The sequence below is a fragment of the Dyella dinghuensis genome, assembly GCF_003977615.1.
In the GTDB taxonomy this organism is placed as follows: Bacteria; Pseudomonadota; Gammaproteobacteria; order Xanthomonadales; family Rhodanobacteraceae; genus Dyella_B; species Dyella_B dinghuensis.
Genome location: NZ_RYZR01000003.1, coordinates 230,687 through 288,357, shown reverse-complemented (window position 1 = coordinate 288,357; position 57,671 = coordinate 230,687). Strand labels below are relative to the sequence as shown.

Below are 57,671 nucleotides of genomic sequence, written 5' to 3'. Positions count from 1 at the left end.
GTGTCGCCGTCGGGTACCGATACACGCGTGGTATTGCGCAAAGCGCGTGGCGTGGTGTTTCTGCTGTTGGGTCTTCTGGTAGTGGATGAGCACCATGCGGCAAGCGTCATTCTCGCCATGCTGTTTGGCGTCGCGTTTCTGGCGGATGGCATTTTCCGCATGGCCGCCGCGGTCGTGGTGCGATTTCTTGGCTGGCGGTTATCGTTTCTGACCGGACTGCTGGAAGTCGGGTTTGCCGTCTTCATGTTCGAGCCTTATCCAACGTTCTACGCAGGCACGGTGCCGTACTGCATTGGCATGGGTATCTTTCTCTCGGGGTGCGGCTTGTTGCGCCAGGCGTTTCGCCTCAAGAGACTTCCGGCGCATGCGGCCGCGTCACTGTGGCTGTCACGCGATCTCGCCACAGATGATGCGTTGCTTCCCGAGGTGGAAGAGGGCGTCGCAGAACAGGAAGGCGAGCTGATTGTCCACGTGTGGACGCCGGCAGGTTCCGTCGGAGATGTCGTGCCGCAACCGGTGATTGATCGCTATATCGCTGCGATAGATAGCAAAGGCGTGATTTCCACCGGACATGCTGCCCTGGAAGCGCTGCCCGATATCTACATCAGCCATTACCCCAAGGTTGAAATCGATCGATCGCAGACGGATTTTTCGCGTGCACTGCGCGCCACCGCAGACAACGATGTGCCCGGCCGCTTCCAACCCAGTTATGCCGTCGAGGCGGCAGGTTGGTGTGATGCCACTGTGGAAGTGCGTTTCGGCCGTTACAACCGCGCTCGCCTGGCGGCATTCTGGGAACGCTACCGGAGCAACGATACGTACAACCTGACCAACCGCAATTGCTCCAGTACCGTCGCCCATGCGCTGGAGGCGGCCCTGGAGGGATCACTAGCCAAGTCCGGCCCAGGCCTGGGTGTGTTGTTGCGTGCCATGTTCAACCCAGAGTTGTGGGTGGCCGCGCAATTGGAGCGCCGCGCCCAGGCGATGGCCTGGACGCCAGGGCTTGTGCTCGATTACGCGCGAACGTTGCGCGCGGCCATTCAGCCTACGCCCTTGGGCTGGTCCACGTTATTCAGCCAAAGCGGCCGATTCTGGCGCTATGCGCAAATGGTTCGCCGCCGCGAACCCATGCGCAACATCGAGACGATTCGTCACGAAATTAACGAACGCAAGCGTAAGGGTGGCACGCAACAGTGATCGTTCACTATGGGGACTTCGTTCGTGACGTTGCCAAAGGTAGATGAAAATCATCTTTCACCGACAGATTTTTGTTGCATGAGTAACGCAATATCGCCCGCTTTGCGCGGGCTTGGTTCTTGATACAAGAAACCACTTCCTTACCGGCTCGCCGTCGTGGTATTACGCGGACAGCCTTCGGAAGGTAGCACTGTATGCCGTCATTCCAGGGGCAGCAGGCGTCGCAAGAAAGAAATACGTAGCGCGTGATCCGCTAACCATTTCATTGATTGGAGACGACCATGTTCAAACGACTCAGTGCCGAATTTTTCGGAACGTTCTGGTTAGTACTTGGAGGCTGCGGCAGCGCAGTGATCTCGGCCGCTTTTCCGGGGCTGGGTATTGGCTTCCTGGGTGTCGCACTGGCCTTCGGCCTGACCGTGGTGACCATGGCTTATGCCTGTGCGGGTATTTCGGGGGCGCATTTCAATCCGGCTGTAACGGTCGGTCTGTTCGCAGGCGGTCGCTTTAGCGGCAAGGATGTCATTCCTTATATCGTCGCGCAGGTGATCGGCGGTATCGCCGCCGCAGCCGTGCTGTACGTCATCGCTAGCGGCAAGGCGGGCTTCGACGCGACTGCCAGCGGCTTTGCTTCCAACGGGTACGGCGAGCACTCGCCAGGCGGCTTCTCGCTGCAAGCCTGTATGGTTAGCGAATTCGTGCTTACGGCCATGTTCGTCATCGTCATTCACGGCTCGACCGACCGCCGTGCACCGGTCGGCTTTGGCCCGCTGGCCATCGGCCTCACGCTGACCATCATCCATCTGATCAGCATCCCGGTGACCAATACGTCGGTGAACCCGGCGCGCAGCACGGGCGTGGCGCTGTTCCAGGGGACGTGGGCGGTCCATCAGTTGTGGATGTTCTGGCTGGTGCCGCTGATCGGCGGTGCGGTAGGCGGTCTGATTTATCGCTCGCTGCTGGCTGAAGACGCGAAAGCCTGACGGCATTCAACGGCTTTGCTATCCCGCCATTCCGGCTTCGGCCGGAATGGCTTTTTTGCACCGCGACATGCGTCGTGCACCTTGCATTCAGCGTCATTTACCCCAACGATGCAGGCATCCGATTTGCGGACATCCTCATCGAGGGTCACTACGGTGACGCATACGATTATCGCGTTGATCGCCGAATACGGCTTGCTGCTGGTCTTCGTCAATGTATTGGTGGAGCAGGCAGGCGTGCCTGTGCCCGCGGTGCCGACGCTGGTGGTCGCCGGTGCGTTGGCGTCTACAGGCAAGCTGCCGCTGGTCGCGGTCATTGTGGTTGCGCTGATCGCGTGCCTCATCAGTGATCTAGCCTGGTATTGGGCCGGCCGGCATTTTGGTGCGACGGTCATGCGCACGCTGTGCCGCATTTCGCTGTCGCCCGATTCGTGTGTAAAGCAGTCCGAGTTGCGTTTTCAGCGCTGGCGTGGGCAGATTCTGCTGATCGCCAAATTCGTACCCGGCCTTTCCACCATCGCGCCGCCGCTGGTCGGTGCGATGAAACTGCGGCCGCACGTTTTCGTGTGGTTCGACAGTCTTGGTTCTCTGCTCTGGATCGGTGTGGTCGTTGGGCTCGGCTACGCCTTTGCGCATGAGATCGACCACGTACTGATGGCGCTGGCGAGCGCGGGTACGGTCGCTCTCGAATTCCTGGCTGCCTTGTTCATCGCGTATGTGATGCTCAAGTGGTGGCAGCGTCGGCGGTTGCTGCTGGCCTTGCGTCTTGCCCGCATCAACGTGGATGAACTCCATCGGCTGATCGAGGAAGGGAAGGCACCTGTCGTGATCGATGTGCGCTCTCAGGCCTCGCGACTGGTGGATACCCGCATTATTCCCGGTGCGTTGATGGCGGATTTGCGCGGTATCGATCAGGACCTCAACCACGTTTCGATCGACCAGGAAGTGGTGATCTATTGCAGCTGCCCGAATGAAGTGTCTGCAGCAAAAGCGGCGAAAGGTTTGCTGATGCAAGGCTATCGCCGCGTGCGTCCGCTGTTGGGTGGTCTCGACGCATGGGCTGACGCGGGTTACGACATCGATCAGCTGCCGCTTGCGGAGCAGATCGATCTCAGCGAAGCAACCATAGTGCCAGGCCACGTGCACTGATACACGGCGCGTTTTGCTGCCTTAGATAAGGCCAAATAGCCCCTCTGCCGTTGGTCACGTTGTTATGCCGTAACAACGATCTCATACAAGCTTCCCGATAGCTGGGTGCCGGCGCAAAGCAAGCTGGATATGTCGACGCCCATGAATTTTGTATCGGACAACGAAAAAGCCGCCTCAAATATGAGGCGGCTTTTTTAATCAATGTTGCCGGGCTAGCACTTGTATGTCCGGACACCCCGCAATCGGTTTATGGTGAAGGTCGGCCGCAGTTGGCTCAGTCGCGCTGACCAACCAGGTAAGGAGAGGGCGAAACGCCAAAGCCCGCTTTCACGTTTTGCGAGATTGCATCGGCCAGCACTTCTTCATCGCCGTTTTGCAGCCCTTCGATAACGCGTTGCGCGATGTCATCGGCACTTGTCTTTGGGCCTTCTAGATTTTTGGCCATGTCCGTGTCGATCAGTCCGGCATGCACGCCCACCACTAGCGTTCCCTGATTACGCAAGTCATTGCGCAAACCGTTCGTCAACGCCCACGCTGCCGCTTTCGATATGGAATAGGTCGCAGTTCGGGGAAGGCTCAGCCAGCTCAATACCGAGAGCATGTTGACGATGGCGCCGCCGCCGTTGGCGCGCAGTACCGGCGCAAACGCGCGGCTCACGTTCAAGATGCCCCATACGTTTGTGTCCAACTGGGCGCGCAGATTCTTTGCGCCTTCGTCTTCAAGCAGGTTCGTACCCGTAAGAGCGATACCGGCATTGTTGATGACGATGTCGACGTCGGACAGCTGTGCAGCGGCCTTTGCCACGTCGTCCAGCGAAGTGACGTCCAGCTTTACGGGTACCACGCCGGGCTGGGTGACCGTGGACGGATCGCGCGCGCCGGCATAGACCTTGGCGGCGCCTGCGGCGAGCAGGGCTTTCGCATAAGCCAGGCCAAGACCGCGGTTGGCGCCGGTGACTAGGGCAGTTTTACCTTGGATTTTCATAGGGGAGTTCTCCGTGGGGGATGGGAAGAGCCGGGCCAAAGACGTGGCAGGCGGGGTCTTTACATTATGTACGTAATATCATATGATGACTATAATTCAATTGCAACGTTTGCAGTTCAACCCTTGAGGCCAGACCCATGCGCTACGAGAAGGGACATAAAGAAACGACACGTCGCCGCATCATCGACACGGCGGCTGAGCGCTTCCGCAAGGAAGGCATCGCCAATGTCGGCGTCGCCAACTTAATGAGCGAAATCGGTCTGACGCAGGGCGGTTTCTACAATCACTTCGAATCGAAAGACGATCTGACGCGCGAAGCGCTTGCGGTGGGGCAGGGACGCATGCGCGAGCGCTGGCTCAAAGTAAGCAGCGAGACAGGCCGTCCGAATCTGGAAGAGCTGATCAACGGTTATCTCAGCGCGTCGCATCGCGACAACGTAGGTAGCGGTTGCATGCTCGCCACGCTCGCTATCGAAGCAGGGCGCACGGATGGGCCGGTACGCGCGCAATTGAGCGGCAGCATCAAGGAAATGGTGAAACTTGTCGGTTCAGTCCTTCCCGAATCGCTAAAGCCCGAGCAGCGCGAAGCAAACGCCGCTGCAGTGGTGTCGTGCCTGATCGGCACGATGGTTCTGGCGCGCGCCACGGATGATCGGGAGATGTCCGATCGCTTTCTGGAGTCCGGTCGTCGCGCTGCCCTCGCTGCTGCGGAGGCCACTGCTTCATAACAGGCAGACGGTATACGACGTGGCTACTTCAAGAACCAGCAAGAAAGCTTCCGATGCGCCGGCCATTGGTGCGCTTGCCATCGCGAACGATCAAGGCGCTGGCGACGCGCAGAAAACCAGAGCGCGCCGATTTGCAGCGCGCCGCCAGCATGACAATGTCGCCCACGCGCTGGTACGCACGTCGTCTGCGTTCAAACGTCTGACAACGCAGCGCATGAAAGAAGAATTCAACATCACCGGTATTCAAGCCGAAATTCTGATGTTGCTTGCCACTGAGCCGGCCATGCTGGGCAACGATCTCGCTGCCGTAGTCGGCGTGAATGCCAGCACGGTAAGCCATGCGCTGGACATGCTGGAAAAATACGGCCTATTGACGCGCCGCCGTTGCACGGACGATCGCCGCGTTGTGCGTATTGCACTCACTGATCGAGCAAAACGCATTGCGCGCCGGACGATCGAGATCACGCAACACATTCTGGATGCCCTGACTACCGGCATCAGCAAGACAGATCTGCAGGCGCTGCAACGCGGCCTGAAGCGCATGGCCGACAACTGCCAAAGCCGTGCACGCTCCCCCATGCAAAGTCACGACTTTCGCAACACGCGGAAGTCGTGACGCCCTCGCACACGGTATTGCCTTCCCCCTTGAGGTATATCCTTTATGAACCCATCCACAGTCATCGCTTCAAGGCCGCCGCGCGGCGTGATGCGCGTACTGGGTGTTTCCCTGCTGACCGCCGCACTCAGTGCGTGTGTGAACTATCGCGGCATTCGCAGCGATAGCCACCCGGCACCGGTTTCCGATTACACGAGCGCCATCAGTATTCCGGCTCAGGGTGGTACGTGGCCTGCTATGGACTGGTCCGCGCGATTCGGGGATCCGCAGTTGACGGCGCTGATCAACGAAGCCGTCGCCAATAGTCCGACGCTAGCCGAGGCGAAAGCACGCGTTGGAAAGGCATCTGCGTACGCCGAGCAGGCGCATGCTGCGACCGGGCCAAGCGCGGACGTCAAAGACACCTTTGCGCGCGAACACTTCAGCGGCAACACTTTTTTGCCACCGCCGGTGGGTAATAGCTGGCAGAACGAAAATTCGCTGATTTTCGGCGCCTCCTATGACCTCGATATCTGGGGCAAGAATCATGAGGCGCTGCGTTCGGCCATTTCCGAACGGAGGGCCGCAGAAGCCGAAGAGGAACAGGCGCGGCTGGTACTGTCCACGTCCGTCGCGCATGCCTACGTGCATCTGGCGTTGTTATACGCGCTGCGCGATGTTGCCCAGAACGAAGTCGCCAGCCGCAAGTCAATCGGTTCGCTTACGCAAGCACGCGTGCAAACGGGTTTGGATAACGAAGTCGAAAGCCGCACTATCGACGTCACCATCGACGCCACGCAAACCGATGTATCTGAACTGGACGGCCAGATCGCAACGACGCGTTATCAACTTGCCGCACTTCTCGGTAAAGGGCCCGATCGCGGTCTGCAGATAACCCAGCCTGTTTTGCTCGCGGCGCCGGACAGTGCGCTGCCCGATAGCCTGCCTGCCGATCTGTTGGCGCGCCGTCCCGATGTCGTTGCCGCGCATTGGCGCATCGATGCCGCGGGCCACGACGTGAAAGTCGCGAAAGCGGATTTCTTCCCAGACATCAACCTGGCGGCAGCAGTCGGTTACGACGCCTTCGGCTGGGGTCGCCTGTTCAACTCAAGCAGCCGCTCGGTTCAGGCCGGTCCGGCTATCCACCTGCCGTTGTTCGACGGCGGTGCGTTGCGTGCGCAGCTGAAAGACCGCTATGCCGGTTACGACGCAGCCGTTGCGGACTACAACCAGACGCTGATTGGCGCCTTGAACGATGTGGCCACGCAGGTCGCGACCATTCACGCCGTCGCGCAACAACAAGTCACCGCGCAAAGCGCTTATGACGCAAGCCGTCGCGCTTACGACCTGGAGATCATCCGCTACAAGGCCGGACTCGATCCACAGTTGCAGGTGCTTTCGGCAGATGTCGCGCGACTGGAGCAGAGCCAGCGCGTAGCGACGTTGCGCATGCAGCGGCTGGATGCACAGGTTGCCCTTATTCAAGCGATGGGTGGTGGATACGCGGCGTCATCTGAAGACGTTGCTGCCGTCAATCGCACTCAAGCTTCCCCGTAATTCAACGCTTCTCCATCTCTCCTTACATCCCCGGACATTGCCATGAACGCTCAAGCCTCATCGATCTCCACTGACAGTGGCGAACAACCGAGTCGAGGTCGCCGTCGCCGTATCCTCGCTCTCATTACCCTTGGCGTCGCCCTTGCTGCGGCTGCTGCCGTGTCGTATTACTTGCTGGTCTCGCGTTACTACGAATCGACGGACGATGCCTACGTCAACGGCAACGTCGTGCAAGTCACGCCACAGGTGGTTGGTACGGTGATCGCCGTGAATGCGGACAACACGCAGACCATCAAGCAAGGGCAGCCGTTGGTCAAGCTCGACCCTGCCGATGCGCGGATTGCATTGCAGCAGTCTGAAGCTGCGCTCGGTCAAACCGTACGCCAGGTGCGCACGCTCTATGTGGATAACCTGCAATTTCGCGCCGTGTTGGCGCAGCGCAAGTCGGATCTCGCGCGTGCGCAGGATGACTATCACCGCCGCATGGATATCGCGCAGTCGGGTGCCATCTCGACCGAAGAGATTACGCACGCACGCGACGCCTTGAGCAATGCAGAAGCGGCCTATGAGGCAGCGAATCAGCAACTGGCTGCCAATCAGGCGCTGACCTGGAATGTCTCGATTGCCAATCATCCGGATGTTCTGGCCGCTTCGGCGAAAGTGCGCGATGCGTACCTCGCCTATGCGCGCAACACGTTGCCGGCGCCAGTTACCGGTTATGTAGCTCAACGCGTCGTGCAGGTGGGGCAGCGCGTGGCACCGGGCACACCGCTCATGGCAGTTGTTCCGTTGAATGAAATCTGGGTCGACGCCAACTTCAAGGAAGTGCAGCTTCAGCACATGCGCATCGGTCAGCCGGTGACGCTGCACGCTGACGTGTACGGTTCGTCGGTGACCTATCACGGTCGTGTCGTCGGTTTTTCGGCCGGCACGGGTTCTGCGTTCTCGCTGCTGCCACCGCAGAATGCGACCGGCAACTGGATCAAGATCGTGCAGCGTTTGCCGGTGCGCGTTGCGCTGGATCCGAAGGAACTGGAGGCGCATCCGTTGCGTATTGGCTTGTCCGTACTCGCCGAAGTCGATTTGCACAACGACAATGGTCCCGCGCTGGAGCAAGCGCCGAATACGGTATATCAGACGCCCGTTTTCGAAGATTACGGTTCCGAAGCCAGCGGCGAAATCGCCAAGATCATCGCGCTGAACGCGGGCAGCGATGCGGAAGCCGCGATCGCCGCCGCACCCGTTTTACGTAACGCACCCCGCGTCGCGGCTGCTCGCTGAGCACGTGTGCCATGAGCGATAACAAGCACATCGATCATCCGCCGCTGCAAGGCGCGAAGCTCGCCATCGGAGCGATTGCGGTATCGCTGGCGACCTTCATGAACGTGCTCGACACGTCGATCGCCAACGTTTCCATTCCAACGATCTCCGGCAATTTGGGTGTGTCGTCGGACCAGGGGACGTGGGTGATTACGTCGTTCGCAGTGTCCAACGCCATTGCTCTGCCTCTCACCGGCTGGCTGTCGCAGCGCATAGGGCAGGTAAAGCTTTTCATCGCTGCGACGACACTCTTTGTTATCGCCTCCTGGATGTGCGGTTTCGCGCCGAACTTGCCGTTCCTGCTGCTGGCGCGCGTGCTGCAAGGTGCGGTGGCCGGTCCGATGATTCCGCTTTCGCAGGCGTTGCTGCTGGCTGCGTTTCCTCGCAGCAAGTCATCGCTGGCCTTGGCGCTTTGGTCCATGACAACGCTCACGGCGCCTGTCGCGGGGCCCATCCTTGGTGGATGGATTTCCGACAACTACACCTGGCCATGGATCTTCTACGTCAACATTCCTGTTGGCATACTCGCCATCGCCGGCACATGGTTGATCTTCCGCGATCGCGAATCGGCCACGCATAAATTGCCGATCGATATTCTTGGCCTCGTACTGTTGGTGATCTGGGTCGGCGCTTTGCAGATCATGCTCGACAAGGGCAAGGATCTGGATTGGTTCAACTCGCCCGTCATCATTGCGCTGGCGGTCACCTCGGCCATTGCATTCGTGTACTTCGTTGCCTGGGAGTTGACCGATCGCCATCCTATTGTCGATTTGAGTCTGTTCAAACTGCGCAACTTCACCGCGGGAACGATCGCTTTGTCGGTGTCTTACGGACTGTACTTCGCCAACATCGTGCTGTTGCCGCTGTGGCTTCAGACTGATCTCGGATACAGGGCTACCGATGCAGGACTGGTTCTGGCCCCGGCAGGCTTGGTGGCCGTCGCGTTGACGCCTTTTACCGGCAAACTGATGGGGCGCGTCGATCCGCGTGTCCTTGCCACGGTATCGCTGCTGGCGTTCGCGGCGTGTTTCTTCTGGCGCGCCAACTACACCAGTGATGTGGACTCGTGGTCGCTCGTTATGCCGACACTGATTCAGGGTATCGGCCTCGCCACGCTGTTCGTGCCCTTGCTGGCTGTCTTGTTGTCGGGATTGCCGCCTCAGCGCATTCCGGCTGCGTCGGGCTTATCGAACTTCCTGCGTATTTTGTGCGGCGGAATCGGTACGTCGATCTTCCAGACGGCCTGGGATCACCGTTCGATCCTGCATCACGCGCAGCTCAACGAAGTGACGACGAACTACAACCCGGTCTTTCAACATTTCACAAATCAGGTTCAACAGGCGGGAAATAGTCAGGCGCAGTCGTACGGCATTTTCAATCATCTGCTGGATCAGCAGGCTGCGCAGCTTGGTGTTGACGATCTTTTCTATATCTCGGGAATTCTGTTCGTCGTGCTGATTGCGCTGCTGTGGATTTCCAAGCCCGGACACTCTGGTGGTGGCGACGCATCCGCTGCGGCATCCGGCGCACATTGAACTTGCGGGCTGTCGTCAATGCGATAGCCGCAGAAACTTTTTTCGAAGAAAGGTCTTCACATTGGTGAAGACCTTGCATTGTGCTTGCCGCGGGTAAATGTCCGATGCCGCACGCAAAAAAAATATCGGGAAGGCCTTCCTGCGAGGCGCGAGGCTGCCGATTGGCTATCGCAATTCGTTGCGAGATTCAAGCCAAATCCGGTACTATCCTCCTAAGTTCGTCAATTCTTATGTGACTCGATTCACATATCTGGCTGTTTGAGTGGAAATGGGCCTACAGAACACTTGGTAGAGCCCGGAAAGCGGAAGGAAGGCACCGGCGAAGAAATCAGGCCGTGCCGCTGATCGTTTGACGAAAAAAACAGGGGGACAGGGGGCAATGACATTCAGCAAGAGTGTCTACCGGCGCAGCTCTAGCGGGCGCTGGCGGATCGGTGCGGTTTGTCGGTTCTCAGACGTTTGTGGCTACCGCCCGTCTTGATACAGCTGTGCAGGCTCTGTCTGTCGCCAAGTGCGGCAGCAGCACGCGTGCGCCTGTTCTGGCCACGGATTTCCGTCCCCGTTTTTCGTTCGCAACACACCTTTTCCCGATTGAGACCTGCATGCCGATAAGGCGTGCGGGTTTCCATGTTTTTCACGCACAGGTATTCGATCTATGAACCGCATCTACCGTCTGTGTTGGAATCGCGCCAGCGAACAGTGGGTCCCCGCGTCGGAGCTTGCGGATAGCGCAGCGCCGGCTCCGCTGTCGCGCAAGCGAATCGTTGGACATCGCGCCGTGATGTTGTCCGTGCTTGCCGCATCGTTACTTGCGGCAGGCGCGGCTTACGCAGGCGGCGGCCCTATCGGCGGTCAGATCACGTCAGGTTCGGGACAGATCCAGCAGGTTGGCAACACCACCATCATTCAGCAGAACAGCCAGACGCTGACGCTGAATTGGCAGAGCTTCAACATCGGTGCAAACCAGACGGTCGATTTTCAACAGCCAGGTAGCAGCTCGATAGCGGTCAACCGCATCTTCAGCAGTACGCCCAGCGAGATCTATGGTCACCTCAATGCCAACGGCCAAGTGTGGCTGATCAATCCGAATGGCATCCTGTTTGGGCAGGGCGCGCAGGTGAATGTAGGCGGGCTGGTTGCATCGACGCTGGGTATCGACAACGACTCGCTCAACTCCAATACGCGCACCTTCAGTGGTTCGGGCACTGGCAGCGTCGTCAACAAGGGCACGATCACGGCGGCCAACGGCGGCTATATCGCGTTGCTTGGCAACAACGTGTCCAACCAAGGCGTTATCAGTGCGCAGCTCGGCACGGTTGCGCTCGGTGGCGGCAGTGCGGTGACGCTGACGTTCAACGGCGATCAACTGCTGCACGTGCAGGTCGATCAGAGCACGTTGAACAACCTTGTCGAAAACCGCGAGTTGATCATGGCCAATGGCGGCCAGGTGATCATGACGGCGGGTGCGAAGAACGCGATCCTGGCCAGTGCCGTGAATAACACGGGCGTTGTGCAGGCACAGACGGTTGCCAACCATAACGGCACGATTACCTTGCTCGGCGGCATGGACGCGGGCACGGTGAATGTCGGCGGTACGCTTGATGCCAGCGCGCCGAAAGGTGGCAATGGCGGGACTATCGAAACGTCCGCCGCGCATTTCGCGACGATCGGTGCCGCGCATATCACCGCAGCGGCACCACATGGCCGTGCAGGCCAGTGGGTCGTGGATCCGGTCGATCTGGACATCAACACACTAGTCGCGAACGACATCGAAACGTCACTCAATGGCGGTACGTCCGTTACGGAGACGACAGGTGCGAATGGAAACACCGGCGTGGGTTCGGGCGATTCGGGTGCGAGTGGTGGTCCTAACGGCGACATCAACGTCAATGCGCCCATCACATGGACTAATGCCAACGCATCGCTGACGTTGAATGCATACAACGGCATCAACATCAATGCTGCGATCACCGGTGCGGGCAACCTCACGCTGCTCGCGAACGGTTCGACCAACAACGCTGGCATCAACGTCAATGCGGCAGTAAGCACCAGCGGTGCCGTGTCGATGCATTCCGTGCTTGGCAATCTGGCCATTGGAACGGGCGGATCGATTGCTGGTACGACAGGTGTCACGCTTGCGACCGGCGCCGACTTCGTCAATAACGTCGGAAGTACGGCAGTCACGTCTTCCGGTGGCCGTTGGCTGATTTATTCGGCGAATCCTGCCGCCGATACTGACGGCGGCCTCACGCCGAACTTCATCCAATACAACGCGCCTTACCAGACGACGCCCGCAGCCGGTGGCAATGGCTTCCTCTATAGCCTTGCGCCCACGGTGACGATCACGGGCCTCACCGGCACGGTCGATAAGACGTACGATGGCACGACCGCAGCAACGCTGACCAGCGCGAACTACACGACATCAGGGCTGGTCGACGGCGATCAAATCGCAAGTGCCAGCGGCACAGGCACGTATGCCAGCGCCAATGCGGGCAATGCTATCGGCGTAACGGCATCGTCGACGGGCGCTACCTTTACGTTTACCGATAGCACCGGCGCAATCCCGGTTTACGGTTATAAGCTCGCCGGATCGGCCACGGCCAACATTGGCGAGATCGATCCCAAGCAGTTGACGGCGACCATCATCGGCAACCCGACCAAGATCTACGATGGCACCACCACAGCAACACTGACGTCGTCCAACTACCAGATCACCGGTTTCGTCGGTACGCAGAGCGCAACGGTCGGCCAGCCGCAGTCGGTGGGTTACGTTTCGGCAACGGCCGGTTCCGAGCAGATCGACGCCGTGTTCAATGCGCAGAACTTCACGGCGGGTTCGGGCACCAACTTTGCCAATTACATCTTGCCGACGTCAGCAACCGGTCTGGGCACGATCACGCCCGCACCGCTTTGGATACAAGGTTTGCTCGTCAGCAGCAAAACGTACGATGGCACCACGACGGCAACGCTTGGCGGAACGCTTTCGCTCTATGGCGTGATCAACAACGACTCCGTGCAACTGGATTCCTCCAGTGCAATCGGTAACTTTGCCACCGCCAACGCAGGCAACAATATTGCGGTGACGGCGAGTGGATTCTCGTTGACCGGCGCGCAAGCCATCGACTATTCGCTGGTCGCGCCGAACGGTCTGAAAGCGAATATCTCTCAGAAGGCCGTCACCATCAGCGGCATTTCGGCGGTTAGCCGCGCGTACGATGGCGGCACCGATGCCTCGCTTACCGGCAACGGGCAATTGAACGGTATCCTTGCTGTTGACGACACCAGCGTGACATTGTCGTCGGCAAGTGCGACGGGCACCTTCAGCCAGTCCAATGTCGGCAACAATTTGAGTGTGGCCGCGTCGGGCTTCACGCTCACCGGTTCGGCTGCCGGCAATTACTCGTTGTCGCAGCCCACGGGTCTCAGTGCTGACATTACTCCCGCGTTGCTGACGATTTCCTTGAACAGCGCGCCCAACAAAATTTATGACGGCACGACTGCGGCCAATCTGACCAGCTCGGATTTCAACGTCACAGGATTCGTGGCTGGTCAGAGCGCAACCGTGACGCAGAATTCGGCGACGTACAATTCGCCGAACGTTGCGAGCGCGAACACCGTCACGGTGAATCTGCAGCCTTCTGATTTCACACCCGCAAGTGGCACGTTGCTTTCCAATTACACGTTCGCGCCGAGCTTCACCAGCCCGGGCACGATCTCGCCGGTCGTGCTGGCCGCATCGATTGTCGGCAATCCAACCAAGACATACGACGGAACGACTGCTGCGACGCTGACCAGCGCCAACTATTCGTTGACGGGGTTTGTCGGTAGCGACGACATCACGGTTACGCAAACAAGCGGTACATATGCCAGCCCGAATGCCGGCGCGGAGCCTGTCAGCGCAACTATCGGTGCGGGCAACTACGTCGCAGACGGCAGCACCATTCTTTCGAATTACGTCGTGCCGTCGACGATCTCAGGTTGGGGAACCATCACGCCTGAACAGGTGACCGGTACGATCGTCGGCACGATCAACGGTTCGTTGAACAAGTACTACGACGGTACGGTGACGGCGAACATCCCGACGGCGGATATCACATTCAGCGGCTTGCAGAATGGCGACACCGTTTCACTGAACGTCGCAAACCTCGTCGGCGCGTATGCAAACAAGAATGTCGGCACGCAACCGATATCGGTATCGATCCCGCAGGGCGACTTTGTCTTCAACAACCCGAGTGACGAAGGTAATTACACGTTCCCGGTTCTGGCGCTGGGGCAGGGCCAGATCATGGCCGTGCAGCTGACGGTAACGCTCAGTGCGCTCACCAAGGTGTACGACGGCACGACCGCGGCGTCGGTGAATTCCGGCGATTTCGCTGTGAGCGGTTTCGTCAATGGCGAAGGCGCAACGATCAATCCCACCACGGCATTCAACTATGCCGGGTCGAATGTGGGCAGCTACGCCGTGTCGGGCACGTTGACGCCCAACAACTACACCGCCAATGCGGGTACGTTGTTGTCGAACTACATTCTGGTCACCAACGTTTCTGGCACCGGCACCATTACGCAGGCGCCGTTGTACATCACTGGGGTGTATGCCTCGAACAAGGTGTACGACACGACCAACAGCGACACGCTCAACGTAAGCAGCGCCGGCCTGGCCGGCCTGGTTTCCACGGACGTGGGGCAGGTCTCGCTGACGTCCGCGACCACCGGCACCTTCTCGCAGTCGAATGTGGGCAATGGCCTGAGCGTGACACCGGGCACCTTCAGCATTGGCGGTGCGCAGGCCGGCAACTACATGCTGATACAGCCCAGCGGTCTGACGGCCAATATCACACCAGCGCCTGTGACAGTGTCGGGTATCACTGCCGTAAGCAGAACCTACGACCAATCGACCGACGCCACACTAAACACGAGTGCCTACTCGCTCAGCGGTATCTACGGTGTTGACAGTGCCAATGTCTCGCTTTCGACCGGCGGTGCCGGCGGTACGTTCAGTACGCCCAATGTAGGGACCAATATTCCGGTCAGCGTGTTTGGATTGACGCTGACGGGCTCGGAAGCGCAGAACTATTCGCTGCAACAGCCGGCCGGCCTGACAGCGAATATTTCGCCGGCCGTGTTGTCGGCGGCGATTACCGGCGATCCGACCAAGAATTACGATGGCAGCACGTCGGCGACGCTGCTCGCGTCCGATTACACGCTGACCATCAATGGCGGTCAGGTGATTACGGATATCACCATTCCGCAGTCGGCTACGGCCAGCTACGCGGGTGCGAATGCCGGACAGGAAACCGTCAATTCAACGCTGGTGTCGTCGGACTTCCTCGCAAGCAACGGTGACAATCTATCCAATTACATCTTACCTAACGCTGCCACGGGTATCGGCACGATTCTTCCCAAGATCATCAATCTCAGCGCGTCGCGGGTATACAACGGGCTGACGAGTGCCTTGGGCTCTCAGTTTGCGACGATTTCCACCGGCATAAACGGCGACAAGCTGGTCGTCGATGGCAGCGGTACGCTCAGTGCGAAAGATCCGGCCACGTATACCAACTCTTCGGCGACGTCGATCTTTAGCATTTCCGGCCTGACGCTCGCTGCTGCGAACGGCAACAGCGCAAACCCGAGCAACTACACGCTGGTGGGCGGCACGGACAGCTTCACCGTGACGCCATTCATCCTCAATCTCACCGGTACACGTGTGTACGACGACGGCACCGATGCCGCCGGCGGTCTCTTCGGTACGCTCACCGGCCTGAATGGAGATCAATTGACGGTCAGCGGAACGGGTACAACGAGCAGCAAAAATGTTGGCACGTACAAGCAGTCCGGAACCAATCGATTGAGCGTGACGGGCCTTACCTTGGTCGATGCAAACACGACGACCAATCCCGCCGACTACACGCTTGTCGGCGGCACCGATACCTTCACCATTACGCCACTGGCTATCACGCTGGATGCTTCGGCGCTCAACAAGGTCTACAACGGTAGCAATGCCGCAACGACAAGTTTCAGCGTTGACCCGTCGGGCAGCCAAGTTTACGCCGGCGATACCATCAACTTTGCCGTAGGCTCCGGCGGCTCCTCGACTTTCGCTACCGCGAACGCCGGCAATGGCATCCTGGTTACGGCGACTGGCATTGTCGCCACGGGTGCGGATGCTGGCAATTACAGCTTCAATACCACTGCGCAGACCACGGCGAATATCACGCCCTTGCCGTTGAGCCTTACCGGTACGCGCATCTACGACGGCAATACCGATGCGAATGCAAACCTGTTCGGCACCAACGGTGTGCTGACGGGCCTGAATGGCGACACGCTGACACTGAGTGGCGTAGGCACCGTGTCGGGCAAGGACGTAGGAACGTACCAGGCTATCGGATCCACAACCAACCCATCGCAGCCGTTCAACCTCAACACACTCTCGTTGACCGGTAACGGTTCGGCATTGGCCAGCAACTACACGTTGGTGGGCGGCACCGATACGCTGACGATCACGCCGGTTATTCTCAATCTCAGCGGCACGCGTGTGTACGACGACAATACCGATGCCAACGGTTCGCTCTTCGGCACCTTGACAGGGGTTGGATCAGAGACGTTGACAGTATCCGGGTCTGGCACCACCAGCAGCAAGAACGTGGGGACCTATACCAATGGTGGCGCGAATAATCTCGACACGACGGGTCTCACATTGGTCGGAAACGGGGCGGCGGACGCTGCTGATTACACGCTGATCGGCGGTGTCGACAACTTCACGATCACGCCACTGGCCATCACGCTGGATGCATCGGCCAGCAACAAGATCTATGACAGCACCACGGCGGCTAACGCAAGCTTGGCCGTTTCGTCGTCGGGCAATCAGATCTTCGCGGGCGACAACATCAGCTTCAACTATGGTTCTGCCAATTTCTCGACACCCAACGCCGGCAACAATATTCCGGTCACAGTGTCGGGCATTACGGCCAGCGGCACCGATGCCGGCAACTACAGTTTCAATCTGACCGCACAGACGACCGCGAATATTTCACCGCTGGCGTTGAATCTCTCCGGCACGCGTACTTACGACGCCAACACGGACGCGAATGGCAACCTGTTCGGCTCGCTCACCGGGCTCAACGGCGACACGCTGACGGTGTCGGGCAGCGGCGTGCTGAGTAACAAGGATGTCGGTACGTACACAAACGGTAATCCGACGCAAGATTTCGGCCTCGGTACACTCCAACTGGTTGGCTCCAGCAGCGCGATCGCCAGCAACTACACACTGGTAGGTGGCATCGATACGCTGACCGTCACGCCGTTGGCGATCACCGTCGACGCGACCGCAAACAACAAGGTGTACGACAGTACGACATCGGCAACGCTGAGCAATCTGTACAGCAATGGCGTCCTTGCCGGCGACAACGTCACGTTTACCGACAGCAACTCTGCGTTCGTCAGCCCGAATGCAGGTAATGGCATACAGGTAAACGTCTCGGGTATTGCAGCCGGGGGCGCGGACGCGGGCAACTACACCATCAATACCACCACGACTACCAGCGCGAACATCACACCGGCCGTTATCAATTTGAGCGGCACGCGCGTGTATGACGGACAAACCGACGCGGACGCCAGCTTGTTCAGTAACGGCGGTCTCGTGACAGGCGTCAACGGCCAGACATTGAACTTGGGCGGCGCGGGTTCGGTGGCGAGCAAGAACGTTGGCACCTATACGGGAACGGGCCAGTTCAATCTTGGCGGTTTGACGCTTTCCGATGGTACGGGCCTTGCGAGCAACTACACGCTAATCGGCGGCACCGACACACTTGCCATTACGCCGCTCGCCATCACGGTGGCCGCAACGGGCAACAGCAAAGTCTATGACGGCACGACTACGGCGACGGTGGGATTGGGTAGCAGCGGCATTCTCGCTGGCGATCAAGTCAGCTTTAATGACGGCTCTGCAAACTTCAGCACCTCTAATGCGGGCAACGGCATTTCTATCGGCGTGTCCGGCATTACCGGCAGCGGTGCAGATGCCGGCAACTACATCTTCAATACGACGGCAACGACGACGGCGAACATCACGCCAGCTGTTATCAATCTGAGCGGCACGCGTGTATATGATGGGCAGACCGATGCGAACGCCAATCTGTTTGGCAACAATGGTGTTCTTACGGGTATCAACGGCCAGACGCTGAACTTGAGCGGCTCGGGTTCGGTGGCGAGCAAGAATGTCGGTACGTATACGGGAGCGGGGCAGTTCGGCGTCGGCGGCCTCACGCTTTCAGACGGCAGCGGTTTGGCTAGCAACTACACGCTGATCGGCGGCACTGATACGCTTTCCATCACGCCGTTGTCGATCACGATCAGCGCCACCGGTACGAGCCGCCCCTACAACGGCAAAATCAGCGACGTCGTTTCACTGAGCAGCAGCGGAGTGCTGAGCGGCGATCAGGTGGGTTTCATCGACGTATCGTCGAACTTCAACAACCCCTACGTAGGCAACAACAAACCGGTGACCGTCACGGGCATCAGCTTGACCGGTGCCGATGCGGGCAACTACATCGTGGCGGATCCGATCACGACGACCGACGCCAACATCACCGGTGTGGGTTATGCGGGCACTGGCATCGATGGTGGTTGGATCGCGCAGTTGCAGTCCACGCTGTACCCGGCGGCACTCGCCACACCTTACGGTTCGGCGGAATCGGATACGGTCGGCGTTTACATCGGTAACCACAAGCTGCAGCACAAGCCGGTCGAGCGCAATCGTATCCGTTCGGACTTCCATTCGGGATTCCCGCTGCAGGTCGATGGTGACGGTGTGCGCCTGCCGCTGGATGCTTCGCCCTGACAATCAAAACGATCGGGCGCGTTGCGGCGCGCCCGGCAGCCCCATTCTTGCCGGACCGTTTACTCATGACCTCGATGCAGCGCATTCCCCGACTTTCCTCGCTTGCCATTGCACTGTCACTAGCCTTGGGCAGTCATGCGCTTTACGCGCAAACGCGTGAAGTGACACCGCCCACCAACAGCGGCCAGATTTTGCAGCAGGTGCAGCCGCAGACGCAGGTACCTTCATCGAATCTCAATCTGCAGATGCAGACGCCTAATAAACCTCGTTCGACGAGCACGGCAAGTTTCTACGTACGCCACATCGATATCACTGGTAATACGTTGCTCTCGACCGAACGCCTGCATGCGCTGGTCGCATCCGGCGAAGGCCGCAATCTGACGTTGAATGATCTGGACGATCTCGCCGACCGCATTACGCAGGCCTATCGTGCGCACGGCTATCCGCTCGATTCCGCGTATGTACCGCAGCAGACCGTGCAGGATGGCGTGGTACGCATCGCCGTGATTGAGGCGCGCTACGGGAAGGTGACATTGCAGAACAACAGCGCGGTGTCCAACTACCCGCTCAATGCGACGATTTCGCCGTTGCAGTCGGGCCAATCGGTGACCGACTACACGCTGGAACGCAGTTTGTTGCTGCTTACCGATATTCCGGGCGCCCTGGTCAGTTCAGTGGTAAGTCCGGGCGAAGCAGTAGGTACGTCCGACCTCACGGTGAACGTTACGTCCGCGCCTCGTTATACCGGCACGCTCGGGTTGGATGACTACGGAAACAGTTACACCGACCGCGTACGTTTGACCGGCACCTTCGACGTGAATGGCCTTTTCCATCAAGGTGACTTGCTGGATTTCAGCGGCGTCACGTCGGGCGGCGGCATGGACTACGGGCGTCTGAGCTATCGCTATTTGTTGGACGGGCAGGGCACGACGCTGGGCTTGGCCGTTTCGGGTCTCAGCTACAAGCTTGGCAACGGCCTGGAGGATCTCCACGCGCACGGTACGGCGACCACGCAAAGCGTGAATCTCGCGCAGCCGTTTATTCGCAACACGGCAGGCAACCTTTACGCGCAGGTGGAATACGATCACAAGCGCCTGCACGACAACATCGATATTGTCGGTATTCAAACCGATCGTCATTCCGATAGCTGGACGCTAACCGTGGCCGGCGACCAGCGCGATTCGACCGGTGTGACGAACTTCAATATCAGCGGCACTTACGGTCATCTTTACCTGGACAATTTCCAGACCTTGTTCTTCGACTACTTCGGTGCACGCACCGCGGGTACGTACACCAAGTGGGACTATTCGGTTTCGCGTCTGCAGCAGCTCGATACCACCAACGCGCTGTACTTCGGTTTCTCCGGCCAGCTCGCCAACAAGAATCTGGATACGTCCGAGCAGTTCTATCTCGGTGGTCCGAATACCGTGCGTGGTTACGATGTGGGTGTGGTATCGGGTGCGGAAGGCAACCTCGCTACGATCGAATACCGTCACGATTTCACGTTTTCGATGATGCCTGGTCCGTGGCAGGCGTCGATATTCGCTGATAGCGGACATGTCGAGGCCTACAAGAACCCCTTTCTGCCAGGGACGAATACGGCACGTTTGAATAGTGTTGGCATCGGTCTGCACTGGACAGCGCCGAACGAATGGCTACTTAGCACGAGTCTTGCCAAGCCGATCGGCAACACGCCGCAATTGGTTGGGCCGAACGTGAGTACGTCGACGCGTTTCTGGTTCCAGGTGCAGAAGGGCTTTTACTGAGCGCGCAACGCGCTCTGAGTGCGGTGCTTGGGTGTGAGTCGTTCGATATCGGCGGCTCACATCACGCTGCTGAAAGAATCCGGCATTACATTCGTTCGATTTGGCGCTTTCCTCACGCGCATTCACCTTTGTGAAGGCCGCGTTTGGACGTCTATATTTCTTGTTATTTTCAAATTCTTGGGTCTAGAATCCAAGCGAGGGTGTTAGATTAACGCCGTAAATAGCGTCGCCGATTCAGTTTTGTGAAAGCCGTGTAGGGGGCATGGCTGAACGGCCCTGCATGACCTGCGACTTCGGCATGCCGTGGCTACCTCTTCACTGAGGGAACCCCAATGGCAGCGGGTGGGTTAGCTCCCCACGTGGTTCACACGCAAGGATGCGCGCTGGCAGGAGCAATCCGCCGGCACGGTGAACGTTATGCCTTTCGATGTGACTTTTCACATCCACACTATTTTCGTCCAGCGCTTGCGCCGTCTCTAAAGCGGCGCGTTCTGATCGCTCACGCCTGGACCATCACCTGCAACTTTATTCCTACCGGACCGTGGCAACGCGAGCCGTCTGCCTGCGCGCGTGCTTCGGAGGCATCCATGCATCGGTGCATCGAGTCATGAATCACATCTATCGTCTGTGTTGGAACCGTGCCAGCGCGCAGTGGGTCGTCGCGTCTGAGCTGGCGAAGAATGATGCAACCGTGTCGATGCCACGCAAGCGAACGAACGGCCAGCGTGGATGGATGCTGTCAGTGCTGGCAGCGTCACTGCTTGCCGCGAGTGCGGTTTACGCAGGCGGCGGTCCATTGGGTGGTCAGATAACGTCCGGTTCCGGCCAAATCCAGCAACTGGGCAATACAACGATCATCCAACAGAGCAGCCCGACGCTGACGTTGAACTGGCAGAGTTTCAACATAGCGCCGAATCAGACCGTCGATTTCGTGCAACCGGGCAGCAGCTCGATTGCGGTGAATCGCATCTTCAGCAGTACGCCAAGCGAGATTTACGGCCACCTCGATGCGAATGGCCAGGTATGGCTGATCAATCCCAACGGCATTCTATTTGGACAGGGCGCACAGGTGAATGTCGGTGGGCTCGTTGCCTCGACGCTTGACGTGGATGACAACGACCTCTCGTCCAATACACGCACCTTCAGCGGCAAGGGCACAGGAAGCATTGTCAATCGCGGCAAGATCACAGCCTCCAATGGTGGCTATGTCGCCTTGCTTGGCAACAATGTTTCCAACCAAGGCGTCGTGACTGCGCAGCTTGGCACGGTGGTGCTCAGCGGCGGCAGCACCATTACGCTGACGTTTGCGGGCGATCAGCTACTGCACGTGCAGATCGATCAAAGCACGTTGAACAATCTCGTGGAAAACCGTGAGTTGATCGAGGCTGACGGTGGTCAGGTGATCATGACGGCCGGTGCCAAGAACGCCATTTTGGCGAGTGCCGTCAACAACACCGGCATCATTCAAGCTCAAACCGTCGAGAACCATAACGGTGTCATCACCTTGGTGGGTGGCATGGCAGCGGGAACGGTGAACGTCGGCGGTACGCTCGATGCGAGCGCGCCGAGCGGTGGCAGTGGTGGCTCCATCGAAACGTCTGCTGCCCATTTCAATCTGGCGAATGACTCAAAGATCACGGCAGCGGCGCCTCATGGAACGGCCGGTACGTGGCTAGTCGATCCGACGAATCTGACGATCGATGCAGCGTCCGCGACAACGATCGACAGCACACTTAACGGCGGTACGAACGTCACCGAACAGACCACGGCGACAGGTGCAAGCGGCATTGGTGTGCAGTCGGCCGGCGCGGGCGACATCGACGTCGAGGCACCGATCAGCTGGACGAATTCGGCCGCCAATCTGTCGCTGCTGGCGTATCACGCCGTAAACGTCGATGCGTCGGTGAGCGGGGCAGGCAAGGTTACGATGGTTGCCAATGGTGCGAACCTGACGATCGCATCGGGTGCCACGATTACGGGAGCTGCCGGTGTCACGCTCGCGACATCGGCGAATTTCGTCAACAACTCCACGAGCACTGCGGTTAGCACGGGATCGGCTTCGCCATGGCTGATCTATTCGACGAATCCGACGCTGGATACAACCGGCGGACTCACACCCGATTTCGTGCAATACAACGCGCCTTATCAAACGGCAGCGGTTGGAACGGGCAACGGTTTCCTCTATAGCCTCGCACCGGTCTTGAGGATTACGGGTCTGACGGGCACCGACAGCAAGATCTACGACGGGACGACCGTGGCGACGCTTGCTGGCGCCAATCTCACGACCACAGGTTTGGTCAACGGCAATGTAATTTCGGCAGCGACCGGTACCTATGCGACGCCAAACGCGGGTACGAACATCTCGGTCACTGCGCCAAGCGCCATGTCCAACATCACCGTCACCACGTCTGGTGGCTTGCCCGCTTACGGTTACACGCTATCCGGCACGACACCCAGCGCTGCGATCGGAACGATTACGCCAAAGCAGCTGAGCGCTTCCGTCATCAACAATCCGACCAAGGTGTATAACGGTACGACGAGCACGACGGCGGTTGCGATCGATTACAGCATCACCGGATTCGTTGCCGGGCAGAGTGCAGTCGTCAATACCAACAACGTACCATCCGCGTTTGCATCGCCAACGGCTGGATCGGAAGCTATTACGGCGACATTCGCATCGACGAATTTCACTCCGGGCGCCGGCACGAATCTCAGCAATTACATTCTGCCGACGTCGGCAACCGGACTAGGCACTATCACCCCGGCGCCGCTGCTGATCAGCGGTGTATTGGCCAACAACAAGGTTTACGACGGCACGACATCGGACACGCTGAACAGCGCCAACGCAAGTCTGTTTGGCATTGTCTCGGGCGATGCTGGTAGCGTCACCCTGGTGACATCCGGTGCGGTGGGCACGTTCAGTCAGTCCAACGTGGGGAATGGTCTTGCGGTGACCGGGAGCGGATACACGCTGACGGGAAGCAAGGCCGTCGACTATATGTTGACGCAGCCGCAGGGACTCAGCGCAAACATCACGCCGGCAATGCTGACTGTCTCCGGCGTCGTTGCGAATAACAAAGTCTATGACGCAACGACCTCCGACACCTTGAACTTCACGAACGCCACGTTGAGCGGACTAGTTGCCGGCGACAACGTGACACTTTCGGACACCGGCGCCACCGGTACGTTTAGTCAATCGAATGTAGGCAACAATCTGGCGGTGAGTGCCGCCGGATTCAGCATCAGCGGTTCGGCCGCAAGTAATTATACGTTTAGCCAGCCGACCGGTTTGACGGCCGATATCACGCCTGCGCCGCTGACTATCACGCTCTCGGGTAACCCGACCAAGATCTACGACGCGACAACCCCTGCGAATGTTCCCGGTTCGGATTTCACAGTCAGCGGTTTCGTCGCAGGTCAAAGCGCCACGGTTGCGCAGAACAGTTCGGCCAATTACGCGTCGCCGAATGCGGGCACGAATATTCCAATCACGGTAAGCCTGGAGGCCTCTGATTTCTCCGCGGCCTCGGGTACGTCATTGTCCAACTATAGTTTCCCGGCATCTGTCACCGGGTCGGGCACGATCAATCCAATCGTCTTGAGCGGGTCCATCGTCAACAACCCGACCAAGGTCTACGACGGCACCACGGACGCCACGCTCAATAGCGGCAACTATTCGCTAACGGGATTCCTGCCAGGTCAAAGCATTACGGTAACGCAAACCAGCGGCACGTATGGCTCGCCGAATGCAGGTGTGGAGCCGGTGAGCGCTACGTTGACCGCCTCGGATTACGTGGCGGGTTCCGGCACGCTGTTGACCAATTATGTGCTGCCTGGCTTGTTGACTGGCTTCGGCACGATTACACCCGCGCCGATCTCATTGAGTTTCAATGCGGCTATTACCGGTAATCCTACCAAGGTGTACGACGGCAATAACGTTGCCACGATTGCCGCGGGCGATTTCACCTTGTCGGGTTTCCAGGGCAGCGACAGCGCAACGGTAAACCAGACGATTACCGGACAATACGCAACGGTGAATGTCGGATCGCAGCCTGTGACGGCAAGCATGATCGAAGCGGATTTCACGCCGGGCCCCGGTACCAACCTCAATAACTATCAGTTCCCTATCACGGCTTTCGGTACAGGAACCATCACGCCGGCGCCGCTGACAGCATCCATCATCGGTAACCCAACCAAGGTCTACAATGGCACCACGGTGGCGTCGATTACCTCGGCCAACATTCAATTTTCAGGCTTCGTCAACGGCGAGGGTGCAACGGTCGCGCCGTTATCGTCCGTCAACTATGCAAGTCCGAATGCGGGTAGTGAAAGTATCACCGCTAACCTTGTATCAAGTGATTTCACTGCCAACGCCGGCACGCTGCTCAGCAACTACTTCCTGCCAACGAGTGCAACAGGTCCAGGCACGATCACGCAGGCTCCGCTGTATATCACGGGTGTGTCTGCCAATAACAAGACATACGACGCTACGACAGCGGCCACACTCAATGTCGGCACGGCAGGATTGGCTGGTCTCGTTTCTACGGATGTTGGCGACGTTGCGCTGACACCTGCGACAACAGGGACATTCTCACAGTCGAATGTTGGCAATGGCTTGTCCGTTACACCAGGAACCTTCAGCATCAGCGGATCGGAAGCAAGTAATTATGCGCTTGTGCAGCCGACAGGTTTGACTGCGAACATCACGCCGGCGATGTTGACGATTGCCGGTGTTATCGCCAATAACAAGATTTACGACGGAACAACACTCGATAGCCTTAACACTACAGGCGCAACGTTGGACGGCATTTTTGCCGGCGACACCGTCACGCTGAACGACACAGGTGCGACCGGACAGTTCGGCACCGCGAACGTGGGTAATGGTCTGGCGGTATCGACCAGCGGCTTCAGCATCGGTGGTGCTTCTGCATCCAATTACATCATTTCTCAACCCGGTTTGACGGCGAATATCACCCCCGCACCGCTGACGGTGACGATCACAGGTAGTCCGACCAAGACCTACGATGGTTCCGACGCGGCGCAGTTGAACGCATCCGATTACACGATTGCTGGTTTCGTGGCAGGTCAGGGCGCCACAATTCCGCAGCAATCATCATCCAGTTACGCGACACCCAATGCCGGAACGGGACTGACTGTCAACGCAACATTGGGAACACCCGATTATGTTGCGAATGCCGGCACGAATCTCGCCAATTACATTCTTCCCACGACAGCGTCCGGCAATAACGGCGTCATCAACCCGGTAGTGCTCAATCTGACCGGCACACGCGTTTACGATGCGAATACCGATGCGGCATCGACGCTCTTCGGCAATAACGGTGCGCTGGCCGGCATCAATGGCCAGACGTTGCAGCTGAGCGGTACCGGAACATTGTCCACCAAGAACGTAGGAAGCGAGCAACCCTTTGCCGGCGGTGGCTTGAGTGGATTCACGCTAACCGGCGTAGGTGCCGCGCTCGCCAGCAACTACACCCTGGTCGGTGGAACCGATTGGGTCACCATTACTCCCGCCATTCTCACGGTGACGGGCACTGTTGCCGCGACCAAAGTCTATGACGGCAACGCGACCGCCGACCTCAGTGGTTCGACGCTTGGTGGCGTGTTTGCCGGGGATAACGTCACACTGGGTAACGACACCACCGGCACGTTCGACAACAAGAATGCGGGAACCGGCAAGCCAGTCAGTACCGACATGACCATCAGTGGTATCGATGCAAGCAACTACATCATCGAGCAGCCAACGACGATAACAGGGACGATCACGCCGCTGGCGATCTCGGTCAGCGCCACAGGTGTAAGCAAGGTCTATAACGCGACAACAACGGCAAACGTCAATCTCTCCAGTACCGGCGTACTGGCCGGCGATACCGTTACCTTCAGCGACACATCGGCGAATTTCAATCAGAGCAACGTCGGTACGGCCATTCCTATCAGCGTCCTGGGCATTACGGCGGGTGGTACGGATGGCGGCAACTACACGCTGATCAACACCACCGCTTCGACGGCTGCCAACATCACGGCTCGGGTGATCAATCTCTCCGGCACGCGCGTCTACGATCAGGGTGAAGATGCCAACGCTGCATTGTTCGGTAGCGGTGGTGTCGTTACGGGCATAGCGGGTCAAACACTGAACTTGAGTGGGTCGGGCGTGGTAACCAGTCCGAACGTGGGCACATACACGGGTGCCAACTTTGCTCTTGGCACGCTGGCGCTTTCCAACGGAACAGGATTGGCAAGCAACTACACCTTGATCGGCGGTACGGACACGCTGCAGATCACGCCTTATCTGCTAACCATCACTGGGGCAGAAGCGCAAAACAAGATCTACGACGGCACAACCCTGGCCACCATTACCGGTGCGACCCTTTCGTCTCCGTTGCCTGGTGATACGGTGACATTGAGCAATGACACCACCGGTACGTTCGCCAGTAAAAACGTAGGGAACGATATCGGTGTCACCACGGCTATGACGCTAAGCGGAGCCAGTGCCGGCAACTATGCCATCGTCCAGCCCTCGGGCCTCGAGGCGGATATCACGCCGCTTGCCATTACCGTGTCGGCAACCGGTCAGAACAAGGTTTACGACACCACTGAAAACGCCTCGGTTACCTTAAGCGGCAGCGGCATCATTGCTGGCGACAACATCACCTTCAGCGATACATCCTCGCTCTTTACCAGTCCCAATGTGGCAAACAACATTCCGATCGACGTGTCGGGTATTACCGCCAACGGCACGGACGCCGGTAATTACACGTTCAATACGACGACTACGACGAGTGCAAATATCACACCGGTCATCCTCAATCTGAGCGGAACGCGCGTGTACGATGCGAACACGGATGCCAATGCGAACCTCTTTGGCTCAAGCGGTGTGCTGACGGGTATTGCGGGCCAGACCTTGACGCTGAGCGGGTCCGGCATCGTTTCAAGCAAGAATGTCGGCACCTATACGGGTACGGTTCAATTCAATCTCAACGATTTGAGCCTGACGGGTGTCGGATCGACACTCGCCAGCAATTACACGCTTGTTGGCGGCACCGACACGCTCTCCATTACGCCCGCGACGTTGACCGTCGATGGAACAGTCGCGGCGAACAAAGTCTATGACGGCAACACCATTGCGAGCTTGAGTGGCTCGACCTTGGCAGGCGTGTTCAGCGGCGACAACGTTACGCTCGGCAATGACACGGACGGTACGTTCGCCACGAAGAATGCCGGCAACGGCATCGACGTGAGCACCAACATGACCATCAGCGGTACCGATGCCAGTAACTACATCATTCTTCAGCCCACCGATATCACCGCGGATATCACACCAAAACCGATCATCGTCGACGCAACCGGCAACAACAAGACGTATGACGGCACGACGACTGCCACAGTCGGCCTAAATAGTACGGGCATCATTTCGGGTGACACGATCAACTTCAGCGATTCGTCGGCCAACTTCAGCACTGCCAACGCAGGTGCGGGTGTGCCCATCGCGGTGGATGGCATCACGGCGAGCGGTGCGGATGCGGGCAATTATTCGTTCAATACCACGGCAACGACCAGCGCCACCATTATGCCGGCGATCATCAATTTGTCGGGTACACAGGTGTACAACGGCACAACTACGATCGATCCGGGCTCGTTCGGCACCAATGGCGTGATTCCGGGTGTGGCCGGCCAGACGCTGACGTTGACAGGTAATGGAACGACCGATAGCAAGAATGTCGGTACGTACACAGGGTCGCCAGCTTTCGATCCGGGTACGCTGGCGTTGACAGGTAACGCCGGTTCGCTGGCCAGCAACTACACCCTGGTAGGCGGTACGGATACGGTGACCATTACGCCGCTGTCCATACTTGTCACCGCCACGGGCGACAACAAGGTCTACGACGGCACCACGACAGCGGGTGTCACATTAAGCAGCAGTGGTGTGCTGCCGGGTGACACCATCACCTTCACGGATTCCGCAGCCAACTTCACCTCGCCGAACGCCGCCAACAACGTACCGATCGACGTCACCGGCATTGCCGGAAGCGGCACGGATCTTTCGAATTATACGTTCAATACCACGACGACGACGCAAGCCAACATAACACCTTACGTACTGAACCTGACCGGGACTCGCGTCTATGACGGAAGCACCGATGCCGATGCCAATCTCTTCGGTGCCAATGGCGTATTGAACGGGATCAATGGCGATACGCTGACCTTGAGCGGGGATGGTCTCACTTCCAGCAAGAACGTGGGCAGTTACACAAACGCGTCCGGATTCAATTTGAACGACCTCACGCTAACGGGCAATGGGGCGGCGTTGGGCACCAACTACACGCTTGTCGGCGGAACCGATACATTCACCATTACGCCGCTCGCCATCACGGTAAACGCCTCGGGTCAGAATAAGACTTATGACGCGTCGACCAACGCGACGGTCTCGCTGATCGGCTCGGGCCTGATCGGCGGTGACGTGTTGAGCTTTACCGACACGTCCGCCAATTTCAGCAGCGCCAATGCAGGTAGCAACATTCCGATCACGGTGGACGGCATTACCGCCGTCGGTCCCGACGCAGGTAACTACACCTTCAACACAACCGCCATGACGTCGGCAACCATCAATCCGGCTGTGCTCAATCTCACCAGCACGCGCGTATACGACGCCACCGCGGATGCCGACGCCAGCCTCTTTGGTAACAACGGTGTGCTGACAGGCGTGGCCGGTCAAACACTGACGCTGACCGGGACGGGCACGCTGGACACCAAGAATGTCGGCGTACAGCAGTCCTTCGCGTCCAGCGGATTGAGCGGTTTCACGCTGACGGGTAACGGCCCCGCGCTGGCCAGCAACTATACCTTTGTTGGAGGCGATGACTGGGTCACCATCACGCCAGCCACGCTGTTTGTAACGGGAACAACTGCAGACAGCCGCGTCTACAACGGTACGACCGATGCCACGCTGACCGGCTCCATGCTCAACGGTGTATTCGCAGGCGATGACGTTACGCTTGGCAACGATACGACGGGCACGTTCAACAACAAGAACGTGGGAACCAATAAGGCAGTGACGGCCGACATGACCGTAAGCGGCACCGACGCCAGCAACTACATTCTGGTGCAACCGACCGGTCTTACAGCGAACATCACGCCGCTTGGTATCCTGGTCGACGCCACGGGCACCAACAAAGTTTATGACGGTAACGCGCTCGACACGGTTGGGTTGAGTAGCACCGGCGTCATAGCGGGTGACCAGATCAGCTTCAGCAATACATCGGCTGATTTCTCCGACAAGAACGTCGGCAACGGCAAGACCGTGACGGTGGATGGCATCTCCGATAGCGGTGCCGATGCGGGCAATTACGTGCTGCTCAATACGTCGACGACGACAACGGCCAACATTACGCCGCTGACGATTACGTTCAATGCGACCGGCACCAACAAGGTGTTCAACGGCAACGACAGCGACATCACGTCGCTCACGCCATTGGGCATCCTGCCTGGCGATCAGGTGAGCTTCACCGATGCATCGTCGCTGTTTGGCGATCCCAACGTCGGCAACGGCAAGACCGTAACGATTTACGGCATCAGCGCCAGCGGTGCAGATGCCGGCAACTATGTGTTCGACACGACGACAACGACGACCGCCAACATCACGCCATTGCCGATCGACATTTCCGCTTTGGGCACCAATCGCGCCTATAACGGTACCGACAACGATGCTGTCTTGCTGAGCAGCACGGGCTTGCTGCCAGGGTTCCCGGTGAACTTCACCGATTCGTCGGCGTTGTTCGGAAGTCCATACGCGGGTAACGACAAGCTCGTGACAGTGTCAGGCATCACGGCGACCGGGCCGTACGCGGACGATTACGTCATCACGGATCCGGTCACCACCACGGACGCCGATGTCACGGGCCTGGGTTCATTGGGCACTGGCGTGCAGGGTAGTTGGCTGGCACAGATCGATGGCGTGCTCGATCCGACCACGCTTGCCACGCCATACGGAGTGGCCGATATGAGCGCGGTAGGCGTCTTCACAGGCAACCAGAAGAAGCGTCATCGCCCGGTGGAGCGCAACGTGATTCGTTCTGACTTCCGGTCCGGTCTTCCCATCAACGTCATCAATGGAGGCGTGAAGTTGCCTGCCGATGCGTCGCCCTGAGCAGGCCGATAACGTGGCGCACCTTGGGGCGCCCGATGACAACATATTTGTCCTGGAGCCCCGCATGACCCGGATGCCACATGTTGTACCGAAGCTCGGCTTGCTTTGCATTGCGCTGGGCGCCACATCCGTGAGCGCCCAGACGCGCGGTGTTACACCGCCCACCAGCGGCCAGATACTGCAACAGAACCAACCACAGAATGTCCCCATCCCGTCGTCCAATCTCAATCTGAACGTACAACGTGCGCCTCGCAACAAGGCGGCCAGTAACGAAACTTTCCTGGTGCGGCAAATCGAAATTACCGGCAACACCTTGTTACCCACCGCGCAGCTGCATGCACTGGTTGCATCCGAGGAGGGCAAGAACCTTTCTCTGGACGATCTGGACGCCCTGGCCGATCGCATTACCCAGAGCTATCACGACCACGGTTACCCGCTGGATTTGGCGTACGTGCCCGCTCAGACGCTTCAAAACGGGGTTGTGCGCATCGCGGTCGTCGAAGCTCATTACGGCAATGTCGTACTGCAAAATCAAAGCGCGGTGGCCGATCATGTACTCAATGCCACGCTCGCGCCGCTGCAATCGGCGCAGGCGATTACCGACTATTCGCTGGAAAGAAGCCTGCTTTTGCTCACCGACGTGCCGGGCGCCGCGGTCAGTTCTGTCATGCGGCCGGGTACGGAAGTTGGTACGTCCGATCTCGTCGTGAACGTAACGTCCGCGCCGCGCTATACCGGCACACTGGGGCTGGACGACTACGGCAACCGCTACACCGATCGCGTGCGGTTAAGTGGTTCGTTTGCGGTAAACGGTCTGTTCCATCAAGGCGACGTGCTGGACTTCAGCGGTGTCAGCTCCGGTGCGGGCATGAACTATGGCCGCGTGGGTTATCGGTACCTTCTGGACGGGCAGGGTACGGTGCTGGGGTTGGCCGCGACCGACCTCGACTACAAGCTGGGAAACGGTCTTTCCGATTTGCATGCGCACGGCAAGGCACAAGTGTCGAGCGTGAACCTGTCACAGCCTTTTATCCGCAATACGCGCGGCAACCTGTACGCGCAGATCGAATTCGATCACAAGCGATTGCGTGACGATATCGATGTGGCCGACATCGAAACAAATCGCCACTCCAATTCATGGACGGCAACTGTGGCAGGCGACCAGCGTGATTCGACCGGTGTGACCAATTTCAATATCAGCGGCACGTACGGTCGTCTGTATTTCAACAACCTTTATGCGGAATTCATCGATTACATTGGTGCGCGCACCGCGGGCAGTTACACCAAGTTCGATTACTCCGTCTCACGCCTGCAGCAATTGGACACCGTCAACGCGCTCTACTTTGGCTTTTCCGGACAGATCGCCAACAAAAATCTCGATACGTCCGAACAGTTCTACCTCGGCGGCCCCAATACCGTGCGTGGTTATGACGTCGGTGCCGTATCTGGCGCAGAAGGCAATCTGGCGACGATCGAGTATCGCCATGACTTCACGTTCGCATTGATGCCAGGCCCTTGGCAGGCATCGATATTCGTCGACAGCGGCCACGTGCAGGCTTACAAGCAACCGTTTTTTCCAGGCCAAAACAGCGCACGTCTCAACAGTGCCGGCATCGGGCTGCATTGGGTGGCGCCGGACGATTGGGTGATAAGCACCAGCGTCGCTGCGCCGGTAGGCAATCGGCCGGTTCTGGTCGGAGACAATTCCAGCAGATCCGCGCGATTCTGGTTTCAGGTGCAGAAAGGGTTCTACTGACCGCGCTCGTTCTAGCACATCGCCGTGCCACCTTCATCGAAAGTGGCACGGCGTTCTCATGCGCTTACATCAATTCGATCCACGCAGCGCTGTGAATCCAGAATTGCTCGCGCGATTGAATCCAGCCGGCGGCATCTTCGTAAACCAACCACGCGTTGAGTACATCGACAAGATCCTGATCGGTGCGGCGCAGGCCAAATGCGTGCGCGGTCTTGCCATACGCGCTCACGTCGAGCGTGCGCAGCTGATCCTGGTAGGAGTGGGCGAGGGCGTCCGGTAGTGGTTGCTCGGCGATCAGGCCATCCAGCGTACCGTTGCGCAGGTCTTGAATCGCTTTGCTCTCGTCGTTGATTTCCACCAGTTCGCTATTGCCGAGATATTCCTTGGCCGTCGATGCCGTGACAGTACCGGACAGCACGGCAACGCGGTGTTTGCCCGTACCGGTTTCAAGGGTGAGCAGGTCATCCTTGCCCAGCGATTTGCGATTGACGACCAAACCTAATGCAAAGCTTGCATAAGGCTGCGTGTATTTCAGTAACGCCGCACGCTGAGGCGTGACGCTGAGGCCGGCGGCAATTACGTCGAATTTGCCGGCGCGAAGGTCGTCGATAGCGGTCGACCACGTCGTCGGTACGAACTCAACCTTCCAGCGCATGTCCTGTGCAAATTGTTGCATCAGGTCGATATCCAGGCCGATCCACTGATCGTTCTTGTCGTGCAACACCCAAGGCGCGTTGACCGCAACCCCGACGCGTATCGATCCGCGCTTCTGGATGGTCGACAAGGTGTCGCTCGACGGCTGCGAGACGTGTGCCGTCTTGGCCGAAACGTTGGAAATCACGGGTGTCTGAAGGAACACAGCAACCACTGCAAGAAGTGCCAGACAGCCCATTACTCGAAGCAATCGCATGTCTATCCCCTTTGTCGGTGTCAATCCCTGGGTCGATCTTCGGACTTTGGGCGGCTCGGGCGCAAGTCCTTGCAAAGATCACTCGCCGAATGCTGTACGAAGGCGTACCCTTGGGCGATGGGGAAGGCCGATCTTCGGTCATCACAACATGCTGCGTACTTAAATTTCACGCGCTGAAGTCTATTTTTTTTAACTCACAGCGCACCGTGCAGCGCGCCGTCCCCAGGCGTGCGATGAACGACAGGTATGGCAACTCGCCTGTCGGAAGGTGGTATCGAAAACCGGACGGGAGCAATGTTCAGGATCGACAAGCCATCTTTGCTGCAAACCGCTTTCCACACCCATCCGTCGGCTCGACATGCCGAGTCTGTGGCGGGCGAAGAAGCGATCGAGCCGACTCTGCGTGCGGAGCTTTTCAGTGCCGAACAGATGGAGCAGCACGGCATTGCGCTCGCCAAGCAGCACAAGCTCAGCCCACGCTCGTCGTCCGACCGTTTGCTCAAACGGCTCGACGAGAATGCAGCGGTGCTGTTGCAAGCATGCGAGGCGCTTACCTCCGCTGCCAAGAGCAATCGCCGCATTTCGCCTGCGGGCGAGTGGCTGCTGGATAACTACTATTTGATCGAAGAGCAGATTCGCATTACACAGCGGCATCTGCCCAAGAGCTATAACCGCGAGCTGCCCCGTCTTGCGCAAGACGATCCGGACGGCGTCCCGCGTGTCTACGTGCTTGCACTGGAAATCATCTCGCACGGCGATGGGCGCGTCGACGATGAAAGTCTCGGGCGCTTCATGGACGCCTATCAGACGGTGCAGCCGCTGACCATCGGCGAGCTGTGGGCGATTCCGATCATGCTTCGCCTTGCCTTGATCGAAAACCTGCGGCGTGCCGCTGCGCGCGTGCTGGCCGATTGGAATTATCGCGATCAGGCCAGCAAATGGGCGGATATCGTCACCGAGATCGCCGAGCGCGATCCGAAGAGTGTGGTCATCGGCGTTGCCGATATGGCCCGCTCGAAACCGCCCATGACCAGCGCTTTCGTGGCGGAACTCGCCCGACGCTTACAGGGCCAGAGCGCCGTGCTGGCGTTACCGCTTACTTGGGTGGAACAGCGTCTCGCGGAAACCGGCTCGAGTATCGAGCACGAGCTGCAACTTGAAGCGCAGGAGCAGGCTGCCAATCAAGTATCGATAGGCAATAGCATCACCAGCCTTCGCCACCTTGGTGCGATCGATTGGCACACCTTCGTCGAGCGGTTGAGCGTTGTCGAGCAAACCTTGCGGAAAGACCCCGCGGGCATTTACGAGGATATGGATTTCGCAACCCGCGACCAATATCGCCACGTAGTGGAGCGCCTGGCACGTTCCAGCAATCGCAACGAGGTTGAAGTCGCCAAGGTTGCGCTTGAGCTCGCGCACAACTGCGCATCAAGTAGCGCTGTGCCTGGTATCGGTGCCCATGTGGGCTACTACCTGGTCGATAAGGGCCTTCCTATTCTGGAAAGGGAGGCAGGCTATCGCCATCACACGCTGATGAGCATGCGCCGCGCATTCTTCAGCATTCCGCTGCTGCTGTATGTCGGTATGATTGTGGTGCTGACACTGGCATTTACCGCGCCCATTCTTCGTGTGGCGGCACAGAACGACTTTCCTCTTTGGGGACTGATCCTGCTTGTCGTGCCAACCCTGCTGGCGACGAGCCAGTTCGCGTTGGGTCTAGTGAACTGGGTTGTGACCGTCACGACAACATCGGCGATGTTGCCGCGCATGGATTATTCGCACGGCGTTCCGGAAGCGGGGCGAACATTGGTTGTCGTGCCCACATTGCTTGGAAACACCCAAGATGTGGAAGACATGGTGGAAACGCTGGAAGTGCATTTCCTCGCCAACCGCGACGAACATATTCACTTTGCGCTGCTCAGCGACTACAAGGACGCCGCTTCGGAGCATGCGGAGGGCGACGAAGAGTTACTGGAGCTGGCTCGGCATCACATCGAATTGCTCAATGCGAAATATGCGCCAGGGTCCGGCGATCGCTTTTATTTTCTGCATCGCCCACGCCGCTTTAACGCCGCCGACAAGATCTGGATGGGGCATGAGCGCAAACGCGGAAAGCTGACCGATCTCAATAATCTTCTCAGCACGGGTGACGCGTCGCCATTCGAAGAGACGATCGGGCCGGTGGACGTCTTACGCAAAGTGAAATACGTCATCACGCTCGATGCCGATACCCAGTTGCCTCGCGATGCTGCGCAAGAATTCATCGGCACGATGATGCATCCGCTCAATCGGCCGATCTACAGCAAGAAGAAAGAGCATATGGTGCGCGGCTACGGCATTCTTCAGCCGCGGCTCGGTATCAGCTTACCCAGTTCGGCGCGCTCCGGTTACGCGATGCTGTTCGGAAGCGAAGTCGGCATCGATCCTTACACGCGCATGGTATCCGACGTTTATCAGGACCTCTTCAATGAGGGTTCTTTCATTGGCAAGGGCATCTACGAAGTGGATGCCATCGTCAAGGCACTGGAAGATCGTTTCCCGGACAACACGATTCTCAGCCACGATTTGATCGAGGGTTGCTACGCCCGGTCCGGATTGCTGAGCGATCTTCTGCTTTATGAAGAATATCCTTCCGGCTATATCAGCGATTACCAGCGGCGTCATCGTTGGATTCGCGGCGACTGGCAATTGTTGCCATGGATGTGGCCGCGCGTTCCTACGCCGGAAGGGCACTGGAAACCGAACACGCTAAGCCACCTGTCGCGGTGGAAGATTTTCGACAATCTGCGCCGCAGTCTTGTCGCGCCATCCTTCGTCGCATTGTTTCTGGTGGCATGGCTCTGCTTTGCGCAGCCGATAACCTGGACGGTGGCGATTCTCGCGCTGCTGTTCACGCTGCCGCTGCTTTCATCGCTATTGGCGATTGTGCAAAAGCCCTACGACATCTCCATGCGTTCGCATCTGCAGGTGGCGATGATTTCTACCGGCCAGCATTTCATGCGCGCGGCGTTCGGTCTGATGACGTTGCCGCACGAAGCGTATTACAGCCTGGATGCGATCCTTCGGACTCTGTGGCGGATGTTGGTCAGCCGTCGCAACTTGCTCCAGTGGCGAACATCGCGCGATGTGGAGCGAGCCGCCGACTCCTCCATGTCGCGCATCTATCGCGTGATGTGGATCAACCCCGCGCTGGCCGTTGCGGCCGGAGTGGCGATATGGCATCTGCGACACAACCACACACATGCGTGGGCGCCTGCAGCATTGATCGTGCTGCTTTGGCTGGTGGCCCCCGCGCTCGTACGCTGGTCCAGCGAGCAGCGCAGAGAAGTGGTGTTCACACCATCGGGCAAGCAGCTGCAGTTTCTGCGGGGTTTGTCGAGACGAATCTGGGCCTTCTTCGAAACGTATGTGGGAGCGGAGGACAACTGGCTTCCGCCCGACAACATGCAGGAAGTTCCCACCAGCGTCGTCGCACACCGGACGTCGCCTACCAATATTGGCCTGGGCTTGCTGTCTTGTCTCGCCGCGCACGATTTTGGCTTTATCACTACAGGAAGATTGCTCGATCGCGTCAACAAGACGCTGCAGACGTTGCAGGGCATGGAGCGTTATCGCGGCCATTTTTACAACTGGTATGACACGACCACTGCACGACCACTGGCACCGCATTACATTTCATCGGTGGACAGCGGAAATCTCGCTGCGCACTTATTGACGCTTCGCCCCGGCTTGCTCGCATTGCTCGATGCACCGATGTTCGAGGTGAGCCTGTTGGAAGGGTTGCGCGATACATTGACTATCTTGCGTGAAGTGGCGCCAGGTGGACGTTCCAATAGCGCACTCACGAGCCTTCGCACCCACGTGCTGGAAACGCTGGAAAACCCGCCGCATTCGCTGGAACGCATGGCCGCGTACGTGCTGGAATTCCAAGCGAAGGCGGAGGAACTGCGGCCGCAGCTTCAAGGCGACGAAACATCCGAAACGCACTTTTGGTACGAGCGGTTGCGCGAACAAGTCCTGGACATAAGGCAGGAGATGGACCTTGCGCTTGCCTGGACGACAGATTATCCAGAACTGCCGGACATTCCCACGTTGCGTCAGGTGCTGATGGCGGCAAACTCAGGTACCAATGATGAATCGGCGGGCCCCTCCGCTCGTCGCGAACTCATCATGCATCTGGCATCGGTAGTTTCCGATCTGGCTGTGATGGACTTTGGCTTTCTGTACGACCACCGCAAGAAACTATTGTCGATCGGTTATAACGTGGATGAGCGTCGTCTCGATGCGGGTTGCTACGACCTGCTCGCATCGGAAGCGCGCCTCGCATGCTACGTCGCCATTGCGCAGGGCCAGCTGCCGCAGGAGGGGTGGTTCGCCCTCGGCCGTTTGCTGACGACAACCGGCGGCGAGCCCGTACTCCTGTCGTGGTCAGGCTCGATGTTCGAATACCTGATGCCGACCCTGGTCATGCCTAGCTATGAGGGCACGCTGCTTGATCGCACCTGCCGCGCCGCCGTCGACCGGCAGATCGAATACGGGACGCAGACGGGCGTGCCCTGGGGTGTTTCCGAATCGGGCTACAACACCGTCGACGTGCATCTCAATTATCAGTATCGCGCGTTTGGCGTTCCGGGCCTTGGCTTGAAGCGTGGGCTCGGCGAAGACATTGTCATTGCCCCATATGCCACAGTCATGGCGCTGATGGTGGCGCCTTCATATGCTTGTTCCAACCTCGAGCGGTTGTTATCCGAAGGGAGGTTAGGGCGATTCGGTTTCTACGAGGCCATCGATTACACACCGGCACGCGTGCCACACGGGCAGACATCGGTAGTGGTTTGCTCGTTCATGGCGCACCACCAGGGCATGAGCTTGTTGTCGCTCGCTTACATGCTGCTGGATCAGCCGATGCAGAAACGTTTCGACACTGATCCTCAATTCCGCGCGAATGCGCTGCTGTTGCAAGAACGTGTTCCGAAAGCAGCGTCTGAATATCTGCGCGCCACCGGCCTGCACATGATGAACCCCGTGAATACTTCAGCCGATACGACGCTACGCGTCTTCGCCGATCCCAACATGCCACGACCCGCCGTGCAGCTGCTGTCGAATGGCCGTTACCACGTGATGGTGAGCAGTTCCGGTGCCGGTTACAGCCGTTGCCGCGATCTCGCGATCAATCGATGGCACGAAGACATCACCAGCGATAACTGGGGTCAGTTCTGCTATTTACGCGATGTGGAAAGCGGAGAATTCTGGTCGACAACGTATCAGCCGACGCTAGCGAAGCCGGATCACTTCGAGGCGATCTTCTCCGACGCCCGTGCGGAATTCCGTGTACGTATGGAGAATTACGATGCGCATACGGAAATTGTGGTCTCACCTGAAGACGACATCGAGCTGCGCCGCGTTCGGCTGACCAATCGTGGACGAAAGCCGCGTACCATCGAAATCACGACCTATGCTGAGCTTGTCATCGCGCCGGCGAGTGCCGATGCGGCGCATCCTGCATTCAGCAACCTATTTGTCGAAACCGAATGGATCGAGTCGGCACAGGCGCTTATCGGTACGCGCCGGCCGCGTTCCAATGACGAGCGCGTGCCATGGATGTGCCATGTGATGACGGTGCACGATGCGCATGTCGACCTCATTTCGTATGAGACGGACCGCGCAAAGTTTATCGGCCGGGGCCGGAGTATCGCCAAGCCAATCGCGTTGGGCCGCTTGCCGTCGCATGATGCGCTTTCCAATACCGTCGGTCCTGTGCTCGATCCGATCATTGCCATTCGCGCGCGCATTACATTGCCGCCGGAACATTCTGCGACGGTCGATATCGTCACGGGTATGGCCGACAATCGCGATGCGTGCCAACACCTTGCCGAGAAATATCGCGATCGCCATCTGGCCGATCGTGTGTTCGATCTCGCCTGGACGCATAGTCAGGTACTACTGCAGCAGTTGAATGCCACGCATGCCGATGCGCGCCTCTACGAACGCATGGCCGCTTCCATTCTTTACGCCAACACTTTGCTGCGCGCCGAAGCGAGCGTGCTGATCGCCAATCAGCGCGGTCAATCCGGCCTGTGGGGGCAGTCCATTTCCGGCGATTTGCCGATCGTCCTCTTGCGTATCGGCGACACCGCCAATATCGACATCGTGCGGCAACTGGTGCAAGCGCATGCGTATTGGCGTCTGAAGGGACTCTCGGTCGATCTGGTGATCTGGAACGAGGATCTGGCCGGCTATCGTCAGCAGCTGCAGGATCTCATTCTCGGCCTTATCGCATCGGGCACCGAAGCCAATCTCGTTGATCGCCCGGGCGGCATTTTTGTACGCCCGTCGCAACAGCTATCGGTCGAAGATCGCGTACTGGTGCAATCCGTTGCGCGCATCGTCCTTTACGATAACCGCGGCACGCTGGCCGAGCAGATCGAACGTCGCCGCGTGGAGTCGCAACTGCCACGTCTTACGATTTCACGCACGCCGCGTGCCGAGCAGGCAGCAGCGCAAGATGAGACGCAAGCGCTGCTCGAAACACTGGAGTTGAGTAATCGGTATGGTGGCTTTACGGCCGACAAAACCGAGTACGTCATCGCGTTGCAACCTGGTCGTCCGACGCCCGCACCGTGGGTCAATGTGCTGGCCAATCCTGATTTCGGCTGTGTGATTTCCGAAGCGGGAAGCTCCTATACATGGGCGGAAAACTCGCACGAATTCAGGCTGACGCCGTGGGACAACGACCCCATCCGCGATACCTGCGGCGAAGCCATCTATCTGCGCGATGAGGAAAACGGTCACTATTGGTCGCCGACGCCGTTACCGCATCGTGGAAAAGGCACGTACATCACGCGCCACGGTTTTGGCTACTCGGTTTACGAGCACATCGAAGACGGCATTCATTCCGAGCTTTGGGTGTATGTCGCCTTGCACGCGCCGATCAAGTTCTCGGTGCTGCGTGTCCACAACCGGTCCGGTCGCGCGCGGCGCTTGTCCGCGACGGGTTACGTGGAATGGGTGTTGGGCGATCTGCGCACGAAGTATGCGATGCATATCGTTTCCGAATCCGATCCCGTCACCGGTGCGTTGTTGGCGCGCAACGCCTACAACACCGATTTCCAGGGTAGGGTGGCGTTTTTCGATACGGATGCGACTACGCGCAGTGTTACCGGCGATCGCACCGAATTTCTCGGCCGAAACGGTAGTCTGCGCAGCCCGGAGGTGATGTCGCGCGCAGGGTTGTCCGGCCGGTTAGGTCCGGGGCTGGATCCGTGCGCAGCGATACAGGTGCCTTTCGAATTGGCCAAAGACGATACGCGAGAGGTGATCTTCCGCCTCGGCGCCGCGCACGATGCCAAGGGTGCCACGGACCTTGCCAAGCGTTATCGCGGTTCGTCCTCGGCTAGCGTGACGCTGGAAGAAGTGCGCATGCATTGGCGCTGGACGCTTGGCAAGGTGCAGGTCAGCACACCCGATCCGTCCGTCAATGCGTTGGCGAATGGCTGGTTGATGTATCAGATCATCGCAGCACGCTTCTGGGGTCGCAGCGGCTACTACCAATCGGGTGGTGCGTTCGGCTTCCGCGATCAATTGCAGGATACGATGGCGATGGTCCATGCCAGCCCGTACAACGCGCGGCAGTATCTGTTGGTAAGTGCCGCGCATCAATTCCTCGAAGGTGACGTGCAGCATTGGTGGCACCCGCCATCGGATCGTGGCGTGCGTACGCATTGCTCCGACGATTATCTGTGGCTGCCGCTCGCCACCAGCCGTTACGTGCACATCACCGCCGATACGGGGGTGATGGATGAGCGCGTCGGTTTTATCGAAGGACGCCCCGTCAAACCGGACGAAGAATCGTATTACGACTTGCCCGTGCGCTCGGAACAGAGTGCGACACTGTATGACCACTGCGTTCGCGCTATCGAAAAAAGCATGGCCCGCGGCCCGCACGGCTTGCCATTGATCGGTACGGGCGACTGGAACGACGGCATGAATCGTGTCGGCGAGAAAGGCACCGGCGAAAGCATCTGGTTGGGTTTCTTCCTCCACGACGTGTTGACCTCGTTTGTGGAAACAGCGCGTCGCCATCAAGACGAGGCGTTTGCAAAGCGCTGCGAGGACGAAGCGAAGAAGCTTTCGGCCAGCCTGGAAGAGCATGGCTGGGATGGCGAATGGTTCCGCCGCGCGTACTTCGATGACGGAACGCCGCTGGGTTCCAAGCAAAACCAGGAATGCACCATCGACTCCATTGCACAGAGTTGGTCCGTGCTGTCCAACGCCGTGTCGAAGGAGCGGCAACAACAAGCGATGGAGTCGTTGGACAAGCATCTGGTGAAACGCGAAGCAAGCCTCATCCAGCTGCTCGATCCGCCGTTCGATAAGGCGCCCTTGGACCCGGGCTATATCAAAGGCTATGTGCCGGGCGTCCGCGAAAACGGCGGTCAATACACGCATGCGGCGGTGTGGGCAACGATGGCGTTTGCCACCATGGGCGATGCACGCCGCGCATGGGAACTGTTGCACATGATCAGCCCAATCACGCACGGAAGCGGCGAAAACATCGATGTTTACAAAGTCGAACCGTATGTGATGGCCGCCGATGTCTATTTTGGCAAACCGCATCAGGGACGTGGCGGCTGGACGTGGTACACCGGTTCGGCCGGCTGGATGTATCGCCTGATCATGGAATCCCTGCTGGGCCTGCGCGTGGAGGGCGAGGTTCTGTACATCGAACCGGTTCTTCCGCCAGACTGGAAGGGCTACAGCTTGAGTTACCGGCACCGTGAGACGGATTATCAGATCACGGTGCACGCGTCATCGGAAGAATCAGGTGCGCGCCGTATTCTGCTCAATGGCGAACTCATCAACCATGATCGCTTGCCGTTGGTTGACGACGGTGGCGAACATCGCGTCGACATTCATTTGTAGATCAATTTATGAACACATCTACCATCTTTCTGCTGGACGTCGATAACACGCTGCTCGATAACGATCGTTTCGCGTCAGATCTTCGTGCGCAAATGAAGGAGTTGTTCGGGCAGGACGAATGCGACCGTTACTGGTCGCTCTACGAACAACTGCGCGACACCGTGGGTTACGCGGATTACCTCGGCGCACTCCAGCACTTCCGCCGCGAGAACGACGACCGTCCAGGCTTGCTGGCGATGTCATCGTGGCTGTTCCACTATCCGTTCGAGAAGCTGGTTTTTCCAGAGGCTTTGTCGATCATCAAACATCTAAACACGCTGGGAAAAGCGGTCGTCCTGTCCGATGGCGATATTGTGTTTCAGCCACACAAGGTCGAACGCGCCGGCATCTACGAAGTGATACGTGGCGAGGTGCTGATCTTCGTGCACAAGGATCATGCGCTCGGCGTCGTGCAAGCACGCTACCCGGCAGGCCACTATGTGATGGTGGACGACAAACCCAATCTGTTGGCTGCGATGAAACGTCAAATGGGTGGCCGGCTCACTACGGTGTTCGTGCAACAAGGACACTATGCGGCGCAGGCCGACATGGCGACCATCCAGCCAGCGCCGGACCACACCATTTCGCGCATCGCCGAGTTATCGGGACTTGCGCCCCGGCTGGTGCGTACACCCATGACACCGGCCGCCTGAACAGACAACGACTGTTTCCGGTTTTGCACACGCATACCTAACAGCGTTTCGCAGGCCATCGCTCATAATGAGCGGACCCATGGATGCCTGAGGACAGCACGTGAACGCGAAGGTCGACAAGAACGCGGGGAAAGTTGCCCCTTCATCCATGCTGGTCGATGTGCGCAAGTTGCTCGATGCCTACGTCGAGTTGCGCCCGGACCCGTCGGAACCCTCGCAGCGCGTGGCATTCGGCACGTCCGGTCATCGCGGTTCATCATTCGAACGCAGTTTCAACGAGTGGCATGTGCTGGCCATCAGCCAGGCGATCTGCGATTACCGACAGCACAAGGGAATTACGGGGCCGCTTTTCATCGGCATCGACACGCACGCGCTGTCGCGTCCGGCATTCGAGAGTGCGCTGGAAGTGCTGGTCGCCAACGATGTCCCGGTGATGATCTCGGCGGGCGACGAATATACGCCCACGCCGGCGGTGTCGCACGCCATCCTCGTCTACAACCGCGGCCGCAAGGAAGGTCTGGCCGACGGCATCGTTGTTACGCCATCGCACAATCCTCCTGATAATGGCGGCTTCAAGTACAACCCACCCAATGGTGGCCCTGCAGACACCGATGTGACGGGCTGGATTCAGCAGCGCGCGAATGCTTTCCTGGAGAAGAAATTAGAAGGCGTCAAGCGCATCGACTTTGCAAAAGCACGCCACGCGAGCATCGTGAAGGAACACGATTACCTCACGCACTATGTCGACGATCTCGCCAACATCATCGACTTCGATGTCATTCGAAATGCGGGCGTGCATATGGGTGTCGATCCGCTGGGTGGCGCGGGCGTGCATTACTGGAGGCCGATTGCTGAGCGCTACGGCATCGATCTGACGGTGGTTAGCGAAACGGTCGATCCGACTTTCAGTTTCATGACGGTCGATTGGGATGGAAAGATCCGCATGGATCCTTCATCGCCCTACGCGATGCAACGCTTGATTGGACTGAAAAACGACTACGACGTCGCGTTTGCATGCGATACCGATCATGATCGCCATGGCGTGGTATCGCGCAGCAGCGGCTTGATGCTGCCGAACAACTATCTATCCGTACTGGTCGACTATTTGTTCCGGCATCGTCCGCATTGGAGCAAACAGGCGGGTGTCGGCAAGACTGTCGTCAGCACGTCGCTGATCGACCGCGTGGCGAAGCGTTTGGATCGCAAGCTTTATGAAGTACCTGTCGGGTTCAAGTGGTTTTCCGACGGTCTGTTCGACGGTTCGCTTGGTTTTGGCTGCGAAGAAAGTGCAGGTGCTTCGTTGTTGCGCCACGATGGACGTGTCTGGACCACTGACAAGGACGGCATCGTTCCCGCTTTGCTTTCCGCTGAAATGACGGCACGCGAAGGGAAAGATCCCGGACAGCTGTTTGTCGAATTGACACAGACGCTGGGCAAGCCTTACTCCGATCGCATCGACGCACCGGCGAACGCACAGCAAAAAGCAAAATTGTCGAAGCTTTCGCCCGATCAGCTGCATATCAAGGATTTGGCGGGTGAGAAGATCGAACAGGTGCTCGATCATGCGCCTGGCAACAATGCTGCGATTGGCGGGATCAAGGTAATCGCTGCCAGCGGCTGGTTTGCTGCGCGTCCCTCAGGTACGGAGGAGATCTATAAGATCTACGCCGAAAGCTTCAAGGATGAGGCGCATCTCAAGGCGCTGTTGGACGAGGCGCAGAAGATTGTCGATGCTGCGCTAGGCAGCTGATTCCTCGGATAGCCATCCGCCGCTGAAGCCGGCCTTGCGAAGGCCGGCGGTAATGCACGGCACCCCGCGCATCAGTTGCCACAGCATGCCGGTGTGATAGTTCTCGATCATCGTCACGATGGGGCCGATGTTCAGTCCGCAGTGCCATTTTGATTTCCAGCCGCACGGACTGCCCGGCTCGCCGAACGTCGGATTGAACGTGGAGCGAAAACCGTAGCGATGCACATCGTGCAGGTTGAGCTTGTGCACGTAGTAATGCACGGCAGGCTCGACGATGTCGGGCGCAAAGGGCAGGGATGTGGCGACGGACCATGGTGCGAGCGTACCGTCGTCCACGCCGTAAGGCGCACCACGTCCGACGTAATCGAAGAACTCCCGCTTGATGCCGTCGATGACGCGTGTCGCAGGTCCTGGGCCGTCGCTTGCCGTAATACCCCAGCAATGCGAGCCGTATCCCTTGAAGCCCAGTGGATTATCGATGGCGTATTCGCGATGAATGCGTGTGGCGCGCCGGCTGTTCTCGAAATAGTCGATGCCGTGCTCGCGCATGAATTCGTCCTGGATGCCTTTCAGGTCCAGCCACACATGCGAAAGGTGGTGTGTAAACAGTGGTGCGGAGTAGAGGTACTCGATGTCGTAGCATTTCTTCCAGCTGAAGGTGGAAGCCCAATGGGTGTACGCGTGAGGGGGCACCGGATGAGTCGGCGAGCCCAGCGCCAGCACGTGCAGCAGCAACGATTCGTCGTAGCCTTCCCAGTCGAAAGGTATAAAACCGCTTTCTGGCCTCCAGCCATGACGGATGCGATCCGCATCGTCCAGCAGCCAGTCCCATTCGACGCGCCGGTACAGCACGTCGGCCAGTTCGCGTATCTGGCGTTCTTCCGAAGTGTCGTCCTGAAAGTAGGCGGCGGCAGCGAGCATGCCGGCGATCAGAAAGGCCGTATCGACGCTGGACAATTCACATTGCCATGCGCGCTTGCCGGTTTTGTAGTCGAGGAAGTGGTAATAGAAACCGCGATAGCCGGTGGCGTCTTCCTCTTCCCCTTGATGACTAGCCTTGAAGAAGCGCAGCGTGGCGAGCGTTCGTTTTGCCGCCGTGCGCCGATCCATCATGGCGCGCTCGACCGCAATCGGATAGCAGGCGAGCGCCAAACCGGTTGCCGCAATGCTCGCCGGCCAATCGGGTGCATTCTTGTCCAGCACCAGGCCGTTGTCGGGGTTGGTCTCGTAGTCAAAGTACGCAAAGGCCGTACGTTGAATATGGCGGTGCAAACTGCTTTCGGCTGACTCGTTCAACGTGGCATTCCGATGGGTGTGTTTTCGCGCCGCATCTGCAGTGCAACAGTAGCCGACTGTTTCATGGCCGAAGTGGACCGCACGTCAAACACGGCACTTAAAGTAAATTCTACGAATTTATACTAATATAAATCATATGTTTATGTTGTTTATATAATGTAAATTCACCTCACGCAATCGAGACGAGGAGGCGCAAATCCGGTGATCGGCGTCTACTTCCCGACAGCGGAGACTGCGCTAAGCTCGGGCGAAAAACTGCCGCGCGGCACGGCGAGGGGAAGTCATGGCAACCGTGGAACTAAGGCCTGTCGTTCACGTCGATAACGAGTGGCGTCGCTGGATCGCCGAGAACCTGTTGCTCGATGGTCCGCCGCAGGGCATTTACGAGCAGATGCTCAATGCCGGTATCCCGCATGACGAAGCCGTGCATGAGTTGCAACAGGCGATGGCCAGTCCTTACATCGTCGGCGCGCAACGGCTGCGCAATCGCCTCGCCAAGCACGATTGGGTTTTAGACGCTCAGCGCCGCATGAATCGCCTGAGAGATGCCGAGGTGCCTCGCCGCCACAAGCTTTCGCGTGAAGAATTTCTCGACGCGTATTACACCGCCGGCCGCCCCGTCATCATCACGGGCATGATGGAAGACTGGCCTGCAATGACGAAGTGGAGCCTCGATTACTTCAAGGATCGCTGCGGCGATCGCGAGGTGGAGATCCAGTTCGGCCGCGACTCCGATGCGCAATACGAGCTACGCAAGACGGCGCATCGTAAAACGATGCCGTTTGGCGACTATGTCGAACTGGTACGCAACGCAGGCCGCAGCAACGATTTCTACATGACGGCCTATAACGAGGGAAAAAATCGCACGGCGCTGGCCGAGTTGTGGGACGACATCGTGCAGATTCCCGAATACCTGACCGGTGAAGGTGCGACACAAGGCTTTCTGTGGTTTGGACCACAAGGAACGGTCACCCCGTTCCATCACGATCTCACCAACAATTTCATGGCGCAGGTGATGGGGCGCAAGCGCGTCCTGTTGATGCCCGCCTGCGAGATCGCGCATGTCTACAATCATGAACATTGTTTTACGCACGTTGATGGTCGCCAGATCGATCTGGCGCGTTATCCGCGCATGGATGGCGTACAAGTACTTTCCTGCGTGCTGAATCCCGGGGAGGTGCTGTTCCTGCCGGTTGGGTGCTGGCACTTTGTGGAAGGTCTGGAGATGTCGGTGACGGTGTCGTTCACCAACTTCCTCTGGGATAACGATTTCACCGGCGAATACCCCCAGCAGCAGGCCTTCTAAAAGACGCACCAGAGAGGGATAGAAACATCGCGGCCAGCCCCCACATAGGGAGCTGGTCAACGAGTCTTCGCCATGATTCCCTTTTCTGTACTCGATCTCGCTCCCGTTACCGAAGGCAGCACACCGCAACAGGCTTTCGCCAACTCACTCGACCTGGCGCGCTGGGCCGAGCAGCTTGGCTACACGCGCTACTGGCTTGCCGAGCACCACAACATGCCAGGCATCGCGAGCGCGGCCACGGCGGTATTGATCGGACATATCGCAGGTGGAACGTCGCGCATCCGCGTTGGAGCGGGCGGTATCATGTTGCCCAACCATGCACCGTTGCAGGTGGCCGAACAGTTCGGAACGCTGGCGTCGCTGCATCCGGGTCGCATCGATCTGGGGCTGGGACGCGCGCCAGGAACGGATCAACCCACGGCGCGTGCGTTGCGTCGTTATTACGAGGGCGCCGAAACGTTTCCGAACGATGTGCAGGAGCTGCTCGCGTATTTCGAGCCCGCCGTGCCCGGACAGCCCGTTCGTGCCGTGCCGGGTGCTGGATTGGATGTGCCGGTGTGGTTGCTCGGCTCCAGCCTCTTCAGCGCGCAGCTTGCCGCCGCGTTGGGTCTGCCATTCGCCTTTGCCTCGCACTTCGCGCCCGACCAGATGGACGAAGCACTGAGGCTCTATCGGCGCGATTTCAAACCGTCCTCGCGCCTCAGTAAGCCTTACGCGATACTCGGCGTGAACGTTGTGGCCAGTGAAAGCGATGAACAAGCGAAGCGGTTGTTTACCACGCAGCAGCAGAGTTTTATCAACTTGCGCCGCGGCCGGCCTGGATTGATTCCGCCGCCTATCGACGACATCGAGACTTACTGGACGTCGACCGAAAAGTACGGCGTCGAACGTGCGCTGGCTTGCGCCGTCGTTGGCAATCCGGACACGGTGAGAGAAGGGCTGGCTGCGTTCATCGATCGCCATCAACCGGATGAATTGATGGTCACGGCGAACATCTTCGATCACGCCGCACGCAAGCGTTCCTTTGAACTGGCGATGCAGGCGCGTAGCGCGTTATCCGCTGCCGCCTGATTAAATTCCTCTGATCACTCAGCCGATGTCTGCCCATGCGGTGGCATCGGCTTCTTTACTTTCAGATAATACATTTATAAAATATATATAACTGAATAATGGGGGTGGGGATATGAGCGATTTCGCATCCACCGAGCAGCGCCTGGCCGTCACGTGCCGCCGTTACCCTGATTTCCCGCGCCGACCCGGCGTGCTGGTGCGGCTGATCAAGCACATCCATATGCTGCTAAACGACGAGGCAAACGCGTTGCTGAAGCCGTATGGCGTGAACCACCCGGAATACAACTTGCTGATGATGCTGTATGGCAGCGCCAGCGGTACGATGTCCCCTTCGGAGCTGGCTGATGCAACGGGCGAGAAATCGGCCAACATCACGCGGCTGACCAATGAATTGACCGATCAAGGATTGATCAGCCGCAATGCCAGTGCAGACGACCGGCGCAAGGTCGAACTGAGTTTGACGCCAAAAGGGCTGGCGTTGATCGAAAGTTTTCTGCCGGACATTTGCGGGTTGCTGGTAAGGCAAGGGCGTCATCTGGCTGTCGCCGAACAGGTTCAGCTTGAAAAGCTTCTGAAAAAGTTCTTGAGCGGTTTGGCAGACTGAGGCGGTCATCGTCATGTCCGTAACCGATGTCAATGCAGTGACACCCACGACGCGCGATGTCGTCGTCACGGCGTTGCGCGACGAAACGCAAACCTGGCTCTTCGTCGCCAAGACCTTGCTGGCATTTTTCCTCACCGGCTGGCTGGCCATGCGTTTTGCACTGGATCAGCCTTCCACGGCCATGCTCACTACCATCCTTGTCGCCAACCGGCAGTCCGGCATGGTGCTGGCGAAGAGTTTCTATCGCGCGATAGGCACGGTCGTTGGCGCCCTGGCTGCGCTGGTCATCGTGGGCCTTTTTCCGCAGGAACGTGTGCTGTTTCTTGGGGCGTTGTCGCTGTGGGTCGGCCTGTGCGCGGGCGGAGCGACGCTCAACCGCAACTTCAAGGCCTATGCCTTTGTGCTCGCGGGCTATACCGCAGCGCTGATCGTCATTCCGGTCGTCAACAATCCGCTCGCCGTATTTGACGGCGCGGTCGCGCGCATCAGTGAAGTATTGCTGGGCATTGTGGTCTCAGGTGTCGTCAGCGATCTGGTGTTCCCCAGCCACATCCGCGCCATCATGCGGCGCGCAGCGCGCGAACAATATGCGCACTTCATGCAATTTGTGGAGCGGGCCACGACTGGCAAGACAGCGCGTGGCGATATCGAAAAAGCGCATCTGCGCTTCGTGCGCGATGCAGTCACGCTGGAAGACATGCGAAGCTCGGTGATTTTCGAAGATCCCGAGGCGCGCGCACGCAGCGGTCACATCCTGCTTTTCAATCAGCGCTTCATGGCCGCATCGACCAGTCTGCAGTCCTTGCACCATCTGATCAACCGGCTTCAGCGCAATGGGCGCAACGTGCCTGCTGCGGCGCTTATCCAACTTTATGCGCCGTTGGGCGAAGCGCTCGACATACCGATCGATGCTGATACATCGGCCAAGTGCATTCTGCCCAGGCTGGACGATGCTCGCCGCGCGATAGGTGCTCATATACCCGTGATGCGCGCGAGCCTTCAAACCGATCAGGATGTCCAGGATTTCGACACGGGTGCCGACCTGGTGCACCGCTTCGCCGACGAACTGTATGCCTTTACGGATACCGCGGCGCTGCTGCAGGCGCCGGGCGGCGTTACCGGCTCTGCCGTGCGAATCCGTTTCACGCGCGGCAACGACATCTATGGTGCTTGGCTCGCAGTGCTTCGCGCTTCCATGACGATGGCCGTTCTCTCTTTTTTCTGGATCGTTCTGGCATGGCCTTCTGGTGCGTCGGCGATGGTCATCGCGACCGTCTTTGCCGGATTATTCGCCTCGGCGCCGAACCCGATCAAAGCCGTCAATGCTTTCCTTATCGGTTATGTGCTGGGTGCGACTGCGAGCTTCATATGCGAGTTCTACATACTCACCCATATGGATGGCTATGGCCTGCTGATCGCCGGGTGCACGCCATTTCTCATGATGGGTGCATTGCTGATGGCGTGGCCGTCGACGACGGGCATCGGTACCGGTTATCTGATCGGGTTCACCAATCTCATCGCACTGAAAAACCCGATGGTGTATGACCCGGTTCGCTTCTTGAACGAATCGATTGCACAGTTGGTCGGCGTTGGATCGGCATCGGTCGCTTTCACCTTCGTGCCATCGACCATCGGCAGCCCATGGTTTATTCGCCGCCAGTTCGAGCGTTTGCGCCGGCAAGTGTGCGTGGCTGCCGAGGCGCCACTGCCTGGATTGATCGATCGCTTTGAAAGCACGAATCACGATCTCTTCAGTCAGATCGTCGCGCAGACCGTACGCGGGAGCGACGAATCCCGTTCATTGCTGGCGTGGGCGCTGTCCGTGCATGAGACCGGGCGCGCGCTGATCCAGCTGCGCTATGACCTCGCCGCGAAGCATTGGCCGGAGGGTGTTCATCGTGCGATTACACCAGCCATCGATGCGCTGAAAAATCTGTACGATAGCCCTACAACCTCTGCCTACACGCAAGCACGCGACGCACTGATTGGTTCGATTTCGCAACTGAATCAGTTCGAAGGCACGCAACGGCTGCTTGTGCACCTACACCTGATTCGCCTGGCATTGCTGGATGACAAATCTGTGCTCGCCGACTATATGCCACGGAAGAAACAAAGCGAGGAAGTCGGTCATGCCACGTGAAATAGCCATCGCCGGCGTATTGATTCCCGGATTGCTGGTCTGGTTTCTGATTTCGCTGTTCCTGTTGTTTTTCATCGATATGGTGATCGGGCGGTTTGGCCTGTATCGCTATGTCTGGCACCCGGCATTGTTCCGCCTGGCGCTGATCGCGTGCATCTTCGGCAGCATTGCGCTGCTGCTGTATTAATGGCGAATGTCTCGACTGTGACCTCTATGAAAACTGCCCAGTACATCCGTGTTGCCTTGACTGCTTTTGTGTTGCTGCTAGCCGTGCTTATCGGTTGGGCACTTTGGCGGCACTACTTTTTTTCGCCATGGACGCGAGACGGGCGTATTCGGGCCTATATTGTGCGCATCGCTCCGGATGTGCCCGGTTTGGTGACTCAAGTCAACGTCGTCGACAATCAGACGGTAAAGAGAGGCGACGTGCTTTTCGTGATCGACCAGGCGCGCTATCAGGATGCGCTCGATCAGGCCAAGGCCAATCTTGCTGCGGCCCAAGCAAAACTGCGTGCGGCGGGTGCCGATATCGATGCGGCGAAAGCGAGCACGGAACAAAGCCGCGCCAACCTCGATATGTATGCCGAGCAATCCAAGCGTCGCCAGGCACTATCGGATGTCGTTTCCACGGAAGACCGCGCCAATGCGGCGGCAACGGCCGATGCGGCACGTGCGGCCGTCAACAAGGCGCAAGCGGGACAAGAGCAGGCGGCCGCGGGTCAACAGCAGGCGTTAGCGGCGGTAAGGCAGGCGGAGGTCGAGCTTGCGACAGCGCAGCTCAATTTCGATCGAACGCAAGTACGTGCATCCGTAGATGGCTACGTCACCAATTTGCTTGTGCGTGTGGGTGATTATGCGAGTGCAGGCGTGCCGCGCCTCGCGCTGATCGATCGTCACTCCTACTGGATCGACGGCTATTTCGAAGAAACGAAAATGCCGCATATTCGCGTTGGCGATCCGGTCGACATCCGCCTGATGAGCGGCGGTACGCATTTGAACGGCACGGTGGAAGGCATTGCGCGCGGTATCACCGATTCGGCCGATCCGTTGGGCGCGGATCTTCTCGCCAACGTCAATCCCACCTTTAACTGGGTGCGTCTTGCGCAGCGCGTTCCCGTACGAATACACATCGATACCGATCATATGCCTGCCGGCACCGTGCTGGTGGCTGGCATGACGGCAACGCTCATCGTGCACCCAGACGAGCACAAAGAGCGTGGCGACGCGTCACAGGCAACCGCGGATGCATCCGGCAATGACTGACATGCATCGCTTCGGATCGATAGCCATCGCGACAGCGTTGTGCGTCGCGTTGGCTGGTTGCGTCACGCCGGGCGGCTTGCATCCCACGGGCGCAAGACTCGACGTGAATAGTCTGAAGGCCGAACGTAGCCTGGCGAACGTGTCGCTAAGTCCTACGGCGTGGCCGAAAAAGGATTGGTGGGAGGATCTCGGCGATCCGCAGCTATCGGAACTGATCAACGAGGCATTGCATACCAATCCAAGCCTCGACGAAGCACAGGCGCGCGCCAGGCTGGCCGAAGCAGTGGCTGCCAGTCTCGATGCAGCACGCGCGCCGCAAGGCGAGTTGGATGCCAATGTCATTGGTGCACGGCTTTCAAGTAAAGATCCGCTTTTTCCCGAGTACGCCATCGGTTCGTTCGCCTGGAGCAAAACCGTTACCGCGGGTTTTTCGTGGGATCTGGACCTGTGGGGCGGCAAGCGCGACGCATGGGAAGCTGCACTTGGCCGCAGCCGTGCCGCAGAACTCGATGCCTACGCAGCGCGTATCGAACTTTCGGTCAATGTCGCGCGCGCTTACGTAAGCCTTGGGTACGCCTTCGCGGTACAGGATGTTGCCGAACACGAGCAGCAGCGCACGGCGAAGTATCTGGCGTTGACGCACCGTCTGGTTGAAGGCGGTCTCGGCACACCACAGCAAGAAGCGCTGGCCGACTCGCAGGCAGCGAGTGCCGAGCAGGAAAAAGCGCAGGCAGATCGTGCTATCGATGCGGCACGCAGCAGTTTGTCCGTGTTGCTGGGGCAGGGGCCTGACCGCGGCCTCGATATTGGGAGGCCGCAGATGCTCGATGCAGGCAAGCTTGTATTGCCTGATGCGTTGTCGGTAAACCTGATGGGTCGGCGCACCGATCTGGTCGCTGCACGCTGGCGCGTCGAAGCAGCGTCGCTGGATATCAAGGCAGCAAGAACCCAATTTCTTCCGAATATCAGCTTAAGCGCATTGGCAGGATTTGTTGCGGTCGGCAACGTAAATGTCCTCCAGCTGCCAGCGCGTGAGTACGAATTCGGCCCCGCACTCAGTCTGCCGATTTTCGACGGCGGCCGTCTGCGCGCCAATCTTGCGTCGGCGAATGCGGGCTACGACGAAGCCGTCGCGCGCTACAACACATTGTTGATCGGCGCCATCAATCAAGTATCGGATCTCGTTTCCGCACTGAATTCGGTGCACACGCAGATCGATTTGGAAAAGCGCGCGAACATCGACGCGCAGAAAAGCTGGGACGATGCATTCAAGGGCTACAAGGGTGGTGTGTCGGGGCCTCTGACACCACTGATCAGCCGTCAGCAGCTGCTGCAAACCGAACAGCAGCTGGCTGCGCTGCAAAGTCTGCAGGCCGACCTGTCCATTCGTCTGATCGATGCCTTGGGCGGCGGTTATGGCGCGGATGCATCCAGCGGTGCGCCGTCAGCCAGCGCATCGGCGCAAGCAATCAACCGTTGAGCGACGACTGGCCGTCCGTGGCCAGCTCGTTTCGCATCGTCAGAACTTGTAGAAGGCGCTCAGATTGACTTGATTGCCGCTGGTGTTGAGACGGTTGCCGCCGTTGGTCGTCGTCAAGAGCACCGAGTGAATCCATTCCAGCGCGAAGGAGTAGTCGCCGACGGTGTACTCCACATTGGTCGCGTACATGTGGTTTCTCAGTAAACCGGTTGAACCGTTGCCCATCCAGCGAATCACATCGTTCGCACTGGGTTTGGCGATCGCGTAGAACGCATTTACGCTCCAGTTTTTCGTGAACTTGTAGCCGCCCGTCAGATAGCCACCGTCGTCCTTGATATCGCCGAACTGGGACAGGTCGCCAAAGATCTCGCCGATGCCTCGGCCGGTGTAGAGCACGCTCTTGAATATCCACGAGCCTGGTGTCCACTGTGCGCCAAGCTCGAACGCTTCGCTGCCGAATTCACGTTTGATCGGTGTCGGCTCCGTTCCACCTACGCCGGCAAGATCGATCTGGCTGTAGTGCGCAGCGGCAAAAAACATCCATTCTTTGTCCTGCTCGACATGCAGCTTCGCTTCCACTTGCGGTCGGAAGCCCGCGTTGCCCGCTGTCAGGTAATTGAGGTTGTTGCCCGGGCCATCCCAAGTGCCCTCAAACACGCCCACATCCAGACGCCACGCGGGCCCGGTCGAGCCATGATTGAGATCCTGCGAAAAGATGGCGCCCGGAAAACGCCAGCCGATCAGGCCGGCGCCATAGCCCAGCGGAAACGCGATATGGCTGAGCGAATCGGGCAGGTCGTCCAGCGGGAATATCAAGTCCCACATCTGGCCGATCTTCAACGTACTGCCGGTCGTCGGATTCTCCAGCACCATGTAGGCCTGACGCAGGCGTGGCAACGGTTGCTGTTGCGAATAAGCCCCGGTGCCGTTGTTGCCGCCGAAGAAATCCATTTCGAGATGCGCGCCGCCGACCCAGTCGCCGGCAACCTTGGCACCTGTCAAATCAAACATGAAGCGCGTGTTGCGCACATCGAAACCGCTAAGTGAACCAAGCGATCCTGGTATCGGAAATTCTGCATTCTGACCGTTGCCGTACGTAAAGCTCTTGGTCTGCGAGAACGCGGTGGCGTCGATGAAGCCGTTGAAAGAGACCGACAACCCATTACCCGCCGTAAACGATGGTTTGGACGGCGGCGGCACGGCGGCAATAGCAGCGGCCTGCGTTTGCTGTGCTTGCTGAGTCTGTTGAATCTGCGTTTGCTGCTGCGTCTGTTGACCTTGCAATTGCGTTAGTGCCGCGTGCAGCGATGCCAGATCCTGCTGCTGCTGGTCGAGTTGCTTCTGCTGCTTTTCGACAATGGCTTTGAGTGCCTTGATCTGCGAATCTCGGCTATCGGATTGGGCGAAGGCAGGGGCGGTAACAGTTAGCCCAAGGGCGGTAAGGGCCAGAAATAATGCATGCCGTTTCATGGATGTCTCCCTTCATGCAACCGTAGGGATGCGAATGCGCGAGCATTCACGCCGGTTTATCGAGAAGCACCTGGAGCGCCAACGGGAAGGACCACACGATGGTGCGTCTCATTGATGACTTCGGCGGCCGACAAATAAAACGCCAGCAAAGCCGTGATCAAACCCACGTAGCCGCCCGCTGTATGCAAGCCAGCCATGCCGGTCCATTCGCCTGCGGCAAGCAGGAAAAAGGTGATCCATAAAGCGAGAAAGATCAGTTGCAACGCGCGCGCTGCACGTAGCGAAGCGATCCACATGTAGAACGTGAAAACACCCCACATGAACAGGTACCAGCCGACAAATGCACTCGGTACCTTGTCGTGCAGAAACAGAACGAATAGCGCGAACGACCACCAGAACGCGCCGTAACTGACAAAGGCGGTGACGCCAAACGTATTGCCGCGTGGCAGCTCCATCACGCCTGCAATGATCTGCGCAGTTCCGCCGTAGGCGAGTGCGACTGCCAGAACCATGTTCATGCTATCGCCGGTGAACCAACCGGCGTTGATCATGCTCAACAACCACGTCGTCAATGCAAATCCGGCCAATCCCAGCGGCGCCGGATTCGAGAATCGCGCGACTGCCTGTTCGTTGCTCATTGCAAGAACCTCCCCGGAAATGAACGGAGCTGGCGCTCCACGAGATGCGAAGGTCGTATGTCTCCTCAAGCCGATCATCGCCGGTGCGACATCTCCCCAGACAAGGGCACCGGTTTGACGCTGTACACGGCTATCGCCAGATCACCATCGACAAGCGCGGTAGTCGTGGTTACGCAAAAGCGTTTGACAGTCTGTCCCGTTATCGCCAAAGCATCGGTTCTTCGAACCCGAGCTTGTTTTGCCTTATCTATGCGTTGAACCCGGTTCCCGCACATCGCTCAGCAGATTTGTTGCGCTGCGGCAGCGCAAGCGAGTTGTTCAGCGAAACATGCGCGAACGCATCCAGTCTACCGAATTATGACGGCAGCAGCACGCATCCAGTGCACAAGAAATCGAAAGGTATGTGCAACCCTGATCGCATCAGAGCACGCTCTGGATGGGCAGCATCTTGAGGAACGACACCTCTATGCGACGCCCAATCGACACGTCGGGATCGCTATGGAAGATCACGGGCTTGCCGTCGTTCTCGGCGTGCCATTCGAGATGGCCGGTATGCGTAGCGTCATGTCCAACGAGCACGACCTGATAGGCATTCTGCGGTGATGTGGCTTTGTCGAAGAATTGCGTGGCGACTGCATCGGCCAGTGGCGGACAATCAATGATGACGCCCATCTCGGTGTTAAGTAGCTTTGAGCGCGGGTCCATGTTCATCGAGCCGATAAAGGCATAGCGCCGATCCACGACGATCGTTTTTGCGTGCAGGCTGAAGCCGGATGAGCGACCTTCTGCGCCAGCGGGATTTTGCTCGTTCGGCAGCGGACGAAGCTCGTAAAGCGTGATGCCGTCCGCGAGCAGTGGCTTGCGATAGCGCGAATAGGCAGCGGTCACTTCAGGCTCATCCGTCGCCGAGAGCGAATTGGTTAGCACCTTGACGGCTACGCCGCGCTGGCTCATCGCATTCAAATAACTCACACCGGAATCGCCAGGAATGAAATAAGGCGACACCAGCAGCAAACTATGCTGTGCCTGATCGGCAATCGCTTTAATCTGCGGCCCGATGCGCAGCGACTTGTCGCCGCTTTCCTCAGTGATTTTCTCAGGTTGATCGGCAACCAGCGTCGCAGGGCCCCAGAACCAACTGCCAGGCTTGTCATCGGTCGGACCACTGGGAAGCTTGTCGATGGCAGCTTGCGCATAATCGGATTGCGCAAACGTGCGTGCATCGTGATTCAGCTCGGCGCGCAGCTTGTCGAGATTGTAGGTGCTGGTGTGATGCCCCTTGTATGCAGTAACGGGGTAGGCGGCATCGCAGTTCCAATAGGCATCGAAGGCGTTGGAAGCCTGTTGGACCACCGGTCCTATCGCGAGGACATCCAGATCGCGGAAGTGTATTTCATTGCCCGCATGGAAGTAGTCATCGCCGATATTGCGGCCGCCCACGATGGCAACGTTGTTGTCCACGATGAACGACTTGTTGTGCATACGTCGATTCAGTTTGTCCCAGTCCGTCAAGAGCTGGAATGCTTTGGACAACATCGATGGATTGCGTGTCGTGAAAGGGTT

At 58.4% G+C, this 57,671-nt stretch carries 28 protein-coding genes (2 of these 28 running past the window's edge); 22 read left to right on the top strand and 6 right to left on the bottom strand.

Annotated features, from left to right (window positions below):
- From EKH79_RS04325 to EKH79_RS04315, 3 genes are all read left to right on the top strand, one after another.
- Window positions 1-1,197, top strand: partial view of an HdeD family acid-resistance protein gene (locus tag EKH79_RS04325; RefSeq protein ID WP_126672563.1) — the 3' portion only. It extends 192 nt beyond the left edge of the window; 1,197 of the gene's 1,389 nt are visible here — the last part of the coding sequence; its start codon lies beyond the left edge, outside the window; its stop codon occupies window positions 1,195-1,197.
- 281 nt (window positions 1,198-1,478) lie between these two features.
- A complete protein-coding gene (gene aqpZ, locus EKH79_RS04320; RefSeq protein WP_126672562.1) occupies window positions 1,479-2,180 on the top strand; it encodes an aquaporin Z in 702 nt (233 codons plus the stop codon).
- 153 nt (window positions 2,181-2,333) lie between these two features.
- On the top strand, window positions 2,334-3,326 hold the full coding sequence (locus EKH79_RS04315) for a DedA family protein/thiosulfate sulfurtransferase GlpE (protein ID WP_199754134.1): 993 nt from the start codon (window positions 2,334-2,336) through the stop codon (window positions 3,324-3,326).
- 274 nt (window positions 3,327-3,600) lie between these two features.
- On the opposite strand, the gene EKH79_RS04310 is transcribed toward EKH79_RS04315, so the two are convergent.
- Entirely contained in the window at window positions 3,601-4,311 is a 711-nt protein-coding gene (locus EKH79_RS04310) for an SDR family oxidoreductase (RefSeq protein WP_126672560.1), read from the bottom strand.
- Between the two features lie 137 nt (window positions 4,312-4,448).
- Here EKH79_RS04310 and EKH79_RS04305 point away from each other — a divergent pair, with 137 nt between their 5' ends.
- The 9 genes from EKH79_RS04305 to EKH79_RS04265 all read left to right on the top strand — a co-directional run bounded on the left by EKH79_RS04305 (window position 4,449) and on the right by EKH79_RS04265 (window position 32,566).
- Window positions 4,449-5,039 carry a TetR/AcrR family transcriptional regulator gene (locus EKH79_RS04305; RefSeq protein ID WP_126672559.1) on the top strand — a complete coding sequence of 197 codons (591 nt, stop codon included), beginning with the start codon at window positions 4,449-4,451 and terminating at the stop codon, window positions 5,037-5,039.
- A 19-nt stretch (window positions 5,040-5,058) separates the two neighbouring features.
- Window positions 5,059-5,655, top strand: a complete 597-nt coding sequence (locus EKH79_RS04300) for a MarR family winged helix-turn-helix transcriptional regulator (RefSeq protein ID WP_158621197.1) — start codon at window positions 5,059-5,061, stop codon at window positions 5,653-5,655.
- Window positions 5,656-5,700: 45 nt separating this feature from the next.
- Window positions 5,701-7,191, top strand: a complete 1,491-nt coding sequence (locus EKH79_RS04295; protein ID WP_199754132.1) for an efflux transporter outer membrane subunit — start codon at window positions 5,701-5,703, stop codon at window positions 7,189-7,191.
- Window positions 7,192-7,233: 42 nt separating this feature from the next.
- Window positions 7,234-8,472, top strand: coding sequence for an HlyD/EmrA/EmrK family protein (locus tag EKH79_RS04290; RefSeq protein ID WP_126672557.1), 1,239 nt, complete (start codon window positions 7,234-7,236; stop codon window positions 8,470-8,472).
- 11 nt (window positions 8,473-8,483) lie between these two features.
- Window positions 8,484-10,046, top strand: coding sequence for a DHA2 family efflux MFS transporter permease subunit (locus EKH79_RS04285; protein WP_126672556.1), 1,563 nt, complete (start codon window positions 8,484-8,486; stop codon window positions 10,044-10,046).
- A gap of 655 nt (window positions 10,047-10,701) precedes the next feature.
- Complete coding sequence (locus tag EKH79_RS04280) at window positions 10,702-18,882, top strand: YDG domain-containing protein (protein ID WP_126672555.1); 8,181 nt, start codon at window positions 10,702-10,704, stop codon at window positions 18,880-18,882.
- A 65-nt stretch (window positions 18,883-18,947) separates the two neighbouring features.
- A complete protein-coding gene (locus EKH79_RS04275; protein WP_233590180.1) occupies window positions 18,948-20,648 on the top strand; it encodes a ShlB/FhaC/HecB family hemolysin secretion/activation protein in 1,701 nt (566 codons plus the stop codon).
- Between the two features lie 607 nt (window positions 20,649-21,255).
- The gene (locus tag EKH79_RS04270; RefSeq protein ID WP_126672554.1) at window positions 21,256-30,810 is read left to right on the top strand and encodes a YDG domain-containing protein; all 9,555 of its coding nucleotides are present in this window, start codon (window positions 21,256-21,258) and stop codon (window positions 30,808-30,810) included.
- Window positions 30,811-30,874: 64 nt separating this feature from the next.
- Window positions 30,875-32,566 carry a ShlB/FhaC/HecB family hemolysin secretion/activation protein gene (locus EKH79_RS04265; RefSeq protein ID WP_233590179.1) on the top strand — a complete coding sequence of 564 codons (1,692 nt, stop codon included), beginning with the start codon at window positions 30,875-30,877 and terminating at the stop codon, window positions 32,564-32,566.
- Window positions 32,567-32,630: 64 nt separating this feature from the next.
- On the opposite strand, the gene EKH79_RS04260 is transcribed toward EKH79_RS04265, so the two are convergent.
- Window positions 32,631-33,476 (bottom strand): substrate-binding periplasmic protein, encoded by an 846-nt coding sequence (locus EKH79_RS04260; protein ID WP_126672553.1) that lies wholly within the window; start codon window positions 33,474-33,476, stop codon window positions 32,631-32,633.
- Window positions 33,477-33,770: 294 nt separating this feature from the next.
- Here EKH79_RS04260 and EKH79_RS04255 point away from each other — a divergent pair, with 294 nt between their 5' ends.
- The 3 genes from EKH79_RS04255 (at window position 33,771) to pgm (ending at window position 44,840) form a co-directional block, all read left to right on the top strand.
- Window positions 33,771-42,398: a glycoside hydrolase family 94 protein gene (locus EKH79_RS04255; protein WP_126672552.1), complete on the top strand. Its 8,628-nt coding sequence runs from the start codon at window positions 33,771-33,773 to the stop codon at window positions 42,396-42,398.
- 8 nt (window positions 42,399-42,406) lie between these two features.
- Window positions 42,407-43,090, top strand: coding sequence for an HAD family hydrolase (locus EKH79_RS04250; RefSeq protein ID WP_126672551.1), 684 nt, complete (start codon window positions 42,407-42,409; stop codon window positions 43,088-43,090).
- A 100-nt stretch (window positions 43,091-43,190) separates the two neighbouring features.
- Entirely contained in the window at window positions 43,191-44,840 is a 1,650-nt protein-coding gene (gene pgm / locus EKH79_RS04245; protein ID WP_126672550.1) for a phosphoglucomutase (alpha-D-glucose-1,6-bisphosphate-dependent), read from the top strand.
- Here pgm and EKH79_RS04240 read toward each other — a convergent pair.
- Window positions 44,829-46,136, bottom strand: coding sequence for a glucoamylase family protein (locus tag EKH79_RS04240; RefSeq protein ID WP_126672549.1), 1,308 nt, complete (start codon window positions 46,134-46,136; stop codon window positions 44,829-44,831). The genes pgm and EKH79_RS04240 overlap by 12 nt on opposite strands.
- 283 nt (window positions 46,137-46,419) lie before the next feature.
- On the opposite strand from EKH79_RS04240, the gene EKH79_RS04235 reads away from it, so the two are divergent.
- The 7 genes from EKH79_RS04235 to EKH79_RS04205 all read left to right on the top strand — a co-directional run bounded on the left by EKH79_RS04235 (window position 46,420) and on the right by EKH79_RS04205 (window position 54,000).
- Entirely contained in the window at window positions 46,420-47,442 is a 1,023-nt protein-coding gene (locus EKH79_RS04235; protein WP_126672548.1) for a cupin-like domain-containing protein, read from the top strand.
- 72 nt (window positions 47,443-47,514) lie between these two features.
- Window positions 47,515-48,513: an LLM class flavin-dependent oxidoreductase gene (locus tag EKH79_RS04230; RefSeq protein ID WP_126672547.1), complete on the top strand. Its 999-nt coding sequence runs from the start codon at window positions 47,515-47,517 to the stop codon at window positions 48,511-48,513.
- Window positions 48,514-48,625: 112 nt separating this feature from the next.
- Window positions 48,626-49,117 carry a MarR family transcriptional regulator gene (locus EKH79_RS04225; protein WP_126672546.1) on the top strand — a complete coding sequence of 164 codons (492 nt, stop codon included), beginning with the start codon at window positions 48,626-48,628 and terminating at the stop codon, window positions 49,115-49,117.
- Between the two features lie 13 nt (window positions 49,118-49,130).
- Window positions 49,131-51,257 (top strand): FUSC family protein, encoded by a 2,127-nt coding sequence (locus tag EKH79_RS04220; protein ID WP_126672545.1) that lies wholly within the window; start codon window positions 49,131-49,133, stop codon window positions 51,255-51,257.
- A complete protein-coding gene (locus EKH79_RS04215; protein WP_126672544.1) occupies window positions 51,247-51,444 on the top strand; it encodes a DUF1656 domain-containing protein in 198 nt (65 codons plus the stop codon). Before EKH79_RS04220 ends, EKH79_RS04215 begins: the two co-directional genes overlap by 11 nt.
- Before the next feature lie 26 nt (window positions 51,445-51,470).
- Window positions 51,471-52,520 carry an HlyD family secretion protein gene (locus tag EKH79_RS04210; RefSeq protein WP_126672543.1) on the top strand — a complete coding sequence of 350 codons (1,050 nt, stop codon included), beginning with the start codon at window positions 51,471-51,473 and terminating at the stop codon, window positions 52,518-52,520.
- The gene (locus tag EKH79_RS04205) at window positions 52,513-54,000 is read left to right on the top strand and encodes an efflux transporter outer membrane subunit (protein WP_233590178.1); all 1,488 of its coding nucleotides are present in this window, start codon (window positions 52,513-52,515) and stop codon (window positions 53,998-54,000) included. The genes EKH79_RS04210 and EKH79_RS04205 overlap by 8 nt, the downstream gene beginning before the upstream one ends.
- Window positions 54,001-54,039: 39 nt before the next feature.
- Here EKH79_RS04205 and EKH79_RS04200 read toward each other — a convergent pair whose 3' ends face one another.
- The 3 genes from EKH79_RS04200 to EKH79_RS04190 all read right to left on the bottom strand — a co-directional run.
- Entirely contained in the window at window positions 54,040-55,470 is a 1,431-nt protein-coding gene (locus EKH79_RS04200; protein ID WP_233590177.1) for a porin family protein, read from the bottom strand.
- A 56-nt stretch (window positions 55,471-55,526) separates the two neighbouring features.
- Window positions 55,527-56,108 (bottom strand): acetate uptake transporter, encoded by a 582-nt coding sequence (locus tag EKH79_RS04195; protein ID WP_126672542.1) that lies wholly within the window; start codon window positions 56,106-56,108, stop codon window positions 55,527-55,529.
- A gap of 420 nt (window positions 56,109-56,528) precedes the next feature.
- Window positions 56,529-57,671 carry the 3' portion of a phospholipase D-like domain-containing protein gene (locus EKH79_RS04190; RefSeq protein WP_126672541.1) on the bottom strand. Its footprint extends 438 nt past the window's final position, so the window shows 1,143 of its 1,581 coding nt (coding positions 439-1,581); its start codon lies off the right edge, out of view — the gene reads right to left on this strand; the stop codon is at window positions 56,529-56,531.

Bases quoted from the DNA above. Each gene is read 5' to 3' on its own strand.
- aqpZ (WP_126672562.1), top strand. From the start codon at position 1,479: ATGTTCAAACGACTCAGTGCCGAATTTTTCGGAACGTTCTGGTTAGTA.
- EKH79_RS04310 (WP_126672560.1), bottom strand. From the start codon at position 4,311: ATGAAAATCCAAGGTAAAACTGCCCTAGTCACCGGCGCCAACCGCGGT.
- EKH79_RS04305 (WP_126672559.1), top strand. From the start codon at position 4,449: ATGCGCTACGAGAAGGGACATAAAGAAACGACACGTCGCCGCATCATC.
- EKH79_RS04295 (WP_199754132.1), top strand. From the start codon at position 5,701: ATGAACCCATCCACAGTCATCGCTTCAAGGCCGCCGCGCGGCGTGATG.
- EKH79_RS04290 (WP_126672557.1), top strand. From the start codon at position 7,234: ATGAACGCTCAAGCCTCATCGATCTCCACTGACAGTGGCGAACAACCG.
- EKH79_RS04285 (WP_126672556.1), top strand. From the start codon at position 8,484: ATGAGCGATAACAAGCACATCGATCATCCGCCGCTGCAAGGCGCGAAG.
- EKH79_RS04280 (WP_126672555.1), top strand. From the start codon at position 10,702: ATGAACCGCATCTACCGTCTGTGTTGGAATCGCGCCAGCGAACAGTGG.
- EKH79_RS04275 (WP_233590180.1), top strand. From the start codon at position 18,948: ATGACCTCGATGCAGCGCATTCCCCGACTTTCCTCGCTTGCCATTGCA.
- EKH79_RS04270 (WP_126672554.1), top strand. From the start codon at position 21,256: ATGAATCACATCTATCGTCTGTGTTGGAACCGTGCCAGCGCGCAGTGG.
- EKH79_RS04265 (WP_233590179.1), top strand. From the start codon at position 30,875: ATGACCCGGATGCCACATGTTGTACCGAAGCTCGGCTTGCTTTGCATT.
- EKH79_RS04260 (WP_126672553.1), bottom strand. From the start codon at position 33,476: ATGCGATTGCTTCGAGTAATGGGCTGTCTGGCACTTCTTGCAGTGGTT.
- EKH79_RS04255 (WP_126672552.1), top strand. From the start codon at position 33,771: ATGTTCAGGATCGACAAGCCATCTTTGCTGCAAACCGCTTTCCACACC.
- EKH79_RS04250 (WP_126672551.1), top strand. From the start codon at position 42,407: ATGAACACATCTACCATCTTTCTGCTGGACGTCGATAACACGCTGCTC.
- EKH79_RS04235 (WP_126672548.1), top strand. From the start codon at position 46,420: ATGGCAACCGTGGAACTAAGGCCTGTCGTTCACGTCGATAACGAGTGG.
- EKH79_RS04230 (WP_126672547.1), top strand. From the start codon at position 47,515: ATGATTCCCTTTTCTGTACTCGATCTCGCTCCCGTTACCGAAGGCAGC.
- EKH79_RS04225 (WP_126672546.1), top strand. From the start codon at position 48,626: ATGAGCGATTTCGCATCCACCGAGCAGCGCCTGGCCGTCACGTGCCGC.
- EKH79_RS04220 (WP_126672545.1), top strand. From the start codon at position 49,131: ATGTCCGTAACCGATGTCAATGCAGTGACACCCACGACGCGCGATGTC.
- EKH79_RS04215 (WP_126672544.1), top strand. From the start codon at position 51,247: ATGCCACGTGAAATAGCCATCGCCGGCGTATTGATTCCCGGATTGCTG.
- EKH79_RS04210 (WP_126672543.1), top strand. From the start codon at position 51,471: ATGAAAACTGCCCAGTACATCCGTGTTGCCTTGACTGCTTTTGTGTTG.
- EKH79_RS04205 (WP_233590178.1), top strand. From the start codon at position 52,513: ATGACTGACATGCATCGCTTCGGATCGATAGCCATCGCGACAGCGTTG.
- EKH79_RS04200 (WP_233590177.1), bottom strand. From the start codon at position 55,470: ATGAAACGGCATGCATTATTTCTGGCCCTTACCGCCCTTGGGCTAACT.
- EKH79_RS04195 (WP_126672542.1), bottom strand. From the start codon at position 56,108: ATGAGCAACGAACAGGCAGTCGCGCGATTCTCGAATCCGGCGCCGCTG.